The organism is Rhodoferax lacus (genome assembly GCF_003415675.1).
GTDB classification, from domain to species: Bacteria; Pseudomonadota; Gammaproteobacteria; order Burkholderiales; family Burkholderiaceae_C; genus Allorhodoferax; species Allorhodoferax lacus.
The window spans coordinates 167,369-225,039 of record NZ_QFZK01000002.1; the positions used below are offsets into that span (position 1 = coordinate 167,369).

A 57,671-nucleotide genomic window follows, 5' to 3' on the forward strand; every position below is an offset into this window, starting at 1 on the left:
ATGCCATCGTTGCACAACACCGTGTCGGCAGCAGCCAGGCGCCTGCTGCGACTGGCCTGGGCGGCCATGATGTGCCGCACCTGGTCCGCCGGCAACCCGCTGCGCGCCGTCACACGGCTGACCTGCGTGGCCTCGCTGCAGTCCACCACCAGCACCCGTTGCAGCCGCTTGCGCCAGTGGCCGGATTCCACCAACAAGGGGATGTCAAAAACAATGCAGGCCTTGCCGGCCGCGCTGTGCGCCTGTGCCTGGTCTGCAATCTGCTGGCCCACCAGCGGGTGGACTATGGCTTCGAGCTGGGCCTTGGCCTGTGGGTTGCTGAAAACATGCAGGCGCATCTGCTCGCGGTTGAGTGCGCCGTCTGCCGTGACAAAGGCGGCCCCAAACTGCGCCAGGATCTGGGGGATGGCAGCGCCCCCGGCCGCCGTGGTGCTGCGGGAAATGGCGTCGGCATCAATCACGGCCGCACCGTGCGTTGCCAACATCTGTGCCACGGTGCTCTTGCCGCTGCCAATGCCGCCCGTCAACCCCAGGGTGAAGGGTGTTGTCCGCACGGCTTACAGGCCAAGCACCTGGCGCAGGGCCTGCGGTCCGAACACCAGCGCAGCAAACCCGGCACCTGCCAGAAACGGGCCAAAGGGCACATAGCCACCCTCGCGCAGGTTGGCGTTGATCTTCATGGCGATGCCAATCACCGCACCAATCACCGAGGCCATCAAAATCATGGGGATCAGCGTCTGCCAGCCAAACCAGGCGCCCAGGGCGGCAAACAGCTTGAAGTCGCCAAAGCCCATGCCCTCTTTGCCGGTTGCCAGCTTGAAGCCCCAGTACACCAGCCACAGCGACATATAGCCCCCCACGGCGCCCCATAGCGAACTCTCCAGCGTCACGGGTATCCACTGCAGGGCAGCGGCCACCAGGCCCAGCCACATCAGCGGCAGGGTCAGGTCATCGGGCAGCAGCGTGGTGTCCCAGTCAATCAGGGCCGCCGTGAGCAGAATGGCCGAGAACGCGCACCAGGCCAGACCCGTGGCATTGGCGCCATGCGTCCAGATGCAATAGAAGAACAGCGCCGCCACCGTGATTTCCACCAGCGGATAGCGCGCACTGATGTGCGCTTTGCAGGCCGAGCACTTGCCGCCCAGGGCCAGGTAGCTCAGGACCGGAATGTTTTCATACCAGGTGATGGCGTGGCCGCAATGCGGGCAGCGCGAGCGCGGCACTGCCAGGTTGAAGGGTTCCTGCTCGGGCAGCTCCAGCTCCATCATCTCGGCGCCTTCGGCCTTCCACTGGCGCTCCAGCATGACGGGCATGCGGTACACCACCACGTTCATAAAGCTGCCGATCAGCAGGCCCAGCAGGGCGACCAGGCTGGCATCCAGCCATTGCACGCCGGACAGCATCAGACCACTTGGCCCATTTTGAAGATGGGCAGGTACATGGCCACCACAATCCCGCCAATCACGGTACCCAGCACCACGATGATGATGGGCTCCATCAGGCTGGAAATGCCCGCCACCATGTCGTCCACCTCGGCTTCGTAGAAGTCGGCGCACTTGCCCAGCATGTGGTCAATCGAGCCCGACTCTTCACCAATGGCGCACATCTGCAGCACCATGGACGGGAACAGGTTGGCATTGCCCATGGCGGCCGTGAGCGCCGTGCCGGTGGAGACTTCCTGCTGGATCTTTTGCGTGGCGTGCAGATAGACAATATTGCCCGCAGCGCCCCCCACCGAGTCCAGTGCTTCCACCAGCGGCACACCGGCTGCAAACATGGTCGACAGGGTGCGCGTCCAGCGCGCAATGCACGACTTTTCAACCAGATCACCAAAAATCGGCAGCTTGCGCATCAGGCGGTCCATGAACTCCTGCACCTTCTCGTTGCGCTTCCAGGATTGCAGGAAGAAGTACACGCCGCCGCCAATACCGCCAAAAATCAGGTACCAGTATTTGACGAAGAACTCGCTCATGGCAATCACCATCAGCGTGGGCGCGGGCAGCTCGGCGCCAAAGCCCTCGAACACCGTCTTGAAGGACGGCACCACAAAGATCATGATCACCGCCACCACCACAAAAGCCACAATCAGCACGGTGATGGGGTACATCAGCGCCGACTTGATCTTGGACTTCATGGCCTCGGTCTTTTCCATGTACACCGCCAGCCGGTCCAGCAGCTGGTCCAGGATACCGGCCGACTCACCGGCCTCAATCAGGTTGCAGTACAGGTTGTCAAAGTAAATCGGGTACTTGCGAAACGCCGTGCTCAGCGAGGTACCGGTTTCCACATCGCCGCGAATGTCATTGAGCAGCTTGGTCACGCTGGGGTTGGGGTTGCCGCGGCCCACAATGTCAAAGGCCTGCAGCAAGGGCACACCGGCCTTCATCATGGTGGCCAGCTGGCGGGTAAAGATGGACAGGTCCTTGGCCTTGATGGATTTGCCCGAACTCATCCGGCGCTTCTTGATCTTGCTGGGCGTCACACCCTGGCGGCGCAATGCGGACTTGACCTGGTTTTCACCATTGGCGCGTATTTCCCCCCGCACCTGCTTGCCGTTCCTGTCCTTGCCCTCCCACTCGAAAACTGCGTCCTTGTTTTCGGCAGCTTTTGCTGTTGTTGTCGCCATAGGTTCCCTTCGGCTTAGCCTTATTCGTTGGTCACAGCCAGGACTTCTTCCAGCGAAGTCAGCCCCATGCGCACCTTCTGCAGGCCGGATTGTCGCAGGGATCGTACGCCCTCACGCTCGGCCTGCTTGGCAATATCCAAGGCACTGCCGTCCGCCAGGATGATGCGCTGAATCTCCTCAGAAATGGGCATCACCTGGTAAATGCCGACGCGGCCCTTGTAGCCCAGGTTGCAGCTGGAGCAGCCCACCGGGCGGTAGGACTTCCAGGTGCCATCCAGGGCCTCTTCGGTAAAGCCGGCGTCCAGCATGGCGGGGCGGGGAATGTCCACCGGCTGGCGGCACAGCGTGCACAGGCGCCTGGCCAGGCGCTGCGCCGTGATCAGGATGACGCTGGAGGCAATGTTGAAGGGCGCAATGCCCATGTTGCGCATGCGCGTGAGCGTGGTCGGCGCGTCATTGGTGTGCAGGGTGGACAACACCAGGTGGCCGGTCTGCGCCGCCTTGATGGCAATGTCGGCCGTCTCCAGGTCGCGGATTTCGCCCACCATGATGATGTCCGGGTCCTGCCGCAGGAACGACTTGAGCGCTGCGGCAAAGGTCAGGCCGGCCTTCTCGTTCACATTCACCTGGTTCACGCCCGGCAGGTTGATTTCTGACGGGTCTTCCGCCGTGGCGATGTTCACGCCGGGCTGGTTCAGCAGATTCAGGCAGCTGTACAGCGACACGGTCTTGCCCGAGCCGGTGGGGCCGGTCACCAGAATCATGCCGTAGGGGCGGCTGATGGCTTTCAGCAGGCGTTCCTTCTCTTCCGGGTCGTAGCCCAGGGCGTCAATGCCCATCTTGGCGCTGGCCGGGTCCAGAATCCGGATCACGATTTTTTCGCCGAACAGCGTGGGCAGCGTGCTGACGCGGAAATCGATCACCCGGTCCGGGCCGATCTTGAGCTTCATGCGCCCGTCCTGGGGCACACGCTTCTCGGAGATGTCCATGCGCGAAATCACCTTGATGCGCGAGGCCAGCTTGTCCTTGATGGCAATCGGCGGGCTGGCGATCTCGCGCAGCTGGCCGTCCACCCGGAAGCGCACGCGGTAGGTGTGCTCGTAGGGCTCAAAGTGCAGGTCCGAGGCCCGCATGCTGAAGGCATCGAGCAGCATCTTCTGCAGAAAGCGCACCACCGGCGCGTCTTCCACCTCGGCTGCGGCCTGGGTGTTCTCGATGATCGAATCGGACGCGTTTTCGTCGAACTCAAAATCCCCGCCAATGATGTCTTCCACCGCTTCGGTGGCCGACACGGTGTTGGCCTCCACCATCTTGGAGAGCTTGTCGTACTCGGCAATGATCCAGTCCACGCCCATCTGCGTGGAGAACTTGATCTTTTCGGCTGCGCGCTGGTCGCTGGGGTCGGCCGTGGCCACCATCAGGCGGTTGTTGCGCTTGCTCAACACCACCAGCCGGTAGTCCTGGCAGGTCTTGTTGTCCAGCAGGCCCTTGGGCAGGCGCTGCGGGTCAATGGCATCCAGGTTGATCAGGGGGGCGGCAAAGGCCTGCGACAGGGTGTGCGCCAGGTCAGACGCGGACACAATGCCCGAGCCCACCAGTTCGGAGATGAAGCTCGTCTTGTTGGCGACCGACTTGCCGTAAATATCCTCGGCGGCCTTTTGCCCCAGCTTGCCTGCGGCAACCATGGCCCGTCCCAGGCCGGGAAGTGCAATAGCCGAGGCATCTTGCAGGGTGGAGTCGACAAAGGCAGCCATTGTTTACAGAGTATCCCTTACGGAGCGGGTGGGGCAATCATCGCTGATTGACCCTCTAATGTAAACGCTGCCCGCTGTTGCATAACTGCACAGGGGGCTGTTGCCAAAACATCGGTGTTACAGGCTGTTAAATGCCGCGCCCACCGCGTCTTTGGCTGACAAACGGGGCTCTCTGCCTTCCAGCGGCCAGTCAATGGCCAAGGTGGCATCGTTCCAGGCAATGCAGCGCTCATGCTCGGGCGTGTAGTAGGCCGTGGTCTTGTACAAAAATTCGGCGGTCTCGGTCAACACCAGAAAGCCGTGGGCCAGGCCCGCGGGTACCCAGAGCTGGCGCTTGTTGTCGGCGCTCAGAATCTCGCCCACCCATTGGCCGAAGGTGGGGGAATCCTTGCGGATGTCCACGGCCACGTCAAACACCGCACCCTGCACCACGCGCACCAGCTTGCCCTGGGCGTTTTGCACCTGGTAGTGCAGGCCGCGCAGCACGCCCTGGCCCGACTTGGAATGGTTGTCCTGCACAAAGTCGGTCTTCACACCGGTGGCCGCTTCAAAGGCCTTGTGGTTGAAGCTCTCGAAGAAGAAGCCGCGCTCATCGCCAAACACCTTGGGCTCCAGCAGCATCACATCCGCAATTTTGGTGGGGATGGCTTTCATCAGTACACCGCCTCGGTCAGCAAACGCAGCAGGTACTTGCCGTAGCCGGACTTGGCCAGCGGCTTGGCCAGCTTCTCCAGCTGGGCGTTGTCTATCCAGCCGTGGCGCCACACCACCTCTTCGGGTGCGGCCACTTTCAGGCCCTGGCGGTTTTCTATGGTGTAGATAAACTGGCTGGCCTCCAGCATGGACTCGTGCGTACCCGTGTCCAGCCAAGCGTAGCCGCGGCCCATGGTCTGCACGTCCAGCTCGCCGCGCTCCAGGTACATGCGGTTCAGGTCGGTAATCTCCAGCTCGCCACGCGCGCTGGGCTTGACCTGTTTGGCCAGCTCCACCACCTGGGCGTCGTAAAAATACAGGCCGGTCACGGCGTAGCGGCTCTTCGGAACAAGCGGCTTTTCTTCCAGGCTGATGGCGTGGCCCTCGGCATCGAACTCCACCACGCCGTAGCGCTCGGGGTCATTCACGGCATAGGCAAACACGGTGGCGCCATGCTTTTGGGCGTCAGCGTTCTTCAGCAGCGCGGCAAAGTCGTGGCCGTAGAAGATGTTGTCGCCCAGCACCAGGGCGCTGGGGGCGCCGTCCAGAAACTGCTCGCCAATCAAAAACGCCTGGGCCAGGCCATCGGGTGAAGGCTGCACCGCGTACACGATGCGGATGCCCCACTGGCTGCCGTCACCCAGCAGCTGCTCAAAGCGCGGCGTGTCCTGCGGCGTGGAGATCACCAGAATCTCGCGGATGCCGGCCAGCAGCAGGGCGGTCAGCGGGTAGTAAATCATGGGCTTGTCGTAGATGGGCAGCAGTTGCTTGCTGACCACCTGCGTTGCCGGATACAGCCGGGTGCCGGAGCCCCCGGCCAGGATGATGCCCTTGCGCTGTTTGGTGTTGGTCATGGTTTATTGTTTCCCTGTAATTTCGGTAAGCATGCGCGCCACGCCTTGCTGCCACTGGGGCAAGACCAGGCCAAAGGCTTGCTGCAGCTTGGCAGTATGCAGGCGCGAGTTCAGTGGACGTTGGGCTGGCGTGGGGTAGCTGGCGGTGCTGGTGGCGCCCACCTGCTCTGGGCCGGCCTTGAGCGTCCAGCCCAGGCCCTGTGCGGTTGCCAGCACAAAGCGGGCATAGCCATGCCAGCTGGTCTCGCCGCTGGCCACGCAGTGGTACAGGCCCGCCAGCTCCGGCTTGTGCATGGCCGCGCGCACGGCATGTGCCGTCACGTCCGCCAGCAGCTCGGCCGAGGTGGGTGCGCCAAACTGGTCGTTGATCACGTTCAGGCTTTCGCGCTCGCCGGCCAGGCGCAGCATGGTCTTGGCAAAGTTGCCACCGCGCGCGCCATACACCCAGCTGGTGCGAAAAATTAGGTGTTTGGGGTTGCTGGCCACAGCCTGTTCGCCTTCCAGCTTGGTCTGGCCGTACACGCTCAAGGGGCCGGTGGCATCACCTTCCTGCCAGGGCGTGCTGCCGCTGCCGTCAAACACATAGTCGGTGGAGTAGTGCACCAGCCAGGCGCCCAGCTTGGCGGCCTCGGCGGCCAGCACGGCCGGTGCCAGGGCATTGATGCTGCGCGCCAGTTCAGGCTCGGACTCGGCCTTGTCCACGGCCGTGTGCGCCGCGGCATTCACAATAAGGTCGGGCCGCACGGTTTGCACCGTCAGCGCCAGGCCTGCCAGGTCGGTAAAGCTGCCGCACAGGCCCTGCGGGTTGCTTGCGCTGTGCGAACCCAGGGCCACCGCCTCACCCAGCGGCGCCAGGGCGCGCTGCAGCTCCCAGCCCACCTGGCCATTGCACCCAAGCAGCAGAATCTTCATGCGCTTTGGCCGTATTGCTTGCTCACCCAGTCGCGGTAGCCGCCGCTCTGCACATTGGCCACCCACTCCGGGTTGTCCAGGTACCACTGCACGGTCTTGCGGATGCCGGTGTCAAAGGTCTCGGCCGGTTTCCAGCCCAGGTCCTTTTCAATCTTGCCGGCATCAATGGCGTAGCGGCGGTCATGGCCGGGGCGGTCGGTCACGTAGGTGATCTGCTCCTTGTAGGGCTTGCCATCGGCGCGGGGTTTGAGCTCATCCAGCAGCGCGCACACCGTGTGCACGATCTCCAGGTTGGGCTTCTCGTTCCAGCCGCCCACGTTGTAGGTCTCGCCCAGGGCACCGGCTTCCAGCACGCGGCGTATGGCGCTGCAGTGGTCCTTCACATACAGCCAGTCGCGAATCTGCTGGCCGTCGCCATACACCGGCAGCGGCTTGCCCGCCTGCGCGTTCACGATGATCAGCGGAATCAGCTTCTCCGGGAAGTGGAAAGGCCCGTAGTTGTTGGAGCAGTTGGTGGTCAGCACCGGCAAGCCATAGGTGTGGTGGTAAGCGCGCACCAGGTGGTCGCTGGCGGCCTTGCTGGCCGAGTAGGGGCTGTTGGGCTCGTAGCGGTTGGTCTCGGCAAAGGCCGGGTCCGTCTTGCTGAGTGAGCCATACACCTCGTCGGTGGACACATGCAAAAAGCGGAAGGCCGCCTTGGCCTCGGGCGCCAGTCCACCCCAATACGCACGCACCGACTCCAGCAAATGGAAGGTGCCCACGATATTGGTCTGGATGAATTCGCCCGGGCCCGAAATGCTGCGGTCCACATGGCTCTCGGCTGCAAAGTTCAGCACCGCACGCGGCTGGTGTTGGGCCAGCAGGCTGGAAATCAGCGCTGCGTCGCCAATATCACCCTGCACAAACACGTGCTTGGGGTGGCCCTGCAGGGAAGCCAGGTTTTGCAGGTTGCCGGCGTAAGTGAGTTTGTCCAGGGTGACCACGGTTTCTTCGGAACCTGCCAGCCAGTCCAGCACAAAGTTGCTGCCAATAAAACCGGCGCCGCCGGTTACGAGAATGGTCATTGTTTTAATCCAGATATCAAAAATATTTTCGCGGAAGCATCAAGCGCAATATACACGGGCAATATGCAGGTTCAGCTCTTTGCGCCTGCTAGGGCCGGATGATCAGATCCGCAATTACGGGGTTGTGTTCCGACTCGCTGATGCGCCCCGCTTCTGCCTTGTGCACTGCAAGCTCGGGGCTGACCAAAATGTGGTCTATGCGGTACAAGTCCACGCCCCGGCTCAAGGCATGTCCATGGGTGTAGCCCCAGCCTTGGCCTGCTTCCGAGAAGGCGTCACGCAGTCCGGCACGCTGCAGGTTGGCAAATACGGGGGATTGCTCAAGCGTGTTCATATCACCCATCAAAATCAACGGGCCTGCAAAGCGTGACAGGTCCGCTTGCAAAGCATCAGACTGCGCAAGCCGCTCTGCCACATGCATTCGCCAACTCTGCAGACCTTCTGGAAAGTTATGCCTAGCAGCCATCAGCGCATTGCGGGGCCGCGCCAGGTGTGCTGTTACCACTTGCAGATTTTGCAAACCAAGGCGCACCGTGCATTGCAAATACTGGGCCGCGCTGCATTGCTGGTAGGGGCCGGGCAGCGCACTCAGCCCCAAGTTGCCAACACGGCAGTCACGCAGCGGATAGCGGCTGGCCAAGACAAACTCCCCAAAGGCAACCACATAGGGCAAGCCTGAAATCGGCTGCGCAATCTGGATGGGTGTGTTCGTCCACTCGGTGTCACGCGTCAGCCACCACTGCGCATCTTGCAGGGCGATGATGTCGGGTGCGTATTGCTGCATCTCGCGTTCAATACCTTCATACCCGCCCTTGGTCTTCCAAACATCCAAGGCTTTCATGTTGTAGGTCAGCACCCGCACCGGTGTGCCTGCGGCGGCGGCTTGCTGTGCAAAATTCCAATGAAAGTCCAGCGTGCCAAAGGCAAACAGCGCCAGGTTGCACAGCGCCAGCAGCCTGAACACTGGCCGCAACAACAAAGAGCCCAGCAAGGCGGCGCACAGCAGCAACAGCAGCCAGTAAAAGGGCAAGAACCGGGTCAGCTCGCCCACCCACACCGGTATGCCACCCACGTTTTGCACCACCACAAAAGCCAGGTGCACACCCAGTGCGCCCAGCAGAACCCAGCCTGCCAAAAACCGTGCTGCTCTCAAAATCATGGGTAATGCAAAAGCCCACGCCTCAGCGGGTGGGCCGCGTGCCCCAGCTTGTGCGCAGCCACAATGACCACTGCAGTGAAAGGCGGCGCCAGGCATCGGCAAAGCCGAAGGGTTGCCTGCCCTTGAGCAGGCGTTTGCAGGTGTTCATTACTTCGGCCACGCCACTGAGCACCAGGCTGTTCATGGCACCCGGCAGCCCATGGTTCTTGCGGTAGTACAGCAGGGAGCTTTCCGTCTGCAGCGCTTCGAGTTGGCGCCCGCCCTGGCTGATGGCGCCTTCAGACTTGGCACTTTCCCCACCCCAGTGGATCACCGTGGTGTGCGGATAAAAAACAACCTCCCACCCCGCCTTCTTGGCGGCCAGGCAATGGTCTACCTCTTCCAGGTACAGGAAGTAGCGTGGGTCAAACAGGCCCACCTGCGCAATCACTTCCCTGCGCACCAGGTAGTAGCAACCCACCACCCAGTCCACAGAGCGCACGCTGTCGTGCGCCCAGTTCATGTCGTCCACCATTTTGGTGTGTTTGAAGATGCGGTTCAGCCCGGTCTGCAACAGAAAGGTGTTCCACGGCGTGGGGAAGTAGCGGGCGCAGGGTTGCAGCACGCCATCGCGCCCCTCCAGGCGCACACCCAGAATGCCGCACTTCGGGTGCGCATCCATGTAGGCCAGTGTGCTGGTGAGTGTGTTGGCTTCCACAAAGGCATCGGTATTCACCAGCAGCACATAGCGGCCGCTTGCCAAGGGCAGCGCCTGGTTGTTGGCGCGGCCAAACCCCACGTTTTGTTTGTTGACAATCAGCTGACATGCCGGGAAGTCGCGCTGGATGATTTCTACCGAATTGTCCTTGGACGCGTTGTCAACAAAAAGGATCTCGGTTTGCAAGCCCGCAGAGGCTGCTCTCAGCGTGGCCATCACTTCATGCAGCAAATGTGCGGTGTTGTAGCTGACAATAATGATGCTGATGTCCATGCAATTTCTTCGAGTCTGTGCGGTGATGATAGTGCAGCCCAAGTGTTGCCGTTAGTCCGTTTGGACTATTGAGCCCGCAGGGTCGTTTTATTACAGTTGCCCCAAGCCGCACTACATGTAGCAGGCTTTACAGGGGTAAATAATATGAAGCGTTTTCTTTTGCTGTGCGTAGCACTGTTGGCCTCTGGCATTGCCCAGGCCGCACAAGTGGCCGCAACTGCCAATGCAGAGCCGTCGCCCTATTTGCTAGTGCTGGCCGGTGTTGCTCTTATTGGCACTATCGCGCACCGCCGCAACAAGCTCAAAGCCCGCGCCTGACCGCATTGCTGCGCGTCGGGTGTGTTGTCGTGGGCGAAATGAAAGCCCGGTCACATTTACGCGGTAACATTACGCAATGACTATATACATGGCGGTTACCTCTGAATGCTGAAGCTCACACGCGACGCGAGCCCACTGCGTCTTGAGGATTACGGCAGTTTCAGTGACCTGATCCACGAAGTGTTGGGCGTGCGCAGGCACATCGACCTGATGCATTGGCTCCAGGGTGGCCTGCAACGCTATATTCCCCACGATATCCTGATTGCCGCCTGGGGCGACTTCCGCCTGGGTGTGATCCATTACGACGTGGTGTCAGCCCTCTCTGGCGTGCGCTCCGAGAGCGTCATGGCCGAATCCATTTCCCCCTTGCTGATAGGCCTGTTCAACCGCTGGGTGGCACAAGACCGCCGCCCCTTCTCTCTTAACGTGGGCCACGACGGTTTTGCCTGGGAAGGTGTTGCCAGCAGCGGCCCGATTGCCGAAGCCATGGCCGAGATGAAGTCATCCCTGGTGCATGGCATTGGCGACCAGCGCGGCCGCCATGATTGCCTGTACGTGTTTTTCAGCCAATACCCCAAGCGCCGCAGCCACGAGGCCAACGCCATCAAGATCCTGCTGCCTTATATAGACGCCGCACTTCGCCAGGTGGACCTGATGCCCAACCAGTACCAGGCCAACAAGGAGATCCAGGCCGCTGTGGCTGCAGAGCCGGAAGGCTCTGACAACGAAGTGCTGAGCGAGCGCGAGGCCGAGATCATGAAGTGGGTTGCCATGGGCAAGACCAACGGCGAGATTGGCAGCATCCTCAACGTGAGCTCGTTCACCATCAAGAACCACATGCAGCGCATCTTCAAGAAGCTCGATGTGTTCAACCGCGCGCAGGCGGTGTCCAACTTCAAGTCTTCCTACACTGCAGGCGGCGCCACCAGGTCAGCCAAGCAAGATGCCTGAGGAAATCAAGGTCAATCTGTCCAGCGCCAAGGAATCCCGCCCGCCCCTGGGCCGGGACAATCTGCTGAGCATTTTCGAGCTGGGGCTGGAGCCCTTTGTGCTGGTGGTCTCGCTGTGGGCGGTGGCCCTCTATTTTGATGGTGAGCTTTCTGCCCCCTACCTCATCCTGACGGTGCTGCTGTTTGCCATCACCTTTCCGGGCACACCGCGCCTGGGTATGCCCATGTTGCAAACTGTGTGGGCTGTGGCGATCAGTTGGGCCTGGACTGCCTCGCTGCTGGTGTTGACAGGCTACGCCACGGGCTACGAGCGCGAGTTTTCACGCCAGGCCATGCTGACCTGGCTGGTCATTGCGCCGGTATCGGTGTTGCTGGGGCATATTCTTTTGCGCCTGGCGGCACCCGCGCTGGTGCGCCTGCAGGGCCGCCCGCGGCGCGCCATTATTGTGGGCATGAATTCGCAGGGCGTGGCGCTGGCCAGCCGCGTGGGTGAGACGCCCTACACCCGCATTGAGCTCTACGGCTTCTTTGATGACCGTGACCTGGACCGGTTGGACGCCTCCAGCGACTACCGCATGATTGGCAAGCTCAGCGAGCTGTCAAAGTTTGTGCGCGAAAAAGACATTCAGCTGATCTACCTGTCACTGCCCATGGCCTCGCAGCCGCGCATTCTGCAGGTGCTGGATGAACTGAAAGACACCACCGCCTCGATTTTCTTTGTGCCCGACATGTTTGTCACCGACCTGATCCAGGGCCGCACCGGCTCGGTCTGCGGCATGCCGGTGATATCGGTGTGTGAAACCCCGTTTACCGGTGGCCATGGCTTCATCAAGCGCATCAGTGACATTGTGTTGTCCATCATTATTCTGCTGCTGATTTCACCCATCCTGGTGACGGTGTTCATTGCCGTCAAGATGGGTTCGCCCGGGCCGGCCATCTTCCGGCAGCGCCGCTACGGCCTGGATGGCAAGGAAATCGTGGTGTACAAATTCCGCTCCATGACGGTTACCGAAGACGGTGGCAAGGTCACCCAGGCCACCAAGAATGACAGCCGTGTCACTCCCCTGGGTGCCATACTGCGCCGCACCTCCATTGATGAACTGCCACAGTTTGTGAATGTGCTGCAGGGGCGCATGAGTATTGTCGGGCCCCGCCCGCATGCGGTATCGCACAACGAGATGTACCGCAAGCTTATCAAGGGCTATATGGTGCGGCACAAGGTCAAGCCCGGTATTACCGGCTGGGCCCAGATCAATGGCTGCCGCGGTGAGACAGATACCCTGGACAAAATGCAAAGCCGCATTGACTATGACCTGGACTATCTGCGCAACTGGTCCCTGCGCCTGGACCTGTATATTATTTTCAGAACCGTCAAGCTGGTCTCCAAAGACCAGCAGGCGTATTGAACACCATGCCAAATAGCCCCAACGGACTATTGTTGTATTGGAATTTGCAACTGCATAATGCTTTGGGACGTAATAAGAGCAGAAGCGCCGTAATCAGCTAGCAACGGGGACCGTATAGACATGACATCACAATTTGCAGAGCTGCAGCCATCCGCGGAGCCCCTGGGCGCCGTAAGCGGGTTCGTCAGCGAATTCATCGAGGCGGTTGGCCCGCAGCACATGTTCGATGAGTTCAGCCGCCAGGAAACGGCCTTGCTCAGCGAATACCTGGAGTGCTTTGGCGTACCCCGCGACTCGGTGGTTGTGCGTGAAGGCGATGAAGGCGACTTCCTGGCCATCCTGGTAACCGGCAAGGCGGTGATCCTGAAGGGCGAAGAGGGCGCGCAGAAGTTCATGCACGAACTGCAGCCTGGTGAAATGATTGGTGAAATGTCTTTGATAGACAACCAGCGCCGCTTTGCCAGCTGCATCACCACCGAACCCAGTGACTTTGGCGTGCTGACCCGCGACGGCTTTCATGCCCTGCTGGCCGACCACCCCCGCCTGGGCAACAAATTCATGCTGATGCTCTTGCGCCTCAGCACCTCCAAACTACGCAATGCCGCCGAACACATGTCCGGCGACCTGATCACCGGGGCTATCTAGCACTTTATGTTTTCTATCCGTCCTTGCTTTGTGCGTCCTTGCCTGGTTGCAGGCGCTGTTGTTTTGGGTTCCACCGGCGCCATGGCGCAGTCGCAAGACCTGGTGAAGTGGCGCGCCAGCGCCAACGTGCAAAACAACAACAACTTCTTCAACACCAACACGGCCCCGGTGTCCGAGCGCCTGACCTCAGAAACACTGGGCGTCAACCTGTCCATACCCTACAGCCTGCAGCGCTTTGAGCTGGATGCCAGCGTGGTCGCCAGCCAGTACCAGAGCAACACTAACTTTGACAACACTGGCACCAACTACAACGGCACCTGGTTCTGGAGCTTTACGCCCGAGTTGCATGGCACGGTGACCAGCTCGCGTGCTGAAACACTGGTGGCTGCCAACGACAGCGTAGACCGCACACTGCGCAACAAGACCACCGCACAAAACAATGCCATTGCCGCCGCCTATGACCTTGGTGGCCCCTGGCAAGTAACCGCAGGCGTGGTGAACACCAGCACCATCAATGAGCGCGCCGTGATCGGCCAGTCTGACAACCACGCCACCGGTGCCAATGCCGGTGTGCGCTATGTGCTGGGCTCCGGCAATTCGCTGGCCTATTTCCACCAGGTATCCAATGGCGACAGCAACACCGACTACGTGCTGACCACCGACGACGTGGCCGTGGTCTGGGTGCTGAGTGGCAACACCACGCTCAATGGCCACGTGGCTTCTGTCAATCAAAAATTTGGCGCCACCCCCCAGTTTGATTTCAGTGGCACCAGTGGCGCAGCCAACCTGGTGTGGCGCCTGACGGGCAAGACATCACTCACCGCCGGTTGGCAGCGCGATCTGGTCAGCTACCAGACCCTGGGCTCCACCCACACACAGACCGACTACTTCACCATTGCGCCTGTGTGGCAAATCAGCCCGGTTACCTCGGTGCGCGCCCAATACCGCACAGGTACCCTGGATGACAAAGGCAACCCTTACGGCACAGCGTCATCGCGCCAGGACCGCCTGCAGGACACCTCGCTGTCTTTTAGCTGGCAGCCGTACCAAAAGCTCAGCCTGTCTGCAACCATCGCCCAAACCAGCCGCAGCTCCACTGTGGCCAACACAGACTTTACTGCCCAGCTGCTGACGCTGGGTGCCGTGTTCAGCTTCTAGTCTGTTGTATTGGTCTGCATGTACGCATTGTCTGTATCGCCTCGTTTCGTTCTTGGCTTGTGTGTGGTGGGTGCTGCAGCGTTGCTGGCAGCGGGATGTGGCAACAAAGACCCCATGGCCGCCCAGGTGGTGGCCACCGTGGACGGTGCCGACATCAACCTGCGGCAGTTGAATGAGATGCTGGCCAAGACGCCCGACATCACGCCAGAAAACATCTCGCATGCCAAGACAGAAATCCTGGGCACCCTGGTAGAGCAGCAGCTGGCCGTCAACCTGGCCATCACCAACAAGCTGGACCGCAAGCCCGAAGTGGCCAATGCCATTGAGGCCAGCCGCCGCGAGATCCTGGCCCGCGCCGCCATGGACCAGCTCGCTGCAGACCTGGCCCCCGTTGGTGAAGAAGAGGCCAAGCGCTACTACGCAGAGCACCCGGCCCTGTATGCCGAACGCCGCATCTTTACCCTGCAGGAAATCGTGCTGAAGAAGTCCACCCCCGGCATGGACAAACTCCGTGCCCAGGTGGGCACTGCCAAGCGCATGGAAGAGGTAGCCGCCTGGCTGAAAGACAAAAAGGTGGACTTTCAAACCACCGAGGGCACCCGAGCCGCAGAGCAGATTCCCATGGAGGTGCTGACCAAGCTGCAGCGGTTCAAGGATGGCCAGATGGGCCTGATTGAAGGGCGCGACGCTTACACCGTGGTGCGCCTTGTGTCTTCAATCGCACAACCCATTGCCGCCAGCAAAATTCTGCCCGCCATCACCGCGTTTTTGAGCAACCAGCACGCTGCCGCCACCATCAAACAAGCTAAGCTTGATATGAAGAAAAACGCCAAGCTGGAATATTTTGGCGAGTTTGTGGGTGGAGAAGCCGCGTTCAAGGCGGGGCGCAAGGCGCTGGTGCAAAGCGAGGCAGATGAAGAAGCGCAAATCAATGCCAGAGCCAAGGCCGAAGCCACTATTGTCGAACAAGGAATCAAGGGACTCTAATGACTACATTCAATACATTTCGCACCTGCGCTGTTTCTCTGCTGCTGGCCGTTGCCAGCCTGGGCGCCGTGCAGGCACAAGACAAGGTTTTTGATGACCGGCTGGGCGCTGGCGACACCGTGCGCATCCAGGTGTTCCAAAGCCCGGAGCTCACACTCGAAACCCGCATCCAGGAGTCTGGCGCCATCTCGTACCCGCTGATTGGCTCTGCCAAGATTGCCGGCCTGACCATTCCCGCTGCCGAAAAAACCATTGCCGACGCGCTGACCTCGGGTGGCTTCATGAAGCTGCCCCAGATCAGCATCACCCAGGTGTCTGCGCGCCGCAAGCAGGTGTCTGTGCTGGGCAATGTGGGCAAGCCCGGCCAGGTGGCTTTGGAGTATGCCGATACACGCCTGTCGGACGTGCTGGCCCTGGCTGGTGGCATTACCTCTGTGGGCTCTGACACCGTGATCATTACCGGCCAGCGCAATGGCAAGCCCATGCGCCAGGAAATCAATGTGGCTGCCACCTACCTGGAAGGCAAAAGCGGCAGCGACATCCTGATGGCCGGCGGTGATGTGGTCTATGTGCACCGCGCCCCGGTGTTCTATGTGTATGGCGAAGCCCAGCGCCCCGGCTCTTTCCGGCTGGAGCGCAATATGAGCTTCATGCAGGCGCTGGTGATGGCTGGTGGCCCCACGGTGCGTGGCACCGAAAAGCGCCTGCGCCTGAACCGCCAGGCACCTGACGGCACGGTAAAGGAACTGTCACCCGACATGAAAGACATGGTGCAACCCGATGACGTGATCTTCGTGCGCGAAAGCCTGTTTTAAGCGAGCCGCAGCATGAACCCGAAACAAATATTTTTAATTGTCTTTGCGCATCGCTACATAGCGGCACTGGTGTTTGCCGTGGTGCTTGTAGGTGGCACGTTTTATACGTGGACGGCACCCAAGGTATACCAGGCCAGCACCGACCTGCTGGTGGACTCCAAGGTAGACCCGATTGCCGGGGCGGCTGCCACGGCCGGCAACTATGTGGCCACGCAAATTGCCATTTTGCAAAGCGAGCGCGTGGCCGTTGGCGTGATCAACCGCCTGAAAATTGCTTCGAACCCCGGCCTGATTGAGGACTGGAAAATAGCCACCAAGGGCAAGATCCCCCTGGAAAACTACTACGCCAACCTGCTGCGCAAAAACCTGCAGGCCGAGGCACTGCGTGGTAGCAACATCATCCGCCTGACCTTTGAGGGCAAAGACGCCAAGTTTGTTACCGCCATCGTCAACACCTATGCACAGGCCTATCTGGACCTGACGGTGGACCTGCGGGTAGAGCCCGTGCGCCAGTATTCAGAATGGTTTGACGAGCGCCTGAAAACCTTGCGTGCTGACGTGGAGCAAAAGCAAACCAAGCTGTCCGAATACCAGCGTACCCATGGGCTGGTGGGAAGCGACCAAAAAGCCGACGTAGAGAGCCAACGCCTGGATGCCCTGATGTCGCAGCTGGTGTCTATCCAGAGCGAAAACATGGCCATCAACAGCCGCCAGAAAACATCGGGTGGTGAACTGTCGCCTGACGTGCAAGCGAGCAGCGTGGTGCAAAACCTGCGTGCCGATTTGAACCGTGCCGAAAACAAGCTGACCGAGCTGAGCGTCAGCTTGGGGCCCAACCACCCCCAACGCGTGCAACTGGAAGGCCAGGTGGCCGAGCTGAAGCAGCAAATAACCGTGGAGATGGGCCGCGTGTCCGGCAGCACCGGTGTGGCCAGAACAACCGCCAGCCTGCGTGAAGGCGAGCTGCGCGGCGTGATTGCGGCCCAAAAAGAACGCGTGCTGTCCTTGCGCAGCCAGCGTGATGAAGTGTCCGTGCTGGCGCAAGACGTGGAAGCTGCCAAGGCCATTTATGAATCGGTGCTGCAGCGTAGCAACCAACTCAACCTGGAGAAGCAGACCGACCAGGCCAATGTGTCCATCCTCAGCCCGGCCGTGGAGCCAGCCTACCCCTACAAGCCAGACAAGCCCAAGTTTTTGGCCGCCACTGTGATGGGCGCATTGGCTGCAGCATTTGCGGCTGCCATGGGCCTGGAGATGCTGAACCGCAAGGTGCGCGTGGTGCAAGACATCATGGTGGACGATGTGCCGGTGCTGGGCATCATCGAGCGCCGTGGCGACGTCTATTCGTTGACAGAGCGTCTGGCCTTGTTTCAGAAGTTTTTTACCAAGCGCCGTGTGCGTAAAGAAATTGCGGCTGCCAGCCGACTGGGAAGCCTGTAATGAACAAAGACAAAGAACACTTTCACTCTTCCCTGTTCCCGGCCGACATAGACATTGACCTGGACGAAGGCCCGGACGGCCCCTCCACCAACAACACGCCCAAGCGCTCCATTGGCAAGATATTGGTGGACGCGGGCGTCATCAGCCAGGACGACGCCATCCGCGTCATGTCGTACCAGCGCGAAAAAGGCATACGCTTTGGCGAAGCTGCCATCCACATGGGCCTGATAAGCGAGGGCGACATCCGCTACGCGCTGTCGTACCAATATGAATACGCCTATTTGCCCCGCAGCAGTGGCAAGGCCACCAACCCCGAGCTGGTGGCGGCCTATATGCCCTTCAGCCACGAGGTGGATCAGCTTCGTTCCATTCGCAGCCAGCTCAAGCTGCGCTGGTTTGATGGCTCTGAAGGCCGCGCCATGCTCCCTGTTCTGGGGGCCGGCAGGGCAGAGGGCGGCAGTTACTTGGCCGCAAACCTCGCCATCGTTTTCGCCCAAATGGGCGAGCGCACCTTGCTGATTGATGCCGACATGCGCACCCCGCGCCAGCATGTACTGTTTCAAATCAGCAACCAGCTGGGTTTTAGCAGCTTGCTGGCAGGGCGCTCGGATGTGGCCAGTGCGCTGCAAACCATCTCCTTCATGCCTAACCTGCAGGTATTGACTGCAGGGCCTGTGCCACCCAACCCCCTGGAACTGCTGAACCGCGCCAATTTGGCCGAGTTGATGGAGTGGGCCAGCAAGGCCTATGACGTGGTATTGATAGACACGCCCTCCATGTCCGTCGGTGCAGATGCCATGCTGATTGCTGCAAAGGCTGGCGCAGCGATGGTGGTGGCCCGGGCCAATGAAACCAAGCTGTCTGCTTATGTGGAAATGATGGATGCGTTGAAGCGTTCCAATATCAATATTGTGGGCGCTGTTTTGAATAACCCACCACTTATTGACGTTGCGCACTGAATCGCTAGACTTCGGAATATTCAATGCCTGAGTACATAAGGGCGCTAGTTTTTATACTGGTGATGACAGCGCTGGTGTTTAAGTTCAGCGAAGCGCCTGCAACCGCGATAGCGATTGCTAAAGGTGATTTTAAATCGCGTCGAAACACATGGATTTATATAACATTAGCTGGATTCTTGTCGCAAAATATATGGATATTTTATGCGATTGTGATTATCTTGGCACTTCGAGCAGCAAAGAAGGATTCCAATAAAGTAGCACTCTTCTTCTTCTTGATACTGGCAATGCCGGAGTTGAACGCTTTTGTCCCAGGATTTGCAGGCATCAGTTATTTTATCGCAGTTACTTACCAGCGAGTATTGGTTTGGATAATTTTGTTGCCTATATTTTGGAGAATTTTATTTGCACCAAATCAAGGTAAGTTCAAATGGAACTTTGCAGATATTGTTCTGGTTCTATATTTTTCGCTTAATGCTATATTGCAATTCCAGTATCTAGTATTTACTGAGTGGGTCCGCTACCTCTTGGGTTGGGTATTTGATGTATTAATACCGTACTTTGCAATTAGCCGTACCATAAAAGACATTAAGAGCTTCAGAGATGTGGTGATGTCTTTTGTTGTTGGTGCGATGGTGATTTCAGTGGTGGGTATTTTTGAATTTAGTAAGCAATGGTTGGTTTACCAAACGTTGAGTGATGCCATCGGAGTTGATGGCGGTATGGGTTACATGGGGCGTGGAGGCAATCTTCGCGCAATTGCTACTACAGGCCAAGCAATTGTATTGGGCTATGTGTTGGCAATAGCACTAACACTGTATGTCTTTTTGAATAAAAGCGTGCCGAATAAAAAAGCATATTTCATTGGGTTTGCTTTGCTCATTGCGGGAGAAATATCTCCTCTGTCTAAAGGACCATGGGTGGGTGTGGCAATTGCAATAGTCGTAAGCATAGTATTTGGAGCGCATGCTTTTTCTCGGCTTGCAAAGGCAATGATCGCGGTATTAATGGTCTTCACATTGCTATTGTTTACAGATTACGGAGATACCATAATTTCTTATTTGCCATTCGTGGGGAAATTAGATGAGGGCAGCATGGATTACAGGCGTTTGGTCATTGAGAAATCTATGTCTGTAATTTATAATAATCCATATTTTGGGTCGAATGATTATTGGCTTTATCTTGAGGATCTAAGGCAGGGGCAGGGCATTATCGACATTGTAAATAATTATATTGGTGTAGCCTTGAATTCTGGTTTTGTGGGATTGTTTCTTTATCTATTATTCTTTTGTAGTGTGTTTTCTCTTATGTTTCGTAGCATGCGGCGCACAACATTTTCGTCTGAGGAGCATGAGTTAGGTCAGGTCTTGATTGGTGCATTGGTAGGTATTATGGTTATGATGTCGTCTGTTAGTGATATTCTAAATGTTCCGCTTTTGTGTTGGGGAATTGCGGCTATGGGTATTGCCTACTCCAAAATGGTGTTGGCTACAGATAAAAATTCTACATGAGTACGTAGTTTGATATCAAGTAGCCTAATCCTGCGCCCATGCCGGCAAATAGAAATGAGCGCAATTCATGAAGTATAGAAAATACCGCGTTTTTATACATGCCGTACCAAAGCAAAAATAGTACGGGGACCTCTGTCAAAGCAACAGCCCAAACTACACCATACATGCCGGCATAAGCCCATCCAAAGGGTATGCCAACCAGTATTACAGCAGCTCGAAGTGAGTTCTGGAGCACGGCATATTTTGGCTTTCCAAGAGCAAGGAGACAGGATTCACTGCTGGTTAAAATGGAAGACATAAGCAGTCTTACACACAGTATTTGCAGCATCCAGCCAGCATCCCTGTAGCGAACGTCATAGAGCAATGCAATAACTTGAGCACCTATTAACATTAGTACGGCGATGGGTACCACCATCAGTCCATCAGTGAGCAAACGAGTCTTGTAAAAAACGGTCAGCAATCGAGATCGGTCTTTGTTGATAATATTGCTCAAAGCAGGGAACATAACATTGCTGTTGATCTTGCCCATTACACCGCTCACGACTTCACTTAACATAATTGCAATGCTGTACACGCCAAGTTGCGCAGCTGTCAAATACTTTCCCAGCATCATCCTGTCACCTTGCGAGTAGACAAGATAGATACAGCTGCTGAGTAATACCCATTTTCCAAAGTGAAATACCTCGGTGGCGACCGCAGGATCCCAGCGCAGCCGATTTCGCTTTCCTGGCAACAATGCATGGCTGTAATAAACTTGAAAAAATGCGCATATAACAACGCTGCCAATTAAAGCAGCTACGCTTGGGTAGAAATAAGCCCAAACTAATATTACTACTAGGCCAATAATATCATTGGCAAACTCCAGCATGGTGAGGCGACCGTATATCATGTTTCTCTGCATTACATAAACATTGGTTGAGCTAAAGCCTTCCAGCATATGAGCAAAGCCTGCTATGGGTATTAGCCAAACCAAGTCTGGCATTGCATAAAATTTTGAAACTGGATATGCAACAAGTGACATAGCTACGAAAAACAATAAACCCCGCACTATCTTCATAGTCCAGATGGTATTTAAAAAATCTTCTTCACCCCCTCTTTTATGTCTTAGTGCCGCCGCAGATAGGCCCGCATCAGACAACATTACCATGCCAAAGGAGACTGACCACACAATGGCCATGAGACCATATGCTTCAGGAAAAAGTAGGCGAGTCAATATCAGGCTTTTACCAAAGCGCAAGAGTTGGCTCGCCCCCATGCCAAGCATGGTCCAAGCAGTGCCTGTGAATATTTTTTGACGTAACGACTCAGAATTGGTGGTCATGTATGTTCTTAATTGAAGCATAAGGCTCCTCATTGGAGCTTGTTTGATCATTGTAAACAGCCCACTCTTGTCGTACGACGCCGGATTCTGCAGCGGGGTACGGTATTTTTGTCAAAGCCCAAACGGGCTCCATTTCGTGCCCGATAATTTAGCCATGTTTAAAAATATACGTGCCGACCTCAAAGCCCACGATGGGCACTGGGCCGCACAGGGGTTTTGGGCATTGCTGGTGTACCGGTTTGGCCGTTGGCGCTACACCATCTCCACGCCGCTGCTCCGCAAGCCCTTCTCTTTTGTCTACAAGTTCCTTTTCAAAATGGTCCAGGTCTTTGCCGGTATAGAACTGCCCTGCGAAGCCACCATTGGCTCCAACTTCATCATCGACCATTCAGGCGGCATCGTCATCAGCGGCTACACCGTGTTCGGGGACAACTGCCGCATCCGCACTGGCGTAGTGATTGGTCTCAAGCGCTCCACCCACCCTTGCGCACCGCGGTTTGGCAACAACGTAGACATTGGCGCTGGCGCCAAAGTGCTGGGCGACATCACCATTGGCGACAACGTGCTCATTGGTGCCAACGCCGTCGTTACCTGCGATGTGCCATCCAACTCCATTGCGGTTGGCATTCCGGCCCAAATCCGACCCATGAAGGAACACTCCATTTGATGCCGGATGCAGCTTCGCCACTTGCCGCTTCGCCCGCGCTCTTGGCAGTCGTCGCCATCGGCCGCAACGAAGGCCAGCGTTTGCAAGCCTGCCTGGCCTCTGCCCTAGCCAGTGGCCAAGTGGGCGCTGTGGTGTATGTGGACTCTGGCTCTACCGACAACTCGGTTTCCATGGCCTTGGGTCTGGGCTGCAGTGTGGTCAACCTCGACATGGCGCAGCCCTTTACAGCAGCCCGTGCCCGCAATGAAGGCTTTGCCCGCGCCTTGCAGTTGCTGCCCAAGCTGCGCTATGTGCAGTTTGTGGATGGTGACTGCGAGCTGGTAGACGGCTGGTTGGCAGCAGCCCTTGCGTTTGCAGGCGCACACCCGGATGTGGCAGCAGTGTGCGGCCGCCGCCGAGAGCGCTATCCCCACAATAGCATCTACAACCAGCTGTGTGACATTGAATGGGACACCCCCGCAGGCCCGGCCAAGAGCTGCGGTGGGGATGTGCTGATGCGCGCAGATGCGCTGCAGGCCGCAGGGGGCTACAGGGCAGGCCTGATAGCCGGAGAAGAGCCAGAACTGTGTGTGCGCCTGCGTGCGGCAGGCTGGCGCATCTGGCGCCTGGACCACGAAATGACGCTGCACGATGCAGCCATCCTGCGCTTTGGCCAGTGGTGGAACCGCAGCAAGCGGGCTGGCTATGCCTTTGCCCATGGTGCGGCCCTGCATGGTGCCAAGCCAGAGCAACATTGGGTCCGCGAAACACGCAGTGCCTGGCTGTGGGGGCTGTGGCTGCCATGCAGTATGCTGTGCCTTGCTTTACTGACCCATGGGTGGGCATTGGGTCTGTTTCTTGCATACCCACTGCAGGCACTGCGCATTTACCTGCGCAACCGCAACAAGCTGCCGGCTGCGGGCTGGCATGCGGTCTTTTTGGTGCTGGGCAAGTTTCCGGAAGCACAGGGCGCACTGCGCTCATGGGTGCAACGGCTGGGGGGAAAAACCATGACACTGATTGAATACAAATAAATTGCCGCTTGCTCGATGAATTTACGCATCACCTATTTCGTCAACCAGTACCCCAAAGTAAGCCACAGCTTTATCCGCCGTGAAATCATGGCCCTGGAACGCCTGGGCTTCAGCGTGCAGCGCGTGGCCCTGCGTGGCTGGGATGAAAAGGTCACCGACAAAGACGACATCGCAGAGCAGGGCAACACCACCCATTTGCTCAAGGGCGGCCTGCTGCCTTTGCTGGCAGCCTTTGTGCGCACAGCCGTCACCGCGCCGCTGCTGTTTGCCAAAGCCGTGCAGCTGGCCTTTGGCATGTCGCACCGTTCCGAGCGCCCCTTTGTGTACCACCTGGTGTACCTGGCCGAGGCCTGCCTGCTGCTGGGCCATCTGCGCCGCTTTGGCAGCCAGCATGTGCACGCTCACTTTGGCACCAACTCCACTGAGGTGGTGATGCTGGCCCATGCCCTGGGCGGGCCGGGCTTCAGCTTTACCGTGCATGGCCCGGAAGAATTCGACAAACCCCAGTTCATAGGTCTGGCAGAAAAAATCAAGCGCTCGGCCTTTGTGGTGGCCATCAGCTCGTTTGGCCGCAGCCAGCTGTTCCGCTGGATTGACTACACCCAGTGGCCCAAGGTGCATGTGGTGCACTGTGGCCTGGAAGAATCCTTCCATGCGCTGGCGCCTTCGCAGCCGCCCGACATCCCCAGGCTGGTGTGCGTGGGGCGCCTGTGCGAGCAAAAAGGCCAGCTGTTGCTGGTGCAGGCCATGGCCTTGCTGGCACAGCGCGGCATCCGGTTTGATCTGGTGCTGGCCGGTGATGGCGAAATGCGCCCCGAAATTGAAGCGCTGATAGACCGAAGCGGCCTGCGCCAGCAGGTGCGCATTACCGGTTGGATCAGCAGTGACCAGGTGCGCAACGAACTGCTGGCGGCGCGCGCCATGGTGCTGCCCAGCTTTGCCGAAGGGCTGCCCGTGGTGATCATGGAGGCCATGGCCCTGCGGCGCCCGGTGCTCACCACCAGCATTGCCGGCGTGCCAGAGCTGGTGCGCCATGGTGAAAGCGGCTGGCTGTTTGCTGCGGGTTCGGTGGAAGAACTGGCCGAGGCCATTGCAGCGTGCTTGTCTACGCCTGTGGAAGTGCTTCACGCAATGGGCGCACGCGCCTACGAGCGGGTGCTGCAGCGCCATTCGGTGGACACCGAGGCAGCCAAGCTGGCCGCCCTGTTTCAGCAAGCCATACGCCAAGCTGTCTGAGCCATGCTGAGCCTTGCACAAACCCTGTTGACCGCCCTGGCGCTGGCCCTGCTGCTGCCCTGCACCGTGCTGCTGGTGCAGGTGCTGGTCGCCTTTGTGTCACGCCAGACCAATCCGGTGCCTGACGCCGACACAGCCAAGGTACCCACCCGCGTTTGCATCCTGATGCCGGCCCACAACGAAGCCTTGGGCCTGGAAAAAATACTGCGCGCATTGCTGCCCCACCTGAACGCCCACACGCGCCTGCTGATGGTGGCCGACAACTGCAGCGACAACACGGCAGACCTGGCGCGCAGCATTGCCGCAGGCCAGCACCCGATTGAAGTGGTAGAGCGCCAGCATGCAGAGATGCGCGGCAAGGGCTATGCCTTGGACTTTGGTGTGCGCCATCTGGAGGCCAACCCGCCTGATGTGGTGCTGATACTGGATGCCGACTGCGAAGTCACCGGCAATGCGATAGGCACCCTGGTGGCACAGTGCGTGGCGCAACAGCGGCCGGTGCAGGCGCTGTACCTGATGCGCAACCTGCCAGGGGCTTCCACCAAGAGCCGTCTGGCCGAATTTGCCTGGCTGGTCAAGAACCTGGTGCGGCCCTTGGGCTTTCATCGCTTGGGCCTGCCATGCCAGCTGATGGGTACCGGCATGGCATTCACCTGGGCGCATATCAGCCGGGCCAGCCTGGCCACAGGCCACATCGTGGAAGACATGCAACTGGGCCTGGACCTGGCACGCAACAATGCAGCGCCGCTGTTTTGCCCGCAGGCTTTGGTTACCAGCTATTTCCCCACGTCCCATGAAGGCATACAGGCGCAGCGCACCCGCTGGGAGCACGGCCACCTGGGCGTGATTGTGGGCCAGGTGCCCGCGCTGTTTGCACAGTCTGCCATGCGCCGGAACCTGGGTTTGTTGGGCATGGCGCTGGACTTGTGCGTGCCGCCTCTGGCCTTGCTGGTTTTGTTTTTGGTGGCCGTGTGCGCCGCCACCGGCACCTTTTGGTTGGCCTTGGGCGCAGGCCTGATGGCAATGCAGCTAGCCGCAGTGGCCCTGGTGATCGTGGGCATTGCAATCGTGCTGGCCTGGCTGCGCTTTGGCCGCGACACCATCAGCTTCAGGCAGCTGTGTGGTGTGCCGCTGTACATCGTTACCAAGATACCGCTGTACTTCTTTTTTCTGGTGAAGCGGCAGGCTTCGTGGGTGCGCTCCAAGCGCGATGGTGAAACATGAAGAGCACGCAAGCCAATTTTGATCGCAAGGTGCATTGCCTGATGGGCTTGCCCTTTGACGCCATCACGCTGGCACAAGCTACTGAGCAGATCCGCCAGGCGGCCTTCAACCGCACACCGTGTTTTTTTTCTACGCCCAACCTCAACTTTTTGATCGCTGCGCAAAGCAACAAGCCGTTCCGCGAGTCGGTGATCAAGAGCGACCTGAGCCTGCCCGATGGTATGCCCATTGTGTGGATGTCCAGGTTGCTGGGCATACCCATTACCGAGCGCGTGGCCGGGTCAGATGTGTTTGATGCCCTGCGCAAAGGCCGGGGCCGCAAGATCAAGGTCTACTTCTTCGGTGGCCAACCAGGCATTGCCGAGAAAGCCATGCAGATACTGAACGCCGAAGACGGCGGCCTGCAGTGTGTGGGTTTTGAAACCCCGGGCTTTGGCAGTGTTGCCGAGATGAGCACGCCAGACACCATTGCAAAGATCAACGCCAGCGGCGCAGAGTTTTTGGTGGTGTCTTTGGGGGCCGTCAAAGGCCAGGCCTGGATTGAACACAACCTGGCAGCCCTTGATGTACCCGTGGTGAGCCACCTCGGCGCCGTGTTGAACTTTGTGGCCGGCAATGTGCGCCGTGCGCCGCGCTGGATGCAAAACATCGGGCTGGAGTGGGTGTGGCGCATTGTGGAAGAGCCCACCCTGTGGAAGCGCTACCTGAATGATGTGCTGGGCCTCTTCAAGTTTGGCCTGGGCTTGGTCACTGTTGCGAATATTCGCCAGGTGCTGAAGCGGGACGCAAAGAGCGACCTGGCGCCCCTGGAGCTGCGGCATGTTTGCAATCAAGACACCCTGGACATTACCGTGTCTGGTGCCTGTGTCAGCAAAAACCTGAAGCCGCTCAAGGCGCTGCTGGGCCAGTATGCCAATCAGCAGCTCAACATCAGGCTGCATGTGGAAAACGTGCTTGCCATTGACAGTGCTTACTTGGGGCTGCTGACCCTTGTGTGCGGACAGCAATTGAACCGGGGCAAGAGCCTGCAAATTGAAGGGCACAAGAGTGCCGAGTTTTCTTTTGATGTTGTTTCTGAGTCTGCGTAGATGGAACCCACTGTGACCAATCCACAAAAAGACTTGCGTGTGCTGATAGTTGCCGAGCATGCATCGGCCAAGTTTGGTGGCGAAGCCGTGTTGCCGCTGCATTACTACCGTGTGCTGCGCAAGCGCAACATACCGGTATGGCTGGTGGTGCACGAGCGCACCAAGCAGGAACTGCTGACCCTGTACCCCAATGACCAGGACCGAATACGGTTTGTGCCAGACACCAAGCTGCACCGGTTTTTGTGGAACGTAGGCACCAAGCTGCCAGACCGCATCTCCAACTTCACGGTTGGCTTTCTGATGCGGGTGGCCAGCCAGATCATTCAGCGCCGCCTCATCAAGCAGCTGATCAAAGAGGTGGGCATCAACGTGGTGCACCAGCCCATGCCCGTGTCCCCCAAGGAGCCATCGTTGCTGTTCAACTTGGGGGTGCCGGTGGTGATTGGCCCCATGAATGGAGGCATGGACTATCCACCAGCCTTCAGGCGGCTGCAGAACAAGTTTGAGACAGCAGCAATGGCATTGGGGCGCAGCTTCTCCAGCACGCTGAATACATTCTTACCCGGCAAGAAGAATGCTGCAGTGCTGCTGGTGGCCAATGAGCGGACCAGACTGGCTCTGCCTGCTTGCCTGAAGGATGTAAAGACACAGATCCTGGTAGAGAACGGTGTCGATCTGTCGCTCTGGAAAGACGCCGCGGTCAAGCCAGAAACAAAGCCAGACCAAGTGGTGCGCTTCGTCTACATGGGCAGGCTGGTGGACTGGAAGGCGGTAGACATACTGATCACCGCGTTTGCCATTGCCTCCAAAAGTGCCAACATTGCGCTTTCGATTATTGGGGATGGTGACCAGCGTGCCGCATTGGAGCAACAAGCCAGAGGCCTGGGCGTATGGGCTGAAGGAACCGAAGCTGGAAAGATCTTCTTTGTTGGCTGGAAGGCACAGGCGGAGTGTGCGCAATACCTGCAGAGCTCTGATGGCCTGGTGTTAACAAGCCTGATGGAGTGCGGTGGTGCCGTGGTGCTCGAGGCAATGGCAATGGGCTTGCCTGTTGTTGCGACCAACTGGGGCGGACCAGCGGATTACATAGATGCGCGTTGTGGTGTATTGGTTCAGCCAACCGGCCGCGAGGCCTTCACCCGCGACGTTGCCGATGCTTTGGTTCAGTTGGCGAGCAATGCGGAACTCAGAAAGACCATGGGACGGGCGGGGCGCTCCCGCATAGAGAAAGAGTTTGACTGGGAAATCAAGGTAGATCAGATGGTGCAGATCTACACGCGAGAGGTACAAGCAGCATGACCACGGAAGTCTCGGCCACCGAACCAGATTGGTCTCGCGAAGCAAAGCCTTTTTGGGCCTGGCATCCAGCAAAGTCGTTACTGACCTGCATACGCGACTACCAGCGCGCAGCAAGTAGGCCTGGAGTGTTTGCCTTGGTGTGCAAGCACTACGCGAAATTCCGCCACATATTTTGGGCCGCCATAACCGGGGCGGATATTCCCATTGCCTGCAAAATAGGCGGTGGCTTGTTGATTCCACATCCCAATGGAATCGTGATACATCCTGATGCTGTCATTGGGCCCAATTGCCTGATATTTCAACAGGTAACCATAGGTGGAGGTAACAGTGGCGTACCCACGGTAGGGGGGCATGTGGATATTGGCGCCGGCGCCAAAGTGCTGGGCGGTATCAAGCTGGGTAGTCATGCAAAAATTGGTGCGAACGCTGTTGTAATCATGGATGTACCGGAAAACTGCACCGCCGTAGGTGTGCCCGCCAAGTTGATGTTTAGAGACCATTAACCATTTGGTCAGATCAGTAAATTAACAATACACATATGAAAATCAAGGTGCAACAATGAAAACCAATGACACAAAGCCGCGTCAAGTGTTCATCGTGCTCAGTGCAAGTGCGCTTCCTTATGCAGAGAAAGGAATAGAGAGCTTGACAAAACATGTCATGGAGCCCATTTCCCTGACGTTGCTGACAGACGATGAAAGCGATAAAGTCAAAATAATTGATGCACTGACCAAGCTGAGTCTGGACACACGGCACACATGGCAGGTCTACAGCCAGGCAGATGCCGATCTCCGGGCTGAAACGCAGTTCAAACCCTATCCGAACTTGAGCAGGTTTCGTATGGGGCACCCATGCTGGCGCAAGATTACCGACCCCCTTTTGTTTGCCGAAGCCGGGTCAGAAATCATCGTTCTGGACCCAGACCTTTACTTCCCCAATTTCTTCAAATTTGAGCCAACACCTGTAACCGGGATTTACCTGATGTGGCAGCCACCTAGTTGCTTGCTGCCACATGAGACGGTAATGCGGGCCTACAACAGCGGCATTCCATTGGCACACCATGTTGATATCGGTGTAGCACAATTGCGCAATAACCTCGACATGGCATGGCTCGACCAGTTGATAAAAACATTGGGTGGGGCAGATATACCCAGAGTTATGCACGTTGAGGCCATTGTATGGGCTGCGTTGGCAATGAAAGTCGGTGGCGGCTATTACGATCCAAGCCATTGGTATTGCTGGCAGTATCGGCAATGGAAGAGACTCTTGCTAAAGCTGGGCGTATCTGGGACGCGAATGCTTGCCATGGAGAATATCAAGAGTGTTAAATGTTTTCATGCAAGTGGGATTGCCAAATGGTGGGTGAAAAGTGCATGTGAGAGGAACCTTTTTCCAGCACCAAAGGAAGTATCCAATGCTTTGTCTATACGCTCTTTTATAGATATGCCATTGGCGATATATGAGCACGACCAAAGGATAAAGAATTTGGCACGCAAACTTGGTTATTATGCCATTATGAAAAAGTAGGATAATCGTCGGAATATGAATGCTACTATTATGTATGCTGGACAAGCTAACCCGTTTGTTGGTTGGCTCGCGGTTGATGAATTTGCTGAACTACTTGCATATTATCTTGATGCGACGCTAGTGTCACCAAAACCCATTGATCAAGGTCGCTTTGCAAATTTTGTAATGGGTAGAAGCAGGTTTGAGCCAATAGAATCACCAGGAGGCGATGTATTGGTAGTTGTTGCCCGGTCTCCTAATGATCTCAATATGGCGAAATCTATTTCAGGATACAGAAAGAAATTTGCAAAGATTTATGGAATTATCACCGATTCATATCATGAAGAAGGCTATGTTGACGTAACTTCAGAATTTGATGCAGTCTTTGTTACAGCACATGGTGATATGGATTATGTAAAAAATAAGTATAAAATAAATGTGCACCAGATGTACCAAGGTATTGATACCTTGCGTTGGGGCCCACTTGCATCATCTATTCGCAGTGTTGATATAGTAGGTTTTGGTCGTATGCCAACCGCATATCAAGAAAAATTAATTCAAGCTTATCACCAACCATCTAATCCCTATTTATATCTGCATTCCCCTTTGGGAAATGTAAGAGGACCAACAGTGGGTTTGGAAAGAGGAATGCTTTTTAAACTACTGCAGAGGTCTAAAATATCTTTAGCATTTAATCTCCATGTAGGTGCAACTGGCGATCGTCCGATATCTATGATGGTTACAAGTCGTTGGCTTGAATCAATGTTGTCAGGTTGCATTGTTGCGGGTAAGCGCCCAGTGTCGCGTATGGCAGATGACATGCTGTCTTGGGAGAATTCAACGATTGAGCTATCTGATAATGCAAATGAAGCAATTGAGGAGTTGGACAATATACTTGAAAATGAAGAACTCTATGCTTTACAGCGTATGAGTAACACTTACCATGTCATGACGAAGCATGATTGGAGGTTTCGATTGAATGATTTGGGAAATAGTTTTCAACTCTCGTTCAATCAGCATCTCCTTAGAGATATCGAGATAGTTGAATATAATAGTCGAGCCTTTGTTGCTCATTATTAATATAATGAGCAACAAATTTACGTCGGAATATGTGCCGCAACTTGATAGTTTGCGATTTTATGCAGTTCTATCAGTATTTATAACTCATTTCATACCAAGTGGCGATCCAATAAAGGACGCTCTTCCATGGGGTGAATTGGGTGTCCAGTTTTTTTTCGCACTTAGTGGTTACCTAATAACTGGAATTCTACTTTCTGCAAGGTTGCAAATGGAATCTGGAGATGACATCGGGGCACTGCTCAGAAATTTTTACATTCGCCGTGTGCTGAGGCTTTTTCCTGTATATTATTTATATTTGACAGCGGTGCTGGTGAGTTTGGCAGCTGCACGCGAGCATATATGGGCGTTCTTTCTATATATCCAAAACTTTCTGTTTGCAGATAATCCAGCTATCTTTAGTAAGATGTTAGCTCACTTCTGGACGTTGGCTGTAGAAGAGCAATTCTATTTAATTTGGCCATTTTTACTTCTGTTCACACCATTATCTAAAATACTTAAATCTATTTTGATAGTGATTTTAATTGGCCCCATATTCAGGATTCTTGGCTTGAATTTCGGATTTACAGAATTTCAAGTAAATATGATGATGCCAGCCCATTTTGATACATTTGGTATAGGCGGCATGTTGGCTGCGGTTAACTTATTAAAGCCAACCTATAACAGAACTATGGGCCATATATGTCTGGTTATAGGTACACCGCTAATGATTGTATATCTGACACTTCATAGGATGCATGAATATGCTGCGTACGAACTTCTTTTGGGACCACTAGGCGCTGGCTTGTTTTTCACATCTATTCTTTGGCACGTAGGTGGCCGCCGCGGAAGATATTCGATGACATTATTAAATTTCCCAGTCACTGTCTATCTTGGTCGCATAAGCTATGGAATGTATGTTATTCATTTTAATGTCCCTGGACTGATGCGAGAAAAAATTCTTCCAAGATTAAACTTAACAATATCAGATATGCCATGGCTAAACTTCATTCTATACGGCCTGACAACAGTAGCGTTATCAGCGCTAAGTTGGCATTTTCTTGAAAAATTTGTAAATCAATTAAAAATTTATTTTCCTTACAAAGTTAAATCTAATTTGTATAGACCCATAAACGGCGGGTAATTATGCCTTGCGGTCGAATTGATCTAGAGAAAATGCTTGAAGTGCTAATAAATCATCAGGCGAACCTGAGATCCAGCGCGTTATCAGTTCACCTGTTTTTAAAGGTACCTGAATTGCAGACCAAGCTTCGGCCGAAGATTTCGATACTTCAAGATATTTTGTCGGATTGCGTATTAGAGTTTCAATCGCATCGGCAAGTGAACTAGCATTACCCTCTTCAAACATTAGAACACCATCTTGATTACCCAAAACCGGTACGAACATGGGGTGACTCGATACTAGGAGAGGTGTGCGAGAACACAGACCCTCATAGATGGCCATTGGCAAACCTTCTGGGTATGTATGACGACTTGGAACTACAACCGCATCATGATTGCGCATATATTGAAGCACATCAGAATTGGAGACGCGACCTTTAAAGTCTACGTACTCAGAAATACCCCATCGAGCGGCTCTTAATCTCATTTCATCAATTGCGCCGGTGCCTGCGATTGTTACTCGTACATCTACCCTTCTGCTACGTAGTATGGCTGCGGCCTCAATCAAATCGCCGACACCTTTCGACTCAAGTACTGAACCGACATAAAAAAGTGTAAATTCTTTCGATGGGTCCGGAGCAGACTTTGGCATATTCATCTCTGGCGTAGCATGTGCTGGCCAATCCCAAGGCAAAATCTTATTTGAATGAACGCCGATCTTCACCAAGTTGCGGGAGGCCGGGAAATTGTGATTTGTTATGAATTCAAATTTCTTTAAATTTAGAATTCTTGCAAGTAAGCCTTCAAAAAAACGGCCACGTATTGATGTACTGGAGAAACTGTCTGCAAAGTTGGGAAGAACTCTTTTACATCGAAATAATCCCCACATAAGTACAGGCATCAGTGGTGTACTCACTATGAGATGCGATGGTTTGAGGTCCTCTAGGGTCTTAAATAGAGCCCATAATTTCCGATTGTTAGTCCACCCCGTCCCAATTGATCGAACGCCGTTTGGGAGCAAATCATCATGAGATTTTGACGGTAAAGCTATTACTGTTACATCCATAGACCTGGCAAGACCACCAACGAACTCGATGGAGTAGCGCTGAGCGGCATAATTCTCAGGCCCGCCCGCTGCAAAGCGTTGAAAAGCCTCGCGGTAGTCGCCATATTGAACAAAAACGATGTGGTTACGGCTTGGGTTCATTGGAATAGGTGATCCGGTAAAAAAACAGATTAAATCGTCAATATGTAATTTAAATAAGCTTAAATTTATAAGAGTAAAGTAAAATGATTGGAAGGAATAAAATTTCCAAAAAAACACATCGTGTACCTATTAAGATAGTATTGAGGTAAATTACTTTGAAAAGAAATGTTGCATTGGACACGTTAAAGATTGGCTTGGCGTTTATGGTGGTTGGATTACACGCCAGATTTTTATCTGACGTAAGTCCACTCGCCGAGTATTTGACTGTAAATGGAATTTTTCGTATTGCTGTACCCATTTTCTTTCTGATCAATGGTTATTTCTTTTATCCGACAATTGTAAGTGGTCGACAGCGAATGTGGATTAGAAAGGTACTTGTGTTGTACATACTATGGATGATACTATACTCTCCGTTTTGGATTAGATTTCCATTTTTTGGATCAGTACAAAATGTGAGTTCAACACTACTGGAAATAGTAAAAGGATATTATCATTTATGGTATGTTGTAGGCATGGTAGGAGCGGCGTCTACATTAATAGTACTTCAAAATATAGACATTAGAAATTTGAAAGCAGTTATCTTAATCTGTTTTCTTTCGGGTGTCTGTATTCAATATTTTGGAGCTTTCCATTTAATCAATAATAATTATATAGATAAAATATTAAATATGAATGCCGTTCACAAGAACTTCCTTTTTGTATCTTTTCCATTTTTTGCCATTGGATTTATACTGAATAAATATAAAATAGTCGAATTGGTGTCTATGAGAGCCGCGGTTAGACTAAGTCTTCTGGGGTGTATGGCACTAATCGGTGAGTCATATTTCAATAGTTTTAAATTGCCTATGGATTTGGGAGTGGATAATTTAGCTTCATTAATAATTGTCTGTCCGGCAATTTTTATTCTATTCCTTAAGTTGCAAATATCAAGCAATAGCAAGCAGTTGTCAAATTATTCCAGTGGAATATATTTCATCCACATATTGGTCCTTCAATTTTTAGACCAATACAAATCGTTAGGTGAAACACTAATCACGATCTTAGTATTTCTTATATCCGGAGTCTTGTCTTACTTTATTATAGAAATAAACAAAAGAGTGCGATTTATACTTTAGGGTACTTTGGTGTAACTTTTGGCTGATCTTTTGCATTGGTTTCCTATTTTAAAAAATGTTCGTATAAATACCATTCATGTTGAAAAAAATCATGAGGTGCGTGCATTTATTTTAGAAATATATAATATGAATTAAACCAACTTCTTCAAAATTTGCTGCACAAGTGCTTGTAGTGCTCCAGCGGCAAATGGATCATTTCTAAATATAAAAAGCATGAATTTTGAGTATACTGTTTGGACTCTAAGCCAAGACTTATCTTCAGTTAGAAGTTTCTCATATTGACGTGCCGTGCATACGTAGGGAGATAATTCAAGAAAAATTCGAGTATAGTAATCTCTAATATTCAAAAATGGACTTACATTGTTTTTCATGAGCCAAGGTTTCGTACTTGCCATTGCATGAATTATTGATGGATGGCGATCACTATTTTTCAATATAAGACGCTGCCTGAAAGTTAGGGCAGAAATGCCTTGATGATGAAGTATGTCATTAGGGTGTTTTAATAATAGAACTTTGAGTGAAGCATACTTTTTAGATGCAACCAACGCACTGAGTGCATCCTGATCACCCAGCATAAGGGTGTTCCTAAGTGATACAGGCTTTTTCTGAGAATCTTGATATTGAGGCAGCTTAAGTAATTTAGCCCAGTCTTCAAGAAAATCTTTGTGCACTTCATCGACTAGCACCAATGCTGAGTTGATTGCTCCATCAATGGCATTTTTCTGAGGCTCTAGGTCGAAGGCCTCCGCTCTAAAATTCGAACCATTTGGGTAACTATGTGGATCCAGTGTTGAAACCAAAGTCTGTTCAGGTAAGTCTGCAAGCCAAGTAATTCTACTGTCGAGGATGATATCGGTATCCAACCATAGACATGTCTTTGCACCCGTCCGTAATCCGTCGATCAATACATGTGGTTTGATGTTGTAGCTACCTGTTCCTTCAAGTGCTTTGGTTATCAATTCAATATTCGGGATATTTTCAATCCATGTTTTAAATGATATGTTCGGTGACGGAAAATGTAAACGAATTGTTAGTTCTGGATGAAATTTCCTAATGGAGATTATGAGGAGCTTTACCGCGACTACATGCGTCTCTCTGTCTTCATAGAGGCAAATTAATGGATTCATTGCTGTTTTCGATAATTCGGATTAATTTATCTACCAGGTTGCCGTCAAAATATATATTCATTTAGAATTATAGATTCCTTTTTGCTAATTGTTAGCTTACTCTGCTCATATCACCAAATTGTGAAGGATTTTAGACTGTCGAATATCGTACTGATGCCCAAATATTGACCATGCATATTCTATTTTTGCGGAGACCACATTGCTCGTGCTATTTTATCGTGATCGCTACCAGGTGAATTCTTCATGTACTGAAGTGCGAGCGTACACATACTATTGTCTGATGGATTTTTTATGTTGTAATTTTTCATGTAGTCACTGTACGCTGAATACTTAACTCTTCCCGCTCCAGATAAAATTATGCTTCCATTTTGTGCGGCGTTGCCAGTATTTACTCGTGCAAAACAGATGCCTAGTTGCATTTGGCGTATGCATTCTCTCTCAATTTCTTCAGGAGTCGATGCGTATACCGATGCACTACTTAAAATTAGAAAATAAAATAATGCTCGTGTTAGTGAATTCATGAAAGTATCATTAATTTTCTTTTTTGTGTTGCTTTTTATTTATATGGTAATAATCACTAACGCTGGCTTATATTCGGTGTTGATAATTCCAGTGTATGTGGTATTTGAGATTATTGGGTAAACTTTTATTTTGAGCCATATTGTATTTTGTGATGTGTCTTTGAAATAAATTAAACCAGTTGTATCGGCTATGACATTGGCTAAACTTCCGGTTGACGTCAGAAAACGACCGCGTCCGGCGCCAACTGCAGTAGCTGTTGAAGCTTGGGAGCAAATTGCGCGACCAGTACCATCTCGGGCAATACTAGTACCATTTCCCCCTTGTTGGTAAACAACAGGATTCAGAGAAGAGTCAAAAGGTACCCCAATAAGAAAAATATCCGATATGTTTTTCTGTAGGTTAATTTCAAATTCACAGTAATTTCCTAGAGGAATGCCTGGAAAGGTTAGTTTGTATCGACCGCCTTGATGGGCAGCAAAGTGCCTCATGTTCCCAAGCATTACTGAAGTATTGCCATCGGGTATATTCCAGTTTCCAACCTCAGCACCGTTTGAGTCTTGACGACTAACGCCGATTGCGCCTTGAAAGCTGTAAAGATTTCTATCAGTCGCATTTTTTAAGTAGCTAATCCCAAAATACTGATCCGTTGTGACCTTGCCGTTAGATGGCACACCTGGCGTTATATCGACTGGAGCGGTTGCACTATATGTAAAAAAGGGATCGTCATAAACCCAATACTTTCCTTGAACTCCAAACACTCCATTCTTGTCATATATTGCACCGGCAATAGCCCAATTGCGATTGAACATGGTAGCGCCATCCTTAAATGATGGTAGCGTTCTAAATGGAGCGTCACAGTCTATTTGCTTTAAATTTGTGTTTTCGCTAAAGGAAAATATACCTTGTATGTACAAGTCCCATAATCTAAACAATCCGCCGCCAGTATACGTACTTGTTCCATAGTCTTGTGCTCCTGCTATGCGTTTGTAGCCAACAGCAATAATATCTTTGAAATTGAGCAGTTCATGGTAGGTTGCAAATGCTGCACGATAACTAGAAACTCTTTTTGATGTAGAGTTATTCATTGATTCAGCTACCACTAGAGAGTTACGCATAACGGATGTCTCTATCGTGGCTTGGCCAAATACGTCCATTCCTGCATTATCAGCACATACAAATTTTTGGTATTGACCTTCGTCTATTCGATTGCTATAACCGCCCGCGGAGTTTTTGAATGTGTTAACTCTTGTAACAGGGTTAGAGAAAAAACTAGCCATATATCTGGATTGAGTCGTATTGCCCAGATCATCTTCAACTATATCGTTCGTCAAAACTCCGGCACCTTTGTTGCCAATTGCCCAGTTATCATCCAATAAAGTAATTGGAGTATTGATGGGCGCAATAGAAACCTTTGTACTCAAACCAAAGCACTTTGTGGCGAATGAGTTCCACATGCCGGAGCCTTCACTGTCATTGATCCAGTTGCTCTGAAATGTATTTCGTGGATTTGTATTCCATATTCCTGCGGAACCATTGGTTGTGTTAACTCCAAGCGGCTGTGGAGAGCAGGCCTGATCATGGTTCTGTAAACGATTTGAAAGAGTTGGTGCACGAATTTTCATTACTACATTGTTTGTAATAACGTTGTCCTGTTCTGATCCATCTTCGAGGAAAATTGCGTGTCCTGTTATGTCAAAACCAACATTTGAGTCCAGTATTACGCCATGAGTACCATGAATGGTTATCATGCGTTGGCTGGATTCGGAAAACGAGCAGTTCTTTGCATAATTGCCGACCACCGGAGCAATGAATGCACCACTGGACACGGCATCCATGCCACTGGACATGACATAACTCATCATGTGCCAATGGATCGGGTAACGGCCGAGTGCGCCCGCTTGCCCTACTCTGCGGAATTGAACTCCGTCCAGTTTTATGGAGGTGGCATTGCCCATAAACATGCAATGAGCACCAAATTTAGCGGATGTCCAGGCCGTATCATTCGCACCCTGAACAATAATATTTCTGGTCAAGTTAATGACGAATGCACGCTCATCCAAGGCAGTGGGAGTCCCCAAGGGGCCACTTGTAGTTTCCCAAGCCTTGTTTGTAGTAATGCCTGTGACCGATTCGCCAGTTACCGAAGAGGGCTGGTCCGTTACATACTGGATAACGCCCCACCGTTTGCTTGCAATAGCCGTTCTGGTGGTTATGCTGTTGAGTCCGGTGTTAACGCTAGCAAGTACGAGTTTTTCAGGAACCGACACGCCGTAAAAGTCAGTGGTCCCGATAACAATCTCGTCATTAGCCCTCCAGCCCGTATTGTCAATAACCGTAAAGCTGGATGCTCCTGCGGCCGCGTGTGCAGCAAGTTTGGTGCGCTTGGTTGCTGGGGCAACTCCAACCAGGGACAGTCTGCCACCAGATTCCACCCGAATAGATCTTCCTTCCCCGCTGTTCGTAAAGCCCATGCTTGTTCCCAGCACGGTGCGCCTGACTCGGCTCGCTTCTGAGCCATTCAGCGTAATTGTGGCGGTCAGGTTGGCCGGAAAAGGCGCGGCCTCTGTTCCAATCTGTAGGGCCCCGGAGCCCATGATGTTGATGTTGCCGGTCGTCAGGCTGATGCTTTTGCTGTCGGGGGATGTGGGGTCCAAGGACCTCAAGGTGCCAAATATCGTCAAAGTGCCACAGACACAGTCCCCATCCAAGAAGACCGTCTGGGCCGAGCTGATGTAGATGTTGTCCGATGCAGTGGGAACAAATCCCGAGGGTACTCCAGCTGCCGCCCATGTCAGCGGGTTGGACCAATAGCCGCTCTTGGAGGGCGATGCCGGTGGTGTGGTGGGTGGGGTAATGACGCTGCCGTCGCCTGTGCCAGAGCTGGGGTTGGACACGGTGCCAGTGCCACCGCCTGAGCCTGACCCTGCGCTGGTGCTCGCGTTGGCACTGGAACTGGAGCTGCTTCCGCCGCCACCGCCACCGCATGCTGTGACGGCTGCTTGTATGGCGGCCGTCATGGTTGCAGCCGAGGTCAGCCTTAGAAAGTTCTTGCGCGTAATGTTCATGTTATTTCCCTTGACACACCCTGATACCAACGTCGTACTTTATGTTTGTCCATTTGACCGCAAATGAAGCCGCTTTACCCGAACTGATTCATTTGGAAACAACTAATTTTTACACTCTATTGTGACTGCCCAGCATTCGGCCAGGCAGAACTATTGCGGGCCTTCATGCACCTCTTGTGTGAGCATCGCCTTGGCATGCACCAGAAGGGTAACTTGTGTTAATCAGTGTGTGCAAATAGTGGGCCTGTTTGGCTATGACGGTTTGGCGGGCGCGGCACAACACAAATAACATTGCAACACTGAGAATTACGCACACCCTGCCTTATGGATGTGTGTGCGGGCATGGTAAAGTGATTCAAAGAAAACATGCGACTAGGGAGTCGTTGTGCACATTCACAATAAAAGGCTGGGTAAATAATCGCATGCGGCATAGTTCCTTAACCTGTCTGGTCCTGGGTGACGAGCCGTTAGCCATTCATTGTGTGCAAGACCTGCTGGACCGTGGCCACAAGGTGCTGGGTCTAGTTACCCAGGCTGAAGTGGTGCGGCGCTGGGCCACAGAGCAAAACATCCCCCTCCTTACTGCCGAAGACTACCCCGCGTTGCTGCAGCAACAGGCGGTGGACCTGGTGCTGTCCATTGCCTATTCCGGGTTTGTTTCCAAAGACGAGGCAGCCCTTGCGCGCCTGGCCTCTGTTTGCTACCACGATGGGCACTATCCGCGGCGGGCGGACATGCATTCCACGGCCTGGTCTTTGGCGCAGGGTGCACGCCAACACGAAATTATTTGGCAGTTTTTGACCGGTGATGCAGGGCAGGGCGCTGTGCTGGAGCGGCGCACGCTGGATGTGGCGCCCAGAGAGACTTCGGTGTCGCTGAACATGCGCAATTCGGCCATGGCCCTGGAGAGCTTTCAGGTGCTGCTGGCGCGCCTGGAGCAGGGGGACCTGCAGCCCATGCTGCTTGACGCTGAGCCACAGGCAAATATGGTCTTGCGTGATGAACGGCCAGCCGCTTTGTGTGTGATTGATTGGGCTGACAGTGCGGTGGGCATAGACGCGCTGGTGTGCGCTTGTGACTTTGGCCAATACCCCAACCCGTTTGCTGCGACCAAGCTGTTGCACAAGGGTTGCGCCATCATCGTGCAGGCAACCGAGCCGATTGACACGGTGCTGAGCACGTTTACCACGCTGGAGCCCGGCCAGATCACCGAGGTGGATGACGAATCCATCACGGTTGCCTGCGGCCAGGGCGAGCTGCGTTTGAAGCGGCTTTCCACACTGTTTGGTGAAGTGCTGACCGCCCGCCAAGCCCTGACCTTGCTGGGCCTGAAGGTGGGCGAGGTGATGGATGGCTTGCCTGTGGCAAGTGCGGACCTGTTGTCTTCCTTGTCCATGGATCTGGCAAAGACCGAGGGGCATTGGCTCAGGGCCTTGACGCAGCGGGTGGCGCCCAGCCTGCCGCTGATAACAGGCGACAAGAGTGCACACACCCAGGGTCTGCGCCTGGCCATGGAATGGAGCCACACGCCTGAAACGGCGGCAGCGGTGTTTGCCTTTACCCTGTCATGCCTGATGCAGCAGGACCGCTTTGACCTGGCGTTTGCCGCCACCAACGGTTTGGCCGATGAAGCCCATGCGGCTGCCAGCGCCTTGTTGCTGCCAGTAATGCCGCTGGCCGTGGAGATAGACGCAGCGCGTGGTTTTGAGGCCTTGGTACAAAGCCTGAGCGAGCGCATGGCCCTGCTAAAGGGTGCTGCCGTGTTGGCGGATGTGGTGGCGCGGCACCCGGTGCTGCGTGGCCAGGCCGATTTGCGTGCGGGCAGTGTGTCCGAGATAGCGGTGTTGCTGCAGTCTGCAGACGCACCCGCAGACGAAGCCCTGCCCGCAGGTGTGCACCTGGCCCTGGTGGTGCAGGTGGCACCCACTGTGCGCTACTGGCTGCGCAGTGCCGATGGCGTTGCTGCCAGCTTGGTGATTGATATTGCACAGTGCCTGTCTGTGGTGGCCAACAAGGTGGTGCAGCAGCCTGCCCTGGCGCTGGCTACGGTGGACGTGCTGGATGACGCAACGCGCACGCGCCAGGTAGTGGCCTGGAACGCAACGCAGCGGGCGTTTCCGGAGCAGCTGCGCATCCACGAACTGTTTGAAACCCAGGTGGCGCTGCGCCCGGAGGCCACTGCCCTGGTGTGCCAAGGCCAGACCCTGAGCTTTGCCGAGCTGGAGCGCCAGGCCAACCAGGTGGCCAACGTGTTGCAGGGCCGTGGCATTGGCCCGGGCCAGTATGTGGCTGTGTTGGTAGAGCGGGGCTTTACCCTGATAGCCAGCCTGATTGGCGTGGCCAAGTCGGGTGCGGCCTATTTGCCCATTGACCCGACCTACCCCACAGAGCGCGTGCAGTTTGTGCTGGGGGATGCCAACTGCGTGGCGGCCATTGTGTCGCCAGAGTTTGCGGGCCGCTGCAACCTGCCTGAAGAGCGGCTGCTGATTGCGGGCAGTGATGTGTTTCGCAGTGCGGCAGCCACGCGGCCGGTTTGCAGTGCGCTGCCCACGGACGTTTGCTACACCATTTACACCTCCGGCAGCACGGGCAACCCCAAGGGCGTGGTACTGACGCACCGCGCGGTGGTGAACACCCTGGACTGGGTGAACCGCAGCTTTGGCGTGGGCCCGGCGGACCGCCTGCTGTTTGTGACTTCGCCCAGTTTTGACTTGTCGGTGTATGACATCTTTGGTGCCCTGGGTGCCGGTGCATCGGTAGACATTGCCACCGCTGCGCTGCTGCGCGAGCCGGCAGACCTGACCCAGTATGTGGCCCGCGCTGGCATCACCATCTGGGACTCTGCACCGCCCGCGTTGGCACGTTTGGCCAGCTTCTTCCCCGACGTGTTTGCGGGTGCCAGCCTGCGGCTGGTGATGCTGTCAGGAGACTGGATACCGGTGTGGCTGCCAGACAAGCTGATGGCAGTGTTTCCGGGCGTGAAGGTAAAGAGTCTTGGGGGTGCCACCGAGGCGGCCATCTGGTCCAACTACTATCCGGTGGACAAGGTAGACCCGGCCTGGACCAGCATCCCCTATGGTTACCCGATACAGAATGCGCGCTACTACATTTTGGACACCCATCTGCGCCCGGTGCCGGTGTCCATTCCGGGTGATTTGTATATTGCCGGTGACTGTCTGGCACAGGGCTACCTGAACCGTGAAGAGCTGACGCAAGAGCGCTTTGTTGCAGACCCGTTTCATGCCGGGCAGCGCATGTACAAGACGGGTGACCTGGCACGCTTCTGGTCTGACGGCACCATGGAGTTTTTGGGGCGGTCTGACTTTCAGGTGAAGATCCGTGGCTACCGGGTAGAGATAGGCGAGGTGGAGTCTGCCCTGCGTGCCTTGCCCGGTGTGCGCGATGCCATCTGCACCACCTGGGTGGATGGGGCAGACCAGAAGTCATTGGTGGCCTACCTGCTGTCGGCCGATGGCGCTTTGCTGGACCCGGCCGGCATCAAACAAAGCCTGGCAGGCAAGCTGCCGGACTATATGGTGCCTTCGTATGTGATTGCGATGCGGGCCTTTCCGTTGTCGGCCAATGGCAAGCTGGACCGCAAGGCCTTGCCATCGCCCTCGGAGGCAGCCAGCACGCAAACCTACCGCGCGCCCGGCACCCAAATGGAAAAAGCCCTGGTGGGCATTTGGCAGGACGTGCTGAAGCGGCCACAGATTGGCGTGGGCGACAACTTCTTTGATATTGGCGGCCATTCGCTGCTGGCGGTGACCTTAATGACCCGGCTGCGCAACCAGTTGCAGCTGACGGCACCCCTGTCCAAACTGATAGAGCACCCAACCATCGAGCAACTGGCGCACTACCTGGACACTGCGAACCAGGGCGCCATGACTACCCCCACGCATGGCCTGATGGAACTGCGCAAGGGGGGCTGCCACAACTTCTTCCTGGTGCACGATGGCGACGGCGAAGTGCTGCTGTACCGCACGCTGGCGCAGCATCTGCCCGAGCAGTTCAATGTGTATGGTGTGCCGCCCAGAAGCCTGCCGCGCATACCCATGGCGGACCGCACGCTGGAGCAGATGGCTTCTTCGTATGTGGCCGAAATCCGTACCCGCCAGCCTGTGGGGCCGTATTACCTGGGTGGCCTGTGTGCAGGCGGTGTGATTGCCTTCGAGATGGCCGTGCAACTGGAGCGCGCGGGCCAGCAGGTGGGTGTGGTCACCATCATGGATGCGGTGGAGCCGCTGACCAAGCCACGCGCATTCTTTACCTCCAAGCGCCGCTGGCAGCGGTTTGCCAGTGTGTTTGCCGATGCAATGCAGGGCAAGGAAATGACATCCCGCACCTTCCCGCTGCTGGCTGCCTTTGGTACGGCGGTGCGCAAGGTGCTGAACGTGGTGTTGTATGAAACCACGCTGCGAATAAAAAGAGCCTTTACCAGCTTCCGGCTGCGTTTGCTGGACCTGGTGTTGGCGCGCGGCTGGATGTGGCCCAGCTTTTTGCCGTCCCTCACACCGCGTGAAATATATGTGGGCGCCATTGGCAAATATGTGCCGGGCGCGCAGATAAAAGCTTCGGTGGTGGTGATGAAGGCATCGGAAGGTGCCGATGCCGATGAGCCGCTGATCTACCAGATAGAAGACCCGATGTTGGGCTGGGGCCGTGTGTCCAAGGGCGAACTGGAAGTGATGGACGTGAAGGGCGGGCACTCCAGCATGTTGCAGATGCCGCATGTGGAAGCCCTGGCGCGCCAGTTTGCAGACGTGCTGCCCAAATAAGCATGCCAAGCCCTGTGCAGACACCATCGGCCAAGGCATCGGGTGCGCGCGTGACAGCGGTGATAGTGACCTATCAATCCGAGTCCACCGTGGCCACCGGCATGGCCTATATGCGGCGCTGCTTTGATGAAAAGGTAATGGACTGTGTGGTGGTGGACAACGCCAGCAAAGACCGCACCCCTGAGCTGTTGCAGGCCTATCAGGACTGGGCTGAGGTGGTGCTGTCAGGCAACAACAACGGCTTTGGGCGCGGCTGCAACATCGGGCTGGACAAGGTGCGCACCGAGTACACCCTGTTCCTGAACCCGGACGCGGTGCTGGAGCCGGACGATGTGCGCAAGATGCTGGCCTTTATGGACGCGCACCCGGAAGTGGGTGTGTGTGGACCCGCCACGCTGGTGGGGCCGTCACGCGAAGAGTCTGCATACCAGATTGCCGGGCGCCGGGAGACACCCACAGACCTGGTGCGCGCCGCCTTGTCTATGGCAGACATTGAAGCGCTGTACAAGCCCATAGTGCCTGGCACGGCGGCCTTCAAGACCGGTTGGGTTTGTGGTGCCGTGATGCTGGTGCGCACCGAGCACATCAAGGCATTGGGTGGGTTTGACCCGCGCTTCTTCTTGTATTGGGAAGAGGTGGACCTGTGCAAGCGCATAGAGGACAGTGGGCTGGGGGTTTGGGCGTTGCCGGAAGCGGTGGCTTGGCATATTGGCGGGGTGAGTTCGTCACAGGATGCAAGCCGCATTGAAGGCTGTATCTCGGAGCATTTTTACCAGAGCCGACGGTATTACATGGTGAAGCACCATGGGTGGGTAGCTGCAACTGTCGCGGAAGTGTGCGAGTTTGGCGTGCTGGCGTTGCGCACTCTGACGGACATGGTTCGCGGGCGCGGCACAGACCGCATGAAGCCGCGAATGCAGGCAAAGCTATTGAGCTCGCCCGAAACCAACTAGCCCAAAGGGACCTTATGGCGACAGATGTTGATGGGCGCTGGCACCTCGGAATAGGCGACCCCACCGTTATAGGCTGGGTGACGGTGGCTGCATATGGTGTAGCCGCACTGCTGTGCTACCGCTGCAACAAGCGATATGCACGAACAGAACAGGGCCAATTTTGGTTAGTTTTGACAACAGTAATGCTAGCTTTTGGCATTAATAAGCAATTAGACCTGCAAACTTGGCTGACTGAAATTGGTAGGGATGCCGCGTTTGAATATGGCTGGTATGGTCGCCGCAGAGTGGTTCAGGCTTTGTTTATTGCTGGACTGTTGATTTCTGCGCTGTTGATGCGTGACTGGTTGTCACAAAAAGTATCTGGAATGGGGAAGTATGTGCGCAGGGCTTCGATGGGACTATTGGTTTTAGGATTATTTGTGCTAATTCGCGCAACGTCATTCCATCATATTGATGAAATTTTAGGTTTTTCCCTGGATGGTTTATCTATTAATGAGGTTTTGGAGTTGAGCGGGATTTTTATCGTAATCTGGGCATCTTCATCTCGTTTGTGGAATATTGATGTTAGATGATTTGGTAAACGCAATTTAATAAGTACGCCTTGATGATTGTGAATGTACTATATATTCGATGCAAATCGTAGGTTTGTACATGTTGGTTGGCTCTGCTTGCCAAGTACTTAAGAGATTAAAAATATATAGAATAAAAAGGTTTGAAAATTTAGCGCTTTATATCGATATTCTATAAATTACGTGCATATAAATATGTCAGTCTAACTGCTTATGTGGAGGATAATTTTTGCGGTGGGATTTTCGACGTATTCTTGAATTTGATAAGTCGACTCCATGCTATGGCCGGTCGTTCGAAGAGAATATGTGCAATAGCTGCTATCGCGATGCAAATAGTCATATTAAGAACAACTGCCAAAACGTCAGTCGCGACACTAGTTACGACGAACCGCCTTAAGACACGCATAAAAATGCCGGTAATCGGTAAGTGAAACAAATATAGACTGTAAGAGATAAGGCCTAGCTTTTGAATGGTGTGGAAGGACAAGAAGCTTATAGATTTGGATGCATTCAATATCAAGCAAAAGATAATTCCAGTTATACCAACGCATTGCGCAAAAGTATTCTGAAAAATGCTTCCAATAAAAAATATAAAGAGGCTATAGCTAAATGAAATTATTCGACTCTTTGGTTTTCCATCGAGACAATCTCCGCAAAGAACACCTGTCATAAAGCTGTACCAAAATCCAATAAAACCACCTTGCCAGAATGTTGTGTGCACCAATTCGGCAGGCCAAAGTAGCGCAACTAATGAACTAGACCAGATTAACCAATCTCTTTTGAACTTTTCTATTCCTAATGAATTCCTATCAGCTAGCCATAGTAAAGTAGTAAATGCAATATAGAATTGCACTTCTATACAAAGTGTTCAGAACACGCTGAGGATTTGCCCCATTCCAAAGAAGCTTTGCAAAAAAAAGAGGTGTGCAGCAACTGCTTTTCCATCTGGAATGGTCACTTCGGTCTGTCCATTCATATGCTTAGCCATAATTGTAAAAATACCAAACGCTATTGCTACATAATATGGTGGTGCAAGACGGACTAACCGGCGACCAACGAAGCTGAAAGCATTGCATGGAATCATTTGTATCTGAAAGGTTGTCGCTTTCATAACAATTCCACTTAAGACAAAAAAGATGGGCACACCTAGATGCCCTGCCTCGAAAATTGCAGAGCTTAGCAATGCTGGTAATGTCGATAGTAACGATGCGATATGGCCACCTTCAGACATATGAAATAGAACCACCCATGTGGCTGCAAAACAACGAGATGTGTCTACTAAAGATAGCCTATAACTACTGATTGTAACTAATGCGCTCATTTTATTTTAACCTTTGCTTTTATCTTTTTCATATGGGTTAGCTAAATTTCGCGCCCTTTGTGCAGTATCGCATTTTAATTGTTGATGTGGTATATAAATGGATGCAAAATCAAGACTAAATTTAATTTTTATGTTCTGCGCATTAAATGAGAGTTAACCTGCACGTGAAATTTAGGACAAAGTGAATTTTGGGAAAGTGATCTCTGCTGCTAGTGGGGATATGACGCAGGGGTGATTCATTAACTATCATTTTGTTCAGATACTGCGAGAGATAGGCCAAGACAGAGTGCCGAATGTAGCCAAGCGTCACTTAGTGAGTGATGGGACGATTTACGTCTTTCGCAAGAAGTTTGGCCAGCTCGATATCGAGGAGGTCAAACGCCTTAAGGAGCCGGAGGCGGAGAACGCGCACCTGAAGAAGATTCAGGTCGAGGATGCGCACGTGAATAAGTAATCCCTCCGATAAGGGGCGGATTCAGGCGGTCAACGCAACACCCAAGCAAGCAGGGATTATGGAGGTGTGCGATGGTTAGTGTTTTTTGGCGCTATGACTCCGGATGGAATGGTTCGCATCTGACAGTTGTGGCGAAGGGGAACCCTATGAGTGTGATTGCCCGCGACATTGCAAAGCCTGCGGCTACGGATTATTCATACCTGCTGTACCACGGCGGGATCATGCCCCGACTCAGAAGTCGGCGTTCCGGATGTCTTTCAATGGAAGAGAGAGTCAATATCTCGTGGAGTGGCTAGCGGATTAGGTTACTGTGCAATTGCTCGGTAACAAGAGCGTTCGGCCTCAACTATTTCTAGAGAGGTGAACCGCAACGGTGGCGCTGAAAAATACCGTGCTTTAGAGGCAGAGAATTGCTTTCTTAAACGTTACCGTCGCCCTAAGCATTTCCTTCTGGACATGCAACCACAGTTGAAATCTGTAGTGACCAGGCTACTGGAGGAGAAATTGTCGCCAGAGCACTTGTCAGGCTGGCTCAAACGGCATTCGCCACACGGGAAAACCATGTGCATTTCGCACGAGAAAATTTACCGTTCGTTGTTTACTCGGGCTCGTGGCATGTTACGGGAGGAATTGAAGAAGAACCTCCGACTAAGCGAATGTTTCGTCATGCCCGAACCCACCACGCAGCTGTTGGCCAAAGAATTCCCGGTGCGATTTGAATTTGGGAATGCCCTGCGGATGTCGAAAGCCGAGCGCTTCCAGGCCATTGGGAAGGGGATCTGATCGTTGGCAAAAAAAATAGCGCCATAGCTACCGTTGTCGATCGCATCTCGGGTTTTGCGATTCTTTGTAAATTGGTGGATCGAAAGTCGGACAGCGTCATTGAGTCGTTGACAAAACAGATGCGCCAAATGCCATCAGACTTGTATAAAAGTTTAACTTGGGATCGTGGCATGGAGCTGGCAAGTCACGAGCAGTTCAGTGCAAACACCAACAAGGCGGTGTGTTTTTGCGATCCGGGATGCCCTTGGCAACGCGGCACAAACGAAAATACAAATGGGCTGCTAAGGCAGTACTTCCCAAAGCGAACTAGTTTGGATGGATATACGCAAATACAATTAAACCAACTTGCTGAAATAATAAATTCCCGACCCCGGAAGATATTAGGATACCGAACACCGGTAGAAGTGTTGGCCCCACTGTTGCGATGACCGCCTGAATCCGCCCTAGTGGAAAATGGGGGGATTACCCATGTGAATGTGCAATTCGCTGCCCATTCAAGACGCTGCCTGTGCTTCTAGTCGCTAGTTAGACCATGAACAGGTAATCGATCCGCAATATATTGCGATCCATAGTATCCAAGGTGAATCTTGTCGCGGTACAAGGACAAGTCATTCTTCACGCCATTGCACATCTTGTCATCGCACACCATGGTGTAGGGGTCCCACACCTTCACCTGGGGGTAGTCCTTCAAGACGCGGAACACCATGCTTCTGTAGCCCAGGTTGATCTTGTCAACGGTTGCGCGGTCCACGTCGCACGAGCTGCGCTTGGTGCCCTTGATGCTGACGGGGCGGATGTTGACGCAGTCTTCCGGTATGAAGTCCAGGGCCGGAATGCTGAGCAGGTAGACCACCTTCTTTTGTGATGCCAGCAGCCGGTCCAGAGTTTTGCGGATGGCGTTGGCAAAGATCAGATCGGGGTCATCCAATTGCGGGCTGGACAGGGAACGCACCCGATAATATTCGGCCTTGTTGGCAACGGCGTCCAGGGTTTCGTTCATGTAGGTGGCGCCTGTCATGGACAAGATCACCGTATGGATGCTGGGTGCGCCCTCCACATACTTCAGCATGTCGGCCATGGTTTGGTCGCAGCGTGACATGCCGGTGTCTCTGGAGGCATCAATATCCAGCAGCGGTGGGCAGCCGCCCTTGCCGATTTCCACCAGATTTTCTGTTTTGGAATGTTCGGTGATTTTGTCCGCCAGACCCAGGAAGAAGTGGTTGGCGGTGCTGTCACCCAGCAGTGCGATGGTGGCTGGGCGTTTCAGGTCCATCATGTTGCAGTAGTCTGGAAACTTGTTATCCAACTGCTGGATGCAGGCTGCGTCGTTGTCGTAGCCATTTTCATACCAGTCAAAAGAGCCAACGTTTTTGGCTACCTTTTCCAGGGCCGGGAATCTGTCTGGAAGACCCTTGGCCTTGTTGACCAACCCACCCACAAGGCCAATGCCCAGCAGCGCCAGCAGCAGTACGATGGGCACGACTTTGGAGGGTGACTTGCGCACCCGGTTTTCTACCAAATGGTAGGTGGCGGCAGCCGCCAACACCGAAAACAGTATGGCGCTGCCAATGACCCAAACGTCCAGCTGGTTGTTGCTGAGTATTCGCCCAAAATACAGTGCAGGCCAGTGCCATAGGTACAGGGGGTAACTGATAAGGCCAATATACACAACCGGGCGTGCGCCCAGCAGCAGGCGGTTGGCTATGGCGTCTTTGCCGGCCAGGATGATCAGGCTGGCACCTGCGCAGGGCAGCAGCGCACGCCAGTAGGGAAAGAGGTCGGTAGATTTGAATGCAATGGCAGAGCATGCAATCAGCAGCAAGCCCAGCACCGACATGGTGTTTTGCCGGGTGGCTGCACTTGTGCCCGCCAGGGGCGCAGGCAGGCGGGGCACAAAGGCAATGAAGGCGCCCACAAACAGTTCCCACGAGCGGGTGATGGGGTTGAAGAATACGGCTTCCGGATGGCTTTTGGAGTAATACAGGCAAAGGCCAAAAGATACCAAAGCCACTATGCCGATGACCCTGTGCAGGTTTCTTCGGGCTTTTACCGCAATGGCCAGCACAATGGGCCAAACCAGATAAAACTGCTCTTCGATGGAAAGTGACCAGAGGTGCAGCAGGGCCTTGAGCTCGGAGCTGGTGTCAAAATAACCAGCTTCTTTCATCAAAACAAAGTTGGAAATATAGACAGCACCGCCAAAGACGTGTTTGCCAAGCGGCTGGTACTCACGCGCCAGCAGGAAAAAGTAACCCAAGACCAGGCAGGCCAGCAGCACCATGATAAGTGCCGGGAATATCCGCAAAATGCGCTTTTCGTAAAACCTGCGGAAGGAAAAAGTGCCGCGCTGCAGGTCGTTGGCAATGATGCGGGTGATTAAATAGCCCGAAATAACAAAGAAGACGTCAACGCCTATGAAGCCGCCAGTCAATAGCGTGGGGTAGGCGTGATACGCCACCACCAACGATACGGCGATGGCACGAAGCCCGTCAATGTCTGGTCTGTAATCTTGATTGTTTATATTCATAACGTCCTGAAGGCACGATGTGCCTGTGGGACGTTTTTGAACGCGTCACTTCCTGGCAGCCTTTTTTCCCGATTTTTTACAGTGTAAACAGTATTTATTGCTGTCCAAGGTATTGTTGGCCCAAGCCCGCAAATGGTCTGGGGCATTTTGCGACCAAAGTCTGATGGAGGGCGAAGCGTGCCATCAGAGCAGGTTCCAATATCCAAAATACGCCGCCATCCCAAACAAAATGGCATTAGTTCCTGCGTGGGCCAGGATGGCGTCTCCAATGTGGTTTGACCGCAGTCGTACCCACGCAAAAACCAGGCCAGCAAAGGTGCCGGCCAGCCAGGCGTTGTGCAAGGCGCCAAAAGCCACGGAAGAGGCCACAACGCCTGCAAGCCGCACCGGCAAGGCGCCGCTGGTTTGTACCGCTGTGCCGGACAGCTTGCAGAGCAGGTAGCAGCGGAATGCAAGCTCTTCTGCAATGGGGACCGTAGCCACGGCGCCCACAAAGCGCAGGGCCAGCCAGAGCAGGGCCCAGTGGGTTGGCATGGCGTCCAGGTGGGCCTGAAAGAGCGCGTTGTGGGGGCTGTCCGTGCCCAGCAGCCAGGCCCACACCACCGCCACCAGCACGGCGGCAATGGCGGCGTCCCAACGCGGGCGGTAGGCGGGCAGTTTGAGCTGTGGCCACACCTTATAGAGTGCCAGTGCAACCAGAGCCACCCGCAGCGGGTAGAAATAGTCCACCACCGAGGTGAGTGCAGAGGTAAGCAGCGTGGCAGCCAGCAAGACCACCAGGGGCACCAGGGTGGATAGGGCCAGGCCATCGGAGGCGGCCTGGGCCCCGGGGCGGGCGGGCAGTGCGAGGGACTTTTTGCGCAGCATCTGGCTGTTGTCAACAATCCAGAGCAAGGCCACCGAGGTCAGGATGAAGGTGATCCACCCCGCCTGCGAATGAAAGCCGCCCACTGCGACTTCGGGGGACCAAAAATAGCCCATGCTGATGAGCACCGCAATGCGTACGCAGTTCAAAAACCAGATGCAGGCGGCCCCCAGCGGGAAAAGTACCAGGGTGTGCGGAAACTTCAGCTCTTTGCGGTGCATGACCAGATAGAGGGCCGTGAACGCGACGATCAGGCCAATGCCTTCGTAGCCTGAGCATTGCGGGGCGATGGAGACGGCGAAGTCACCCAGGCCCAATACTTTGGTGTCGGCGTTTACATAGATGAGCTGGTCGCTGAACAGGCTGAGCAGCCAGGCCGAGACGGCAAAGGTCCAGTCGGCCAGGATGCCCCAGCCGCCCTGGCTGCCAAGGGAAATAAACCATGTGATCAGGGTAACGGGCAGTATCAACAGGACATAGCCCCGCTCGCGCAGCAAATAGGCCTTGAACCGCTCCGCCGGTGCCAAGCACAGCAGCCAGAGTGTGACCACGGCGCAACCGCAAACCAGCCAGGCCAGGGCAACCCAGGCGTGCATGGTGCGGGTGGCCAAGGTTGCCTCAAACACCCGTTGGCTGAGGTAGACAAAGACGGCATACACCAGCAATTGCACGGGGAGTATGCGGGCCAGGCGCTGGTAGGAAAGCCCTGCAGCCATGCGGCGCAGTGCGGCGAAGAAGGCGCCTTTGCGCATGAAGACGTACAGCAGGACAGCCAGCACAGCGGCTTTGGCCACCTCGCCTATGTGGCCCAGACTTCTTTGCCAGGCGGCGATGTCCTGCACGTCCAGCAAGGCTTTGGATTGGAAGCGCAGGGTGATGAACAAAAACTCGGCGCAGAACAGCAAGACGACCAGCAACACCACCGCTGAACGGCTATGGGGTGCAGTGGGCAAGTGCGCGGATGTCTTGGTTTTCACAGTGGGTGCCAATGTGAGCGAGGGCCAGCAAAAAGGCCCTTGGTATTACCCAAGGGCCTCTTGGCCTGTTTGGCCGGTGTCGAAGCAGCAGTTAAGACTTGCGGCGCTCGCGCATGATCAGAACCACACCACCGAGCAAGGCCAGGGCCAGCGAGGCGCCAGCACCATTGATCTCGGGAACGCTGTGGGCGCTGCCTGGACGGTCAAAGTCGCCCTTTTTGATCTGAGGAACTTGCACGTGCTTCTTGTTGTCATCATCGTTCTTGCGCCCGTCAGCAAAGGACGGTGCTGCAAAGGCCGCGAGCACGAGTGCTGCACATACTGTCTTGAATATTGGTTTCATCATTGCTTCCTGAGTGTTGTGAGCCAATGGTAGCGGCAGGCCCAGCTGCCACCAATAGCCCGTTCGGACTAACAGGGTGTGCAAATTACCCAAAAAGAGGGGGTTGGTCGGGGTGAGAGGATTCGAACCTCCGATCTCTTCGTCCCGAACGAAGCGCCTTACCGGACTAGGCCACACCCCGCGGTGCTTGACATGCAGGCAGCGTAATCAGTGATTGCGCTCCAGCAATTGGGTCGCCAATTGTATCAAACAGTCGGTGTGTTCTCCGGCCGGCAGGCGCTTGGCGGCGGCGATGGCGCGCAGTGCTTCCTGGCGGGCGGCGTTGCGGGCTACGTCGAGGGCGCCGGTGCTTTTGACGATGCTGACGATTTGCTCGAGCATGCTCAGGTCGCCGGTTTCGATGGCTTTTTTGATGGTGTCTGCCTGCTCTGCGCTGCCGCGCTGCATGGCGGCAATCAGGGGCAGGGTGGCTTTGCCTTCGCGCAAGTCGTCGCCCAGGCTTTTGCCCATGACGGCGGCGTCACCGGCGTAGTCAAGCACGTCGTCTATGACCTGGAAGGCGGTGCCCAGGGCTTGGCCGTATTCGGCGCAGGCTTCTTCCAGTTCGGAGCTGGCCCGTGCCACGATGGCGCCTACGCGGGCGCTGGCTTCAAAGAGTTTGGCGGTCTTGGAACGGATGACGTGCAGGTAGCCAACTTCGTCCAAAGCGGCGTTGTGCATGTTCATGAGCTGCATGACTTCGCCTTCGGCAATGACGTTGGTGGCGTCGGACAGTACTTGCATGATGCGCATGCTGTCGGCGTCCACCATCATCTGGAAGGCGCGCGAGTACAAGAAGTCGCCGACCAGCACGCTGGCCGGGTTGCCAAAGGTGGCGTTGGCGGTGGGGCGGCCGCGGCGCAGGGCCGAGTCGTCCACCACGTCGTCATGGAGCAGGGTGGCGGTGTGGATGAATTCCACCACGGCGGCCATGTTGAAGCGCTGGGCGCTGTCGCAGCCCAGGGCACCGCAGCACAGCAGCAAGAGGGCAGGGCGCAGGCGTTTGCCGCCGGCGGTGATGATGTACTGAGAGACGCTGCCTACCAGGGGCACGCCGGAGTTGAGCCGTTGTGCAATGACCTGGTCGACCTGGTGCATGTCTGCATCAATAAGGGTGAGCCCTGTAGAAGAGCTGCTGGAGTTGACTTGCAAGGCTTGTGACCGGTTGGTTGTTGCGGCGATTATAGAAAGCTGATTGGCAGGGTTTGCTGACTGTGGCCTGTGCAGGTTTACGTTATTGGCACATGGCTCTGTTCACCTGGCCTTCGATTTCGTTGCAGGCCTGCATCAATTGATTGAAAGGCAAGGCGTTGCCAACCATCACCGCGTCAGCAAGCATGTTTGCGTAGTCTCGCGCGAGTGCCTCAAGCGCCTGTCCTTCGGGCACGATCTTCAAATGACCTGTTGCCGCCGACAGGTAGTCGATGGCTCTGCCGCTTGCGTCCTTTTCGACAAAGAAAAAGGACTTGTGCTCTGCGACGGCCTTGGACACGACGCGATCCGAGGCGGCGTCACCCATAAAGGCGCTGCGCCCTATTGCAGCCAAGTCGTGCCAATGCCGGGCGTATCGCTCGCTGCGTATTCGGCCTTGCGCACAGTAGACATGTGCTGCTGTAGCTTTCTCCCAGAATGTGCGGGTGACGCTCATAACCACGGGTAAAGCGGTTGGAAAAGATACGCCTTCCACATGCCCTTCCATATCGCAAGCCACGGGTAGTTGCTGATGGGGTTCGCCGGTTGCGCGGGCACCAAATTCCAGCGTAACCACCGGGGAAACATAGCCAGTACCTTGTTTGATGGCCGGGTAGTACAGCTGCAGTTTGTCATTTTCAGGGCCGTCAATCTGCAGTTTGGCGTCCATGCCTTCACGCGCCAGCGCGGCTTCAAGAACAGGACGGACACCCGTGGTGATCCATTCCGGCAGGCGATCACGTACCGCCTTGGTCCATTTGTTGGCCTGGCTGCGATTGGCGGGCAGTGACTCATCACCGGTAACAAGGTCACTGAGCAGTTTGCGAATATCCAAGGTGAGGTCAATGTCCTCGGAGAAGCGATCAATGATTTTGTAGGCCTTGGACAAAGAGGTTCCGCCCTTGAACGTCAGGTCGGCAGTCAATGGCGAATCGAAGAGTGCGCCAAGCGCCCACACCACCCAAGCGTCCTTTTCAAGCAGGTGTGTTGGACGCCCGGTTTTTGCCCGGACCTGTTCCAGGACTTCGCGCTGATCCAGTCGGCTGAGGGCGAAGTAGGCCTCAGTCACGAGAGGCCTCTTGACCGATAGCTCTTGCCATCCAGGAGGGCAGGGCAGCACGGGCTGATGTCAGCGCCTGCCATTCTTCCTTCGGCAAGGTGTGGTGCAAGGTTGTCAGTGATTTGTCGACATGGGATGGCCCCATCCAGGCCAGCGCGCGCACCGCATTTCCAGCCGGGCTGACGCCCAGGGCCAACATCCAGCTTGGCGCATGCTTGATGAGTATTTCCGATTGGCCGAGCTTGATCTTTCGGGTTCGTCCGGATGTGAGGTAGACCTCGCGGATGGGCACCTGCTGTGTGAGCCCCAAACCGCTGGCGGCCATCGCACCGTGTGGGGTTACCGTTTCACCGCTTTGGGCAGCCAGCGAAGCAACGACTTTTTCCGGAGACGGAGCACGCGTTCCGAAGCGGCTGGATACAGGGTTGACATAGGCGCCCCGCCCCACGCGAAGCAAGTGATTTTCTTTTGACAGCCGGGACAGCGCCTGATCTACGGCTGCCCGGCTGCCCAGGTGCAGAAACTCCTTGGGCGAGAGCACGCGCCCCTCGGGCATAGACCGGGAATGCAGCAGGATGGATTCGGGCAAAGTGCTCATGGAAGACCTTGGGTTGAGAGAATCTTAAGTCACTTTCTGACATTTGCCGCAAAAACAAACTGTCATGGGTAGCTTGAATCAGGAGTGTTTGGAGCAACGGGACATTCGGTCTATAATCCGAGGCTCTGCGAAAATCCGTTCGTGGAGTCAAGACAAAGAGGTCATCATGTACGCGGTCATAAAAACCGGTGGCAAGCAATATCGGGTTGCTGCTGGCGAAAAAATTAAAGTAGAACAGATTGCTGCGGACGTAGGCCAAGAGATTGTGTTCGACCAGGTTCTGGCTGTCGGCAACGGCACCGAACTGAAGGTTGGCACTCCCTTGGTGTCCGGCGCAACGGTTACTGTCACAGTAATCTCTCACGGCAAGCACGACAAAGTGCGCATCTTCAAGATGCGTCGTCGCAAGCACTATCAGAAACGTCAAGGGCACCGCCAGCAGTTCACCGAACTGCAAATCGGCGCGATTGCTGCTTAAAGGACACGGGTCATGGCACAGAAAAAAGGCGGCGGCTCTACGCGAAACGGGCGCGATTCCAAGCCCAAAATGCTCGGCGTGAAATCTTACGGCGGTCAAGTTATCAGCGCTGGTGCGATCATCGTGCGTCAGCGTGGTACCAAGTTCCATCCCGGCACCAATGTCGGCATTGGCAAGGACCACACGCTGTTCGCGCTGATCGAAGGCACGGTTTCTTTCGCAGTCAAGGGTGCCCTCAACAAGCACACCGTGAGCATCACTGCAGTCTAGTCTGCAGCAAGCTCCCCGAAGAACCCTGCGCTTATCCAGCGCGGGGTTTTTCATTTCTAAGCAGGTACACCATGAAGTTCGTTGACGAAGCCTATATAGATATCTCTGCTGGAGACGGTGGGGCGGGGTGCGTCTCGTTCCGGCATGAGAAGTACAAAGAATTTGGCGGCCCCAATGGCGGCGATGGTGGCCGTGGTGGCCATGTCTACGCGGTGGCCGATATCAACCTGAACACGCTGGTGGACTTCCGTTTTTCGCGTCGCCACGACGCGCAGCGCGGGGAGCACGGCATGGGCTCCGACATGTTTGGCGCAGCCGGCGCCGACATCACCCTGAAGATGCCCGTGGGCACCATCATCTCTGACGCCGAAACTGGCGAGGTGCTGTTTGAGCTGCTGGTGCCAGGCGAGGTGATCACCATTGCCAAGGGCGGCGACGGCGGCTTTGGCAACATGCGCTTCAAGAGCGCTATCAACCGCGCGCCACGTCAGAAGACGCCCGGCTGGCCCGGTGAGAAGCGCGAGCTCAAGCTTGAACTGAAAGTCTTGGCCGATGTGGGCCTGCTGGGCATGCCCAATGCGGGCAAGTCCACGTTCATTACGGCGGTGTCCAACGCCCGTCCGCGCATTGCCGACTACCCCTTCACCACCTTGCACCCCAACCTGGGTGTGGTGCGCGTGGGCCCGGAGCAGAGCTTTGTGGTGGCCGACTTGCCCGGACTGATTGAAGGCGCTGCCGAAGGCGCCGGTCTGGGCCACCAGTTTTTGCGCCATTTGCAGCGCACCCGTTTGCTGCTGCATATTGTGGACATTGCCCCGTTTGACGAGGGTGTGGACACTGTCAAGCAGGCCAAGGCGATTGTCAACGAGCTGAAAAAATACGACCCCAACCTGTACGCCAAGCCGCGCTGGCTGGTGCTCAACAAGGTGGACATGCTGCCCGTAGAAGAGCGCGAGGCCATCATCAAGGACTTCATCAAGCGCTACAAGTTCAAGGGGCCGGTGTTCCAGATCTCGGCGCTGACGCGCGAGGGCTGCGAGCCGCTCATCAAGGAAATCTACAAACACGTGAAGGCCCAGCAGCAGGCTGAGCAGCCGCATGTGGAAGTGGACCCGCGCTTTACCGGCGAAGAGCCTCCCGCCAACCCCTGAGCCGCCTACAGACCGCGTGACCAAGAAAACTGCATCTTCCGCACTGCGCAAAGCCAAACGCGTAGTCATCAAAGTCGGCTCCAGCCTGGTGACCAATGAAGGCCGCGGCCTGGACGAGCAGGCCATTGGCGAATGGTGCCGCCAGATTGCACACCTGATGGGCGACGGGCGCGAGGTCATCATGGTCTCCAGCGGTGCTATTGCCGAGGGCATGAAGCGCCTGGGCTGGACGGCACGGCCCAAGGCCATTCAAGAACTGCAGGCCGCTGCCGCCGTAGGACAAATGGGCCTGGCCCAGATGTACGAAACCAAGCTGCGCCTGAACGCATTGGGCAGCGCCCAGGTGCTTCTGACCCATGCCGACCTGGCCGACCGCGAGCGCTACCTGAACGCCCGCTCCACCCTGCTGACCCTGTTGAAGCTGGGTGTGGTGCCGGTGATCAACGAGAACGACACGGTGGTGAACGACGAAATCAAGTTTGGCGACAATGACACCCTGGGTGCACTGGTGGCCAACCTGGTGGAAGC

The 57,671-nt window shown here is 54.9% G+C and carries 51 protein-coding genes, 1 tRNA gene and 1 pseudogene (2 of these 53 running past the window's edge); 31 read left to right on the forward strand and 22 right to left on the reverse strand.

Annotation, left to right across the window (positions count from 1 at the left end):
- The 10 genes from coaE to DIC66_RS04460 form a co-directional block, all read right to left on the reverse strand.
- Window positions 1-554 carry the 5' portion of a dephospho-CoA kinase gene (coaE, locus tag DIC66_RS04415; protein WP_117174473.1) on the reverse strand. Its footprint begins 58 nt before the window's first position, so the window shows 554 of its 612 coding nt (coding positions 1-554); the start codon lies at window positions 552-554; the stop codon falls past the left edge of the window.
- A gap of 3 nt (window positions 555-557) precedes the next feature.
- Complete coding sequence (locus DIC66_RS04420) at window positions 558-1,403, reverse strand: prepilin peptidase (protein ID WP_117174475.1); 846 nt, start codon at window positions 1,401-1,403, stop codon at window positions 558-560.
- Window positions 1,403-2,626 (reverse strand): type II secretion system F family protein, encoded by a 1,224-nt coding sequence (locus DIC66_RS04425; protein WP_117174477.1) that lies wholly within the window; start codon window positions 2,624-2,626, stop codon window positions 1,403-1,405. Before DIC66_RS04425 ends, DIC66_RS04420 begins: the two co-directional genes overlap by 1 nt.
- Window positions 2,627-2,646: 20 nt before the next feature.
- On the reverse strand, window positions 2,647-4,380 hold the full coding sequence (gene pilB, locus DIC66_RS04430; RefSeq protein WP_117174479.1) for a type IV-A pilus assembly ATPase PilB: 1,734 nt from the start codon (window positions 4,378-4,380) through the stop codon (window positions 2,647-2,649).
- A 117-nt stretch (window positions 4,381-4,497) separates the two neighbouring features.
- Entirely contained in the window at window positions 4,498-5,034 is a 537-nt protein-coding gene (gene rfbC / locus DIC66_RS04435; RefSeq protein WP_117174481.1) for a dTDP-4-dehydrorhamnose 3,5-epimerase, read from the reverse strand.
- Window positions 5,034-5,927: a glucose-1-phosphate thymidylyltransferase RfbA gene (gene rfbA, locus DIC66_RS04440; RefSeq protein ID WP_117174483.1), complete on the reverse strand. Its 894-nt coding sequence runs from the start codon at window positions 5,925-5,927 to the stop codon at window positions 5,034-5,036. The genes rfbC and rfbA overlap by 1 nt, the downstream gene beginning before the upstream one ends.
- 3 nt (window positions 5,928-5,930) lie before the next feature.
- The gene (gene rfbD / locus DIC66_RS04445; protein WP_117174485.1) at window positions 5,931-6,839 is read right to left on the reverse strand and encodes a dTDP-4-dehydrorhamnose reductase; all 909 of its coding nucleotides are present in this window, start codon (window positions 6,837-6,839) and stop codon (window positions 5,931-5,933) included.
- Window positions 6,836-7,903 carry a dTDP-glucose 4,6-dehydratase gene (gene rfbB, locus DIC66_RS04450; RefSeq protein ID WP_117174487.1) on the reverse strand — a complete coding sequence of 356 codons (1,068 nt, stop codon included), beginning with the start codon at window positions 7,901-7,903 and terminating at the stop codon, window positions 6,836-6,838. Before rfbB ends, rfbD begins: the two co-directional genes overlap by 4 nt.
- 88 nt (window positions 7,904-7,991) lie before the next feature.
- Entirely contained in the window at window positions 7,992-9,062 is a 1,071-nt protein-coding gene (locus tag DIC66_RS04455) for an endonuclease/exonuclease/phosphatase family protein (protein ID WP_158558836.1), read from the reverse strand.
- A 22-nt stretch (window positions 9,063-9,084) separates the two neighbouring features.
- On the reverse strand, window positions 9,085-10,032 hold the full coding sequence (locus tag DIC66_RS04460) for a glycosyltransferase family 2 protein (protein WP_117174491.1): 948 nt from the start codon (window positions 10,030-10,032) through the stop codon (window positions 9,085-9,087).
- Window positions 10,033-10,176: 144 nt separating this feature from the next.
- Between DIC66_RS04460 and DIC66_RS23060 the strand changes: the two genes are divergently transcribed.
- The 10 genes from DIC66_RS23060 (at window position 10,177) to DIC66_RS04505 (ending at window position 20,218) form a co-directional block, all read left to right on the forward strand.
- Window positions 10,177-10,350 (forward strand): hypothetical protein, encoded by a 174-nt coding sequence (locus tag DIC66_RS23060; protein WP_158558837.1) that lies wholly within the window; start codon window positions 10,177-10,179, stop codon window positions 10,348-10,350.
- 105 nt (window positions 10,351-10,455) lie between these two features.
- The gene (gene epsA / locus DIC66_RS04465; RefSeq protein ID WP_117174493.1) at window positions 10,456-11,301 is read left to right on the forward strand and encodes an XrtB/PEP-CTERM-associated transcriptional regulator EpsA; all 846 of its coding nucleotides are present in this window, start codon (window positions 10,456-10,458) and stop codon (window positions 11,299-11,301) included.
- Window positions 11,294-12,706 (forward strand): undecaprenyl-phosphate glucose phosphotransferase, encoded by a 1,413-nt coding sequence (locus tag DIC66_RS04470; RefSeq protein ID WP_117174495.1) that lies wholly within the window; start codon window positions 11,294-11,296, stop codon window positions 12,704-12,706. The genes epsA and DIC66_RS04470 overlap by 8 nt, the downstream gene beginning before the upstream one ends.
- Before the next feature lie 120 nt (window positions 12,707-12,826).
- A complete protein-coding gene (locus tag DIC66_RS04475; RefSeq protein WP_117174497.1) occupies window positions 12,827-13,351 on the forward strand; it encodes a cyclic nucleotide-binding domain-containing protein in 525 nt (174 codons plus the stop codon).
- 63 nt (window positions 13,352-13,414) lie between these two features.
- Complete coding sequence (locus DIC66_RS04480; protein ID WP_117174499.1) at window positions 13,415-14,509, forward strand: porin family protein; 1,095 nt, start codon at window positions 13,415-13,417, stop codon at window positions 14,507-14,509.
- 18 nt (window positions 14,510-14,527) lie between these two features.
- On the forward strand, window positions 14,528-15,496 hold the full coding sequence (locus tag DIC66_RS04485) for an EpsD family peptidyl-prolyl cis-trans isomerase (RefSeq protein WP_117174501.1): 969 nt from the start codon (window positions 14,528-14,530) through the stop codon (window positions 15,494-15,496).
- The gene (gene epsE / locus DIC66_RS04490; protein ID WP_117174503.1) at window positions 15,496-16,311 is read left to right on the forward strand and encodes a polysaccharide export protein EpsE; all 816 of its coding nucleotides are present in this window, start codon (window positions 15,496-15,498) and stop codon (window positions 16,309-16,311) included. Before DIC66_RS04485 ends, epsE begins: the two co-directional genes overlap by 1 nt.
- A 12-nt stretch (window positions 16,312-16,323) precedes the next feature.
- Entirely contained in the window at window positions 16,324-17,751 is a 1,428-nt protein-coding gene (locus tag DIC66_RS04495) for a GNVR domain-containing protein (RefSeq protein WP_117174506.1), read from the forward strand.
- Window positions 17,751-18,710 (forward strand): chain length determinant protein tyrosine kinase EpsG, encoded by a 960-nt coding sequence (gene epsG / locus DIC66_RS04500; protein ID WP_117174508.1) that lies wholly within the window; start codon window positions 17,751-17,753, stop codon window positions 18,708-18,710. Before DIC66_RS04495 ends, epsG begins: the two co-directional genes overlap by 1 nt.
- Window positions 18,711-18,733: 23 nt before the next feature.
- Entirely contained in the window at window positions 18,734-20,218 is a 1,485-nt protein-coding gene (locus DIC66_RS04505) for an O-antigen ligase family protein (RefSeq protein ID WP_117174510.1), read from the forward strand.
- On the opposite strand, the gene DIC66_RS04510 is transcribed toward DIC66_RS04505, so the two are convergent.
- Window positions 20,211-21,539, reverse strand: coding sequence for an oligosaccharide flippase family protein (locus DIC66_RS04510; RefSeq protein ID WP_158558839.1), 1,329 nt, complete (start codon window positions 21,537-21,539; stop codon window positions 20,211-20,213). The two genes, DIC66_RS04505 and DIC66_RS04510, sit on opposite strands and share 8 nt — an antisense overlap.
- Window positions 21,540-21,693: 154 nt before the next feature.
- Here DIC66_RS04510 and DIC66_RS04515 point away from each other — a divergent pair, with 154 nt between their 5' ends.
- Genes DIC66_RS04515 through DIC66_RS04560 form a run of 10 tightly spaced genes read left to right on the forward strand, consistent with a single transcriptional unit; the run spans window position 21,694 to window position 31,772 of the window.
- Window positions 21,694-22,206, forward strand: coding sequence for a serine O-acetyltransferase (locus DIC66_RS04515; RefSeq protein WP_117174514.1), 513 nt, complete (start codon window positions 21,694-21,696; stop codon window positions 22,204-22,206).
- On the forward strand, window positions 22,206-23,219 hold the full coding sequence (locus DIC66_RS04520) for a glycosyltransferase family 2 protein (protein ID WP_117174516.1): 1,014 nt from the start codon (window positions 22,206-22,208) through the stop codon (window positions 23,217-23,219). Before DIC66_RS04515 ends, DIC66_RS04520 begins: the two co-directional genes overlap by 1 nt.
- Window positions 23,220-23,234: 15 nt before the next feature.
- Complete coding sequence (locus DIC66_RS04525) at window positions 23,235-24,455, forward strand: glycosyltransferase (RefSeq protein ID WP_117174518.1); 1,221 nt, start codon at window positions 23,235-23,237, stop codon at window positions 24,453-24,455.
- Between the two features lie 3 nt (window positions 24,456-24,458).
- Window positions 24,459-25,679 (forward strand): glycosyltransferase family 2 protein, encoded by a 1,221-nt coding sequence (locus tag DIC66_RS04530; protein ID WP_117174520.1) that lies wholly within the window; start codon window positions 24,459-24,461, stop codon window positions 25,677-25,679.
- Window positions 25,676-26,767, forward strand: coding sequence for a WecB/TagA/CpsF family glycosyltransferase (locus DIC66_RS04535; protein WP_117174522.1), 1,092 nt, complete (start codon window positions 25,676-25,678; stop codon window positions 26,765-26,767). Before DIC66_RS04530 ends, DIC66_RS04535 begins: the two co-directional genes overlap by 4 nt.
- Before the next feature lie 12 nt (window positions 26,768-26,779).
- Window positions 26,780-28,066 (forward strand): glycosyltransferase family 4 protein, encoded by a 1,287-nt coding sequence (locus DIC66_RS04540; protein WP_199534662.1) that lies wholly within the window; start codon window positions 26,780-26,782, stop codon window positions 28,064-28,066.
- Window positions 28,063-28,569, forward strand: a complete 507-nt coding sequence (locus tag DIC66_RS04545; protein ID WP_117174524.1) for a serine O-acetyltransferase — start codon at window positions 28,063-28,065, stop codon at window positions 28,567-28,569. Before DIC66_RS04540 ends, DIC66_RS04545 begins: the two co-directional genes overlap by 4 nt.
- Before the next feature lie 55 nt (window positions 28,570-28,624).
- Entirely contained in the window at window positions 28,625-29,593 is a 969-nt protein-coding gene (locus DIC66_RS04550; protein ID WP_117174526.1) for a hypothetical protein, read from the forward strand.
- Between the two features lie 15 nt (window positions 29,594-29,608).
- Window positions 29,609-30,652 (forward strand): glycosyltransferase, encoded by a 1,044-nt coding sequence (locus DIC66_RS04555; protein ID WP_117174528.1) that lies wholly within the window; start codon window positions 29,609-29,611, stop codon window positions 30,650-30,652.
- A 4-nt stretch (window positions 30,653-30,656) separates the two neighbouring features.
- A complete protein-coding gene (locus DIC66_RS04560; protein WP_117174530.1) occupies window positions 30,657-31,772 on the forward strand; it encodes an acyltransferase family protein in 1,116 nt (371 codons plus the stop codon).
- Here the strand turns inward: DIC66_RS04560 and DIC66_RS04565 are convergent, their stop codons facing one another.
- The gene (locus DIC66_RS04565) at window positions 31,773-33,074 is read right to left on the reverse strand and encodes a glycosyltransferase family 4 protein (protein ID WP_147321233.1); all 1,302 of its coding nucleotides are present in this window, start codon (window positions 33,072-33,074) and stop codon (window positions 31,773-31,775) included.
- 56 nt (window positions 33,075-33,130) lie between these two features.
- On the opposite strand from DIC66_RS04565, the gene DIC66_RS23720 reads away from it, so the two are divergent.
- Complete coding sequence (locus DIC66_RS23720; protein WP_117174534.1) at window positions 33,131-34,072, forward strand: acyltransferase family protein; 942 nt, start codon at window positions 33,131-33,133, stop codon at window positions 34,070-34,072.
- 131 nt (window positions 34,073-34,203) lie between these two features.
- On the opposite strand, the gene DIC66_RS22850 is transcribed toward DIC66_RS23720, so the two are convergent.
- Window positions 34,204-35,199 (reverse strand): hypothetical protein, encoded by a 996-nt coding sequence (locus DIC66_RS22850; RefSeq protein ID WP_147321235.1) that lies wholly within the window; start codon window positions 35,197-35,199, stop codon window positions 34,204-34,206.
- Window positions 35,200-35,759: 560 nt separating this feature from the next.
- Window positions 35,760-38,786 carry a G8 domain-containing protein gene (locus DIC66_RS04575; RefSeq protein ID WP_147321236.1) on the reverse strand — a complete coding sequence of 1,009 codons (3,027 nt, stop codon included), beginning with the start codon at window positions 38,784-38,786 and terminating at the stop codon, window positions 35,760-35,762.
- 482 nt (window positions 38,787-39,268) lie between these two features.
- On the opposite strand from DIC66_RS04575, the gene DIC66_RS04580 reads away from it, so the two are divergent.
- The 3 genes from DIC66_RS04580 to DIC66_RS22855 are packed head-to-tail and all read left to right on the forward strand — an operon-like array spanning window position 39,269 to window position 45,089.
- Window positions 39,269-43,564, forward strand: coding sequence for an amino acid adenylation domain-containing protein (locus DIC66_RS04580; protein WP_117174539.1), 4,296 nt, complete (start codon window positions 39,269-39,271; stop codon window positions 43,562-43,564).
- 2 nt (window positions 43,565-43,566) lie between these two features.
- On the forward strand, window positions 43,567-44,517 hold the full coding sequence (locus DIC66_RS04585) for a glycosyltransferase family 2 protein (RefSeq protein WP_117174541.1): 951 nt from the start codon (window positions 43,567-43,569) through the stop codon (window positions 44,515-44,517).
- Window positions 44,518-44,531: 14 nt separating this feature from the next.
- Window positions 44,532-45,089 (forward strand): hypothetical protein, encoded by a 558-nt coding sequence (locus DIC66_RS22855; protein WP_147321237.1) that lies wholly within the window; start codon window positions 44,532-44,534, stop codon window positions 45,087-45,089.
- Between the two features lie 208 nt (window positions 45,090-45,297).
- On the opposite strand, the pseudogene DIC66_RS23725 reads toward DIC66_RS22855, so the two are convergent.
- A pseudogene (locus DIC66_RS23725) lies at window positions 45,298-46,407 on the reverse strand (acyltransferase family protein).
- A 262-nt stretch (window positions 46,408-46,669) separates the two neighbouring features.
- On the opposite strand from DIC66_RS23725, the gene DIC66_RS23730 reads away from it, so the two are divergent.
- The 3 genes from DIC66_RS23730 (at window position 46,670) to DIC66_RS23735 (ending at window position 48,072) form a co-directional block, all read left to right on the forward strand.
- The gene (locus DIC66_RS23730) at window positions 46,670-46,861 is read left to right on the forward strand and encodes a transposase (RefSeq protein WP_420820478.1); all 192 of its coding nucleotides are present in this window, start codon (window positions 46,670-46,672) and stop codon (window positions 46,859-46,861) included.
- A gap of 360 nt (window positions 46,862-47,221) precedes the next feature.
- Window positions 47,222-47,644, forward strand: coding sequence for a hypothetical protein (locus tag DIC66_RS04600; RefSeq protein ID WP_147321238.1), 423 nt, complete (start codon window positions 47,222-47,224; stop codon window positions 47,642-47,644).
- Window positions 47,644-48,072, forward strand: a complete 429-nt coding sequence (locus DIC66_RS23735) for an IS30 family transposase (protein WP_420820479.1) — start codon at window positions 47,644-47,646, stop codon at window positions 48,070-48,072. The genes DIC66_RS04600 and DIC66_RS23735 overlap by 1 nt, the downstream gene beginning before the upstream one ends.
- A gap of 86 nt (window positions 48,073-48,158) precedes the next feature.
- Here DIC66_RS23735 and DIC66_RS04610 read toward each other — a convergent pair whose 3' ends face one another.
- The 7 genes from DIC66_RS04610 to DIC66_RS04640 form a co-directional block, all read right to left on the reverse strand.
- A complete protein-coding gene (locus DIC66_RS04610; protein WP_117174551.1) occupies window positions 48,159-50,171 on the reverse strand; it encodes an acyltransferase family protein in 2,013 nt (670 codons plus the stop codon).
- 183 nt (window positions 50,172-50,354) lie between these two features.
- Entirely contained in the window at window positions 50,355-52,013 is a 1,659-nt protein-coding gene (gene xrtE / locus DIC66_RS04615; RefSeq protein ID WP_158558841.1) for an exosortase E/protease, VPEID-CTERM system, read from the reverse strand.
- Window positions 52,014-52,104: 91 nt separating this feature from the next.
- Window positions 52,105-52,356, reverse strand: a complete 252-nt coding sequence (locus DIC66_RS04620) for an MYXO-CTERM sorting domain-containing protein (RefSeq protein ID WP_158558842.1) — start codon at window positions 52,354-52,356, stop codon at window positions 52,105-52,107.
- Between the two features lie 104 nt (window positions 52,357-52,460).
- Window positions 52,461-52,537: transfer RNA gene (locus DIC66_RS04625), tRNA-Pro, on the reverse strand.
- A 26-nt stretch (window positions 52,538-52,563) separates the two neighbouring features.
- Window positions 52,564-53,493, reverse strand: coding sequence for a polyprenyl synthetase family protein (locus tag DIC66_RS04630; protein ID WP_117174557.1), 930 nt, complete (start codon window positions 53,491-53,493; stop codon window positions 52,564-52,566).
- A 136-nt stretch (window positions 53,494-53,629) separates the two neighbouring features.
- Entirely contained in the window at window positions 53,630-54,655 is a 1,026-nt protein-coding gene (locus tag DIC66_RS04635) for a nucleotidyl transferase AbiEii/AbiGii toxin family protein (protein WP_117174559.1), read from the reverse strand.
- A complete protein-coding gene (locus DIC66_RS04640) occupies window positions 54,648-55,244 on the reverse strand; it encodes a DUF6088 family protein (RefSeq protein WP_117174561.1) in 597 nt (198 codons plus the stop codon). The genes DIC66_RS04635 and DIC66_RS04640 overlap by 8 nt, the downstream gene beginning before the upstream one ends.
- A 166-nt stretch (window positions 55,245-55,410) precedes the next feature.
- Between DIC66_RS04640 and rplU the strand changes: the two genes are divergently transcribed.
- The 4 genes from rplU to proB form a co-directional block, all read left to right on the forward strand.
- Window positions 55,411-55,722, forward strand: coding sequence for a 50S ribosomal protein L21 (gene rplU / locus DIC66_RS04645; RefSeq protein ID WP_117175086.1), 312 nt, complete (start codon window positions 55,411-55,413; stop codon window positions 55,720-55,722).
- A 12-nt stretch (window positions 55,723-55,734) separates the two neighbouring features.
- Entirely contained in the window at window positions 55,735-55,992 is a 258-nt protein-coding gene (rpmA, locus tag DIC66_RS04650) for a 50S ribosomal protein L27 (RefSeq protein ID WP_117174563.1), read from the forward strand.
- Window positions 55,993-56,063: 71 nt separating this feature from the next.
- Window positions 56,064-57,143, forward strand: a complete 1,080-nt coding sequence (gene cgtA, locus DIC66_RS04655) for an Obg family GTPase CgtA (protein ID WP_117174565.1) — start codon at window positions 56,064-56,066, stop codon at window positions 57,141-57,143.
- Between the two features lie 16 nt (window positions 57,144-57,159).
- Window positions 57,160-57,671: the beginning of a glutamate 5-kinase gene (proB, locus tag DIC66_RS04660; RefSeq protein ID WP_117174567.1), read on the forward strand. Its footprint extends 625 nt past the window's final position; the window shows 512 of its 1,137 coding nt (coding positions 1-512); it begins with the start codon at window positions 57,160-57,162; the stop codon falls past the right edge of the window.

What these genes read in the sequence shown, in the direction of transcription:
- DIC66_RS04640 (WP_117174561.1), bottom strand. Translation starts at nt 55,244, where the DNA reads ATGAGCACTTTGCCCGAATCCATCCTGCTGCATTCCCGGTCTATGCCC.
- DIC66_RS04460 (WP_117174491.1), bottom strand. Translation starts at nt 10,032, where the DNA reads ATGGACATCAGCATCATTATTGTCAGCTACAACACCGCACATTTGCTG.
- DIC66_RS04510 (WP_158558839.1), bottom strand. Translation starts at nt 21,539, where the DNA reads ATGACCACCAATTCTGAGTCGTTACGTCAAAAAATATTCACAGGCACT.
- rpmA (WP_117174563.1), top strand. Translation starts at nt 55,735, where the DNA reads ATGGCACAGAAAAAAGGCGGCGGCTCTACGCGAAACGGGCGCGATTCC.
- DIC66_RS04425 (WP_117174477.1), bottom strand. Translation starts at nt 2,626, where the DNA reads ATGGCGACAACAACAGCAAAAGCTGCCGAAAACAAGGACGCAGTTTTC.
- DIC66_RS04620 (WP_158558842.1), bottom strand. Translation starts at nt 52,356, where the DNA reads ATGAAACCAATATTCAAGACAGTATGTGCAGCACTCGTGCTCGCGGCC.
- DIC66_RS22855 (WP_147321237.1), top strand. Translation starts at nt 44,532, where the DNA reads ATGGCGACAGATGTTGATGGGCGCTGGCACCTCGGAATAGGCGACCCC.
- DIC66_RS04610 (WP_117174551.1), bottom strand. Translation starts at nt 50,171, where the DNA reads ATGAATATAAACAATCAAGATTACAGACCAGACATTGACGGGCTTCGT.
- DIC66_RS23060 (WP_158558837.1), top strand. Translation starts at nt 10,177, where the DNA reads ATGAAGCGTTTTCTTTTGCTGTGCGTAGCACTGTTGGCCTCTGGCATT.
- DIC66_RS04560 (WP_117174530.1), top strand. Translation starts at nt 30,657, where the DNA reads ATGAGCAACAAATTTACGTCGGAATATGTGCCGCAACTTGATAGTTTG.
- epsG (WP_117174508.1), top strand. Translation starts at nt 17,751, where the DNA reads ATGAACAAAGACAAAGAACACTTTCACTCTTCCCTGTTCCCGGCCGAC.
- cgtA (WP_117174565.1), top strand. Translation starts at nt 56,064, where the DNA reads ATGAAGTTCGTTGACGAAGCCTATATAGATATCTCTGCTGGAGACGGT.
- DIC66_RS04420 (WP_117174475.1), bottom strand. Translation starts at nt 1,403, where the DNA reads ATGCTGTCCGGCGTGCAATGGCTGGATGCCAGCCTGGTCGCCCTGCTG.
- rfbD (WP_117174485.1), bottom strand. Translation starts at nt 6,839, where the DNA reads ATGAAGATTCTGCTGCTTGGGTGCAATGGCCAGGTGGGCTGGGAGCTG.
- DIC66_RS04495 (WP_117174506.1), top strand. Translation starts at nt 16,324, where the DNA reads ATGAACCCGAAACAAATATTTTTAATTGTCTTTGCGCATCGCTACATA.
- DIC66_RS04530 (WP_117174520.1), top strand. Translation starts at nt 24,459, where the DNA reads ATGCTGAGCCTTGCACAAACCCTGTTGACCGCCCTGGCGCTGGCCCTG.
- DIC66_RS04455 (WP_158558836.1), bottom strand. Translation starts at nt 9,062, where the DNA reads ATGATTTTGAGAGCAGCACGGTTTTTGGCAGGCTGGGTTCTGCTGGGC.
- DIC66_RS04550 (WP_117174526.1), top strand. Translation starts at nt 28,625, where the DNA reads ATGAAAACCAATGACACAAAGCCGCGTCAAGTGTTCATCGTGCTCAGT.
- DIC66_RS04520 (WP_117174516.1), top strand. Translation starts at nt 22,206, where the DNA reads ATGCCGGATGCAGCTTCGCCACTTGCCGCTTCGCCCGCGCTCTTGGCA.
- DIC66_RS04535 (WP_117174522.1), top strand. Translation starts at nt 25,676, where the DNA reads ATGAAGAGCACGCAAGCCAATTTTGATCGCAAGGTGCATTGCCTGATG.
- DIC66_RS04505 (WP_117174510.1), top strand. Translation starts at nt 18,734, where the DNA reads ATGCCTGAGTACATAAGGGCGCTAGTTTTTATACTGGTGATGACAGCG.
- DIC66_RS04515 (WP_117174514.1), top strand. Translation starts at nt 21,694, where the DNA reads ATGTTTAAAAATATACGTGCCGACCTCAAAGCCCACGATGGGCACTGG.
- DIC66_RS04575 (WP_147321236.1), bottom strand. Translation starts at nt 38,786, where the DNA reads ATGAACATTACGCGCAAGAACTTTCTAAGGCTGACCTCGGCTGCAACC.
- DIC66_RS04525 (WP_117174518.1), top strand. Translation starts at nt 23,235, where the DNA reads ATGAATTTACGCATCACCTATTTCGTCAACCAGTACCCCAAAGTAAGC.
- DIC66_RS04475 (WP_117174497.1), top strand. Translation starts at nt 12,827, where the DNA reads ATGACATCACAATTTGCAGAGCTGCAGCCATCCGCGGAGCCCCTGGGC.
- DIC66_RS04630 (WP_117174557.1), bottom strand. Translation starts at nt 53,493, where the DNA reads ATGCACCAGGTCGACCAGGTCATTGCACAACGGCTCAACTCCGGCGTG.
- rfbA (WP_117174483.1), bottom strand. Translation starts at nt 5,927, where the DNA reads ATGACCAACACCAAACAGCGCAAGGGCATCATCCTGGCCGGGGGCTCC.
- rfbB (WP_117174487.1), bottom strand. Translation starts at nt 7,903, where the DNA reads ATGACCATTCTCGTAACCGGCGGCGCCGGTTTTATTGGCAGCAACTTT.
- DIC66_RS04485 (WP_117174501.1), top strand. Translation starts at nt 14,528, where the DNA reads ATGTACGCATTGTCTGTATCGCCTCGTTTCGTTCTTGGCTTGTGTGTG.
- epsE (WP_117174503.1), top strand. Translation starts at nt 15,496, where the DNA reads ATGACTACATTCAATACATTTCGCACCTGCGCTGTTTCTCTGCTGCTG.
- DIC66_RS04585 (WP_117174541.1), top strand. Translation starts at nt 43,567, where the DNA reads ATGCCAAGCCCTGTGCAGACACCATCGGCCAAGGCATCGGGTGCGCGC.
- rplU (WP_117175086.1), top strand. Translation starts at nt 55,411, where the DNA reads ATGTACGCGGTCATAAAAACCGGTGGCAAGCAATATCGGGTTGCTGCT.
- pilB (WP_117174479.1), bottom strand. Translation starts at nt 4,380, where the DNA reads ATGGCTGCCTTTGTCGACTCCACCCTGCAAGATGCCTCGGCTATTGCA.
- DIC66_RS04555 (WP_117174528.1), top strand. Translation starts at nt 29,609, where the DNA reads ATGAATGCTACTATTATGTATGCTGGACAAGCTAACCCGTTTGTTGGT.
- DIC66_RS04545 (WP_117174524.1), top strand. Translation starts at nt 28,063, where the DNA reads ATGACCACGGAAGTCTCGGCCACCGAACCAGATTGGTCTCGCGAAGCA.
- DIC66_RS04470 (WP_117174495.1), top strand. Translation starts at nt 11,294, where the DNA reads ATGCCTGAGGAAATCAAGGTCAATCTGTCCAGCGCCAAGGAATCCCGC.
- rfbC (WP_117174481.1), bottom strand. Translation starts at nt 5,034, where the DNA reads ATGAAAGCCATCCCCACCAAAATTGCGGATGTGATGCTGCTGGAGCCC.
- DIC66_RS22850 (WP_147321235.1), bottom strand. Translation starts at nt 35,199, where the DNA reads ATGAATCCATTAATTTGCCTCTATGAAGACAGAGAGACGCATGTAGTC.
- epsA (WP_117174493.1), top strand. Translation starts at nt 10,456, where the DNA reads ATGCTGAAGCTCACACGCGACGCGAGCCCACTGCGTCTTGAGGATTAC.